The sequence below is a fragment of the Sphingomonas fucosidasi genome (assembly GCF_036663855.1).
GTDB classification, from domain to species: Bacteria; Pseudomonadota; Alphaproteobacteria; order Sphingomonadales; family Sphingomonadaceae; genus Sphingomonas; species Sphingomonas faeni_B.
Genome location: NZ_JAXOJR010000016.1, coordinates 1 through 56,056 on the forward strand (window position 1 = coordinate 1; position 56,056 = coordinate 56,056).

Annotated in this window: 57 protein-coding genes, 1 tRNA gene and 1 pseudogene (1 of these 59 cut by a window edge); 37 read left to right on the plus strand and 22 right to left on the minus strand. The window is 65.4% G+C overall.

All coding sequences use genetic code 11. From position 1 onward, the window contains the following. The first annotated feature begins 294 nt into the window (after positions 1–294). The 5 genes and pseudogenes from U1737_RS19790 to tatC all read left to right on the plus strand — a co-directional run bounded on the left by U1737_RS19790 (position 295) and on the right by tatC (position 3,366). Positions 295–1,017 (plus strand): segregation and condensation protein A, encoded by a 723-nt coding sequence (locus tag U1737_RS19790; RefSeq protein WP_248522907.1) that lies wholly within the window; start codon positions 295–297, stop codon positions 1,015–1,017. After that, on the plus strand, positions 1,014–1,622 hold the full coding sequence (gene scpB / locus U1737_RS19795) for an SMC-Scp complex subunit ScpB (RefSeq protein WP_332797992.1): 609 nt from the start codon (positions 1,014–1,016) through the stop codon (positions 1,620–1,622). Before U1737_RS19790 ends, scpB begins: the two co-directional genes overlap by 4 nt. 28 nt (positions 1,623–1,650) lie before the next feature. Next, positions 1,651–1,896, plus strand: coding sequence for a Sec-independent protein translocase subunit TatA (locus tag U1737_RS19800; protein WP_248522909.1), 246 nt, complete (start codon positions 1,651–1,653; stop codon positions 1,894–1,896). A 53-nt stretch (positions 1,897–1,949) separates the two neighbouring features. Continuing rightward, positions 1,950–2,384 (plus strand): annotated as a pseudogene (gene tatB / locus U1737_RS20790) (Sec-independent protein translocase protein TatB); the annotation flags it as partial. A gap of 199 nt (positions 2,385–2,583) precedes the next feature. Further along, on the plus strand, positions 2,584–3,366 hold the full coding sequence (gene tatC, locus U1737_RS19810; RefSeq protein WP_248522910.1) for a twin-arginine translocase subunit TatC: 783 nt from the start codon (positions 2,584–2,586) through the stop codon (positions 3,364–3,366). A gap of 78 nt (positions 3,367–3,444) precedes the next feature. On the opposite strand, the gene U1737_RS19815 is transcribed toward tatC, so the two are convergent. The 3 genes from U1737_RS19815 to U1737_RS19825 all read right to left on the minus strand — a co-directional run bounded on the left by U1737_RS19815 (position 3,445) and on the right by U1737_RS19825 (position 5,743). Further along, positions 3,445–3,579: an entericidin EcnA/B family protein gene (locus tag U1737_RS19815; RefSeq protein ID WP_332797993.1), complete on the minus strand. Its 135-nt coding sequence runs from the start codon at positions 3,577–3,579 to the stop codon at positions 3,445–3,447. A 323-nt stretch (positions 3,580–3,902) separates the two neighbouring features. Next, positions 3,903–5,528 (minus strand): sensor histidine kinase, encoded by a 1,626-nt coding sequence (locus U1737_RS19820; RefSeq protein WP_443027165.1) that lies wholly within the window; start codon positions 5,526–5,528, stop codon positions 3,903–3,905. 11 nt (positions 5,529–5,539) lie between these two features. Then, the gene (locus tag U1737_RS19825) at positions 5,540–5,743 is read right to left on the minus strand and encodes a NepR family anti-sigma factor (RefSeq protein WP_248522912.1); all 204 of its coding nucleotides are present in this window, start codon (positions 5,741–5,743) and stop codon (positions 5,540–5,542) included. A gap of 260 nt (positions 5,744–6,003) precedes the next feature. Between U1737_RS19825 and U1737_RS19830 the strand changes: the two genes are divergently transcribed. The 3 genes from U1737_RS19830 to U1737_RS19840 all read left to right on the plus strand — a co-directional run bounded on the left by U1737_RS19830 (position 6,004) and on the right by U1737_RS19840 (position 7,849). Beyond that, the gene (locus U1737_RS19830) at positions 6,004–6,807 is read left to right on the plus strand and encodes a response regulator (protein WP_248522913.1); all 804 of its coding nucleotides are present in this window, start codon (positions 6,004–6,006) and stop codon (positions 6,805–6,807) included. A 120-nt stretch (positions 6,808–6,927) separates the two neighbouring features. Then, entirely contained in the window at positions 6,928–7,065 is a 138-nt protein-coding gene (locus U1737_RS19835) for a hypothetical protein (protein ID WP_248522914.1), read from the plus strand. Positions 7,066–7,195: 130 nt separating this feature from the next. After that, a complete protein-coding gene (locus U1737_RS19840) occupies positions 7,196–7,849 on the plus strand; it encodes a sigma-70 family RNA polymerase sigma factor (RefSeq protein WP_132896205.1) in 654 nt (217 codons plus the stop codon). 32 nt (positions 7,850–7,881) lie between these two features. On the opposite strand, the gene U1737_RS19845 is transcribed toward U1737_RS19840, so the two are convergent. Further along, positions 7,882–8,151 carry a hypothetical protein gene (locus U1737_RS19845; protein WP_332797994.1) on the minus strand — a complete coding sequence of 90 codons (270 nt, stop codon included), beginning with the start codon at positions 8,149–8,151 and terminating at the stop codon, positions 7,882–7,884. Between U1737_RS19845 and U1737_RS19850 the strand changes: the two genes are divergently transcribed. The 7 genes from U1737_RS19850 to U1737_RS19880 all read left to right on the plus strand — a co-directional run bounded on the left by U1737_RS19850 (position 8,141) and on the right by U1737_RS19880 (position 14,942). Continuing rightward, positions 8,141–10,825, plus strand: coding sequence for a bifunctional [glutamine synthetase] adenylyltransferase/[glutamine synthetase]-adenylyl-L-tyrosine phosphorylase (locus U1737_RS19850; protein WP_332797995.1), 2,685 nt, complete (start codon positions 8,141–8,143; stop codon positions 10,823–10,825). The genes U1737_RS19845 and U1737_RS19850 overlap by 11 nt on opposite strands. Continuing rightward, positions 10,818–11,282, plus strand: a complete 465-nt coding sequence (locus U1737_RS19855) for a peroxiredoxin (protein WP_248522917.1) — start codon at positions 10,818–10,820, stop codon at positions 11,280–11,282. The genes U1737_RS19850 and U1737_RS19855 overlap by 8 nt, the downstream gene beginning before the upstream one ends. A 269-nt stretch (positions 11,283–11,551) precedes the next feature. Then, a complete protein-coding gene (locus U1737_RS19860; RefSeq protein WP_332797996.1) occupies positions 11,552–12,337 on the plus strand; it encodes a M23 family metallopeptidase in 786 nt (261 codons plus the stop codon). Positions 12,338–12,694: 357 nt separating this feature from the next. Then, positions 12,695–13,033: an iron-sulfur cluster insertion protein ErpA gene (erpA, locus tag U1737_RS19865; RefSeq protein ID WP_187504898.1), complete on the plus strand. Its 339-nt coding sequence runs from the start codon at positions 12,695–12,697 to the stop codon at positions 13,031–13,033. Positions 13,034–13,041: 8 nt separating this feature from the next. Then, entirely contained in the window at positions 13,042–13,812 is a 771-nt protein-coding gene (xth, locus tag U1737_RS19870; protein WP_332797997.1) for an exodeoxyribonuclease III, read from the plus strand. After that, on the plus strand, positions 13,809–14,615 hold the full coding sequence (locus tag U1737_RS19875; protein ID WP_332797998.1) for a transporter: 807 nt from the start codon (positions 13,809–13,811) through the stop codon (positions 14,613–14,615). Before xth ends, U1737_RS19875 begins: the two co-directional genes overlap by 4 nt. Next, positions 14,616–14,942 (plus strand): hypothetical protein, encoded by a 327-nt coding sequence (locus tag U1737_RS19880; protein WP_332797999.1) that lies wholly within the window; start codon positions 14,616–14,618, stop codon positions 14,940–14,942. A 180-nt stretch (positions 14,943–15,122) separates the two neighbouring features. Here the strand turns inward: U1737_RS19880 and U1737_RS19885 are convergent, their stop codons facing one another. Beyond that, positions 15,123–16,274, minus strand: a complete 1,152-nt coding sequence (locus tag U1737_RS19885) for a GNAT family N-acetyltransferase (RefSeq protein WP_248522922.1) — start codon at positions 16,272–16,274, stop codon at positions 15,123–15,125. Positions 16,275–16,449: 175 nt separating this feature from the next. On the opposite strand from U1737_RS19885, the gene U1737_RS19890 reads away from it, so the two are divergent. Next, a complete protein-coding gene (locus U1737_RS19890) occupies positions 16,450–17,547 on the plus strand; it encodes a fatty acid desaturase family protein (RefSeq protein ID WP_332798000.1) in 1,098 nt (365 codons plus the stop codon). An 86-nt stretch (positions 17,548–17,633) separates the two neighbouring features. Here U1737_RS19890 and lptG read toward each other — a convergent pair whose 3' ends face one another. The 9 genes from lptG to U1737_RS19935 all read right to left on the minus strand — a co-directional run bounded on the left by lptG (position 17,634) and on the right by U1737_RS19935 (position 27,762). Next, a complete protein-coding gene (gene lptG, locus U1737_RS19895; protein ID WP_248522924.1) occupies positions 17,634–18,734 on the minus strand; it encodes an LPS export ABC transporter permease LptG in 1,101 nt (366 codons plus the stop codon). Then, positions 18,731–19,936 carry an LPS export ABC transporter permease LptF gene (gene lptF, locus U1737_RS19900; RefSeq protein WP_248522925.1) on the minus strand — a complete coding sequence of 402 codons (1,206 nt, stop codon included), beginning with the start codon at positions 19,934–19,936 and terminating at the stop codon, positions 18,731–18,733. Before lptF ends, lptG begins: the two co-directional genes overlap by 4 nt. A gap of 87 nt (positions 19,937–20,023) precedes the next feature. Next, a complete protein-coding gene (locus U1737_RS19905; protein ID WP_332798001.1) occupies positions 20,024–21,988 on the minus strand; it encodes an ATP-binding protein in 1,965 nt (654 codons plus the stop codon). A 199-nt stretch (positions 21,989–22,187) separates the two neighbouring features. Then, entirely contained in the window at positions 22,188–23,450 is a 1,263-nt protein-coding gene (spt, locus tag U1737_RS19910) for a serine palmitoyltransferase (protein ID WP_332798002.1), read from the minus strand. Positions 23,451–23,575: 125 nt separating this feature from the next. Continuing rightward, the gene (locus U1737_RS19915) at positions 23,576–23,821 is read right to left on the minus strand and encodes an acyl carrier protein (protein WP_031394130.1); all 246 of its coding nucleotides are present in this window, start codon (positions 23,819–23,821) and stop codon (positions 23,576–23,578) included. Between the two features lie 58 nt (positions 23,822–23,879). Next, positions 23,880–24,791, minus strand: a complete 912-nt coding sequence (locus U1737_RS19920) for an NAD-dependent epimerase/dehydratase family protein (protein ID WP_248522928.1) — start codon at positions 24,789–24,791, stop codon at positions 23,880–23,882. Between the two features lie 34 nt (positions 24,792–24,825). Continuing rightward, entirely contained in the window at positions 24,826–25,923 is a 1,098-nt protein-coding gene (gene proB, locus U1737_RS19925; protein WP_332798003.1) for a glutamate 5-kinase, read from the minus strand. A 115-nt stretch (positions 25,924–26,038) separates the two neighbouring features. Further along, entirely contained in the window at positions 26,039–27,085 is a 1,047-nt protein-coding gene (obgE, locus tag U1737_RS19930; protein WP_056055836.1) for a GTPase ObgE, read from the minus strand. Positions 27,086–27,162: 77 nt separating this feature from the next. Continuing rightward, a complete protein-coding gene (locus U1737_RS19935) occupies positions 27,163–27,762 on the minus strand; it encodes a TetR/AcrR family transcriptional regulator (RefSeq protein WP_248522930.1) in 600 nt (199 codons plus the stop codon). Positions 27,763–27,825: 63 nt separating this feature from the next. Here U1737_RS19935 and U1737_RS19940 point away from each other — a divergent pair, with 63 nt between their 5' ends. Then, complete coding sequence (locus tag U1737_RS19940; protein ID WP_332798004.1) at positions 27,826–28,695, plus strand: metal-dependent hydrolase; 870 nt, start codon at positions 27,826–27,828, stop codon at positions 28,693–28,695. Between the two features lie 269 nt (positions 28,696–28,964). Here U1737_RS19940 and U1737_RS19945 read toward each other — a convergent pair whose 3' ends face one another. The 4 genes from U1737_RS19945 to hspQ all read right to left on the minus strand — a co-directional run bounded on the left by U1737_RS19945 (position 28,965) and on the right by hspQ (position 30,975). Further along, complete coding sequence (locus U1737_RS19945) at positions 28,965–29,510, minus strand: GNAT family N-acetyltransferase (protein ID WP_248522932.1); 546 nt, start codon at positions 29,508–29,510, stop codon at positions 28,965–28,967. 174 nt (positions 29,511–29,684) lie between these two features. Beyond that, positions 29,685–29,975 carry a 50S ribosomal protein L27 gene (gene rpmA / locus U1737_RS19950; RefSeq protein ID WP_132738101.1) on the minus strand — a complete coding sequence of 97 codons (291 nt, stop codon included), beginning with the start codon at positions 29,973–29,975 and terminating at the stop codon, positions 29,685–29,687. A gap of 13 nt (positions 29,976–29,988) precedes the next feature. Next, on the minus strand, positions 29,989–30,336 hold the full coding sequence (gene rplU / locus U1737_RS19955) for a 50S ribosomal protein L21 (RefSeq protein WP_107963253.1): 348 nt from the start codon (positions 30,334–30,336) through the stop codon (positions 29,989–29,991). Between the two features lie 243 nt (positions 30,337–30,579). After that, positions 30,580–30,975, minus strand: a complete 396-nt coding sequence (hspQ, locus tag U1737_RS19960; protein ID WP_332798024.1) for a heat shock protein HspQ — start codon at positions 30,973–30,975, stop codon at positions 30,580–30,582. Positions 30,976–31,130: 155 nt separating this feature from the next. Between hspQ and U1737_RS19965 the strand changes: the two genes are divergently transcribed. The 5 genes from U1737_RS19965 to U1737_RS19985 all read left to right on the plus strand — a co-directional run bounded on the left by U1737_RS19965 (position 31,131) and on the right by U1737_RS19985 (position 34,946). Beyond that, positions 31,131–31,220, plus strand: a tRNA-Ser gene (locus U1737_RS19965). A gap of 676 nt (positions 31,221–31,896) precedes the next feature. After that, the gene (locus U1737_RS19970; protein WP_332798005.1) at positions 31,897–33,147 is read left to right on the plus strand and encodes a lipoprotein-releasing ABC transporter permease subunit; all 1,251 of its coding nucleotides are present in this window, start codon (positions 31,897–31,899) and stop codon (positions 33,145–33,147) included. Next, positions 33,140–33,853 (plus strand): ABC transporter ATP-binding protein, encoded by a 714-nt coding sequence (locus U1737_RS19975; protein WP_332798006.1) that lies wholly within the window; start codon positions 33,140–33,142, stop codon positions 33,851–33,853. Before U1737_RS19970 ends, U1737_RS19975 begins: the two co-directional genes overlap by 8 nt. Continuing rightward, on the plus strand, positions 33,850–34,440 hold the full coding sequence (locus U1737_RS19980; RefSeq protein WP_332798007.1) for a GNAT family N-acetyltransferase: 591 nt from the start codon (positions 33,850–33,852) through the stop codon (positions 34,438–34,440). The genes U1737_RS19975 and U1737_RS19980 overlap by 4 nt, the downstream gene beginning before the upstream one ends. 26 nt (positions 34,441–34,466) lie before the next feature. Continuing rightward, positions 34,467–34,946, plus strand: coding sequence for a glutathione peroxidase (locus U1737_RS19985; protein WP_332798008.1), 480 nt, complete (start codon positions 34,467–34,469; stop codon positions 34,944–34,946). Between the two features lie 344 nt (positions 34,947–35,290). Here U1737_RS19985 and U1737_RS19990 read toward each other — a convergent pair whose 3' ends face one another. Further along, a complete protein-coding gene (locus U1737_RS19990) occupies positions 35,291–35,740 on the minus strand; it encodes an HdeD family acid-resistance protein (RefSeq protein ID WP_332798009.1) in 450 nt (149 codons plus the stop codon). A 151-nt stretch (positions 35,741–35,891) separates the two neighbouring features. On the opposite strand from U1737_RS19990, the gene dnaE reads away from it, so the two are divergent. From dnaE to rutA, 6 genes are all read left to right on the plus strand, one after another. Beyond that, the gene (gene dnaE / locus U1737_RS19995; RefSeq protein ID WP_443027166.1) at positions 35,892–39,335 is read left to right on the plus strand and encodes a DNA polymerase III subunit alpha; all 3,444 of its coding nucleotides are present in this window, start codon (positions 35,892–35,894) and stop codon (positions 39,333–39,335) included. A gap of 18 nt (positions 39,336–39,353) precedes the next feature. Beyond that, on the plus strand, positions 39,354–40,946 hold the full coding sequence (locus U1737_RS20000) for a long-chain fatty acid--CoA ligase (protein ID WP_332798011.1): 1,593 nt from the start codon (positions 39,354–39,356) through the stop codon (positions 40,944–40,946). 347 nt (positions 40,947–41,293) lie between these two features. After that, on the plus strand, positions 41,294–42,022 hold the full coding sequence (gene rutB / locus U1737_RS20005; RefSeq protein WP_332798012.1) for a pyrimidine utilization protein B: 729 nt from the start codon (positions 41,294–41,296) through the stop codon (positions 42,020–42,022). A gap of 100 nt (positions 42,023–42,122) precedes the next feature. Continuing rightward, entirely contained in the window at positions 42,123–42,506 is a 384-nt protein-coding gene (locus tag U1737_RS20010; RefSeq protein ID WP_332798013.1) for a Rid family hydrolase, read from the plus strand. Continuing rightward, the gene (gene rutD / locus U1737_RS20015; RefSeq protein WP_332798014.1) at positions 42,506–43,294 is read left to right on the plus strand and encodes a pyrimidine utilization protein D; all 789 of its coding nucleotides are present in this window, start codon (positions 42,506–42,508) and stop codon (positions 43,292–43,294) included. Before U1737_RS20010 ends, rutD begins: the two co-directional genes overlap by 1 nt. A gap of 9 nt (positions 43,295–43,303) precedes the next feature. Continuing rightward, the gene (gene rutA, locus U1737_RS20020) at positions 43,304–44,374 is read left to right on the plus strand and encodes a pyrimidine utilization protein A (protein ID WP_332798015.1); all 1,071 of its coding nucleotides are present in this window, start codon (positions 43,304–43,306) and stop codon (positions 44,372–44,374) included. Between the two features lie 105 nt (positions 44,375–44,479). On the opposite strand, the gene U1737_RS20025 is transcribed toward rutA, so the two are convergent. Beyond that, on the minus strand, positions 44,480–46,258 hold the full coding sequence (locus tag U1737_RS20025; protein ID WP_332798016.1) for a cation:proton antiporter domain-containing protein: 1,779 nt from the start codon (positions 46,256–46,258) through the stop codon (positions 44,480–44,482). Positions 46,259–46,496: 238 nt separating this feature from the next. Continuing rightward, on the minus strand, positions 46,497–47,717 hold the full coding sequence (locus U1737_RS20030; protein WP_332798017.1) for an NADP-dependent isocitrate dehydrogenase: 1,221 nt from the start codon (positions 47,715–47,717) through the stop codon (positions 46,497–46,499). Between the two features lie 164 nt (positions 47,718–47,881). On the opposite strand from U1737_RS20030, the gene U1737_RS20035 reads away from it, so the two are divergent. Together U1737_RS20035 and U1737_RS20040 are read left to right on the plus strand one after the other, a co-directional pair. Further along, positions 47,882–48,610, plus strand: a complete 729-nt coding sequence (locus U1737_RS20035; RefSeq protein WP_248525203.1) for a phosphatidylserine decarboxylase — start codon at positions 47,882–47,884, stop codon at positions 48,608–48,610. Continuing rightward, the gene (locus U1737_RS20040; RefSeq protein WP_332798018.1) at positions 48,607–49,458 is read left to right on the plus strand and encodes a CDP-alcohol phosphatidyltransferase family protein; all 852 of its coding nucleotides are present in this window, start codon (positions 48,607–48,609) and stop codon (positions 49,456–49,458) included. Before U1737_RS20035 ends, U1737_RS20040 begins: the two co-directional genes overlap by 4 nt. Here U1737_RS20040 and U1737_RS20045 read toward each other — a convergent pair. Continuing rightward, a complete protein-coding gene (locus U1737_RS20045; protein WP_332798019.1) occupies positions 49,397–49,630 on the minus strand; it encodes a hypothetical protein in 234 nt (77 codons plus the stop codon). The two genes, U1737_RS20040 and U1737_RS20045, sit on opposite strands and share 62 nt — an antisense overlap. A 325-nt stretch (positions 49,631–49,955) precedes the next feature. Between U1737_RS20045 and rpsB the strand changes: the two genes are divergently transcribed. From rpsB to U1737_RS20080, 7 genes are all read left to right on the plus strand, one after another. Then, the gene (gene rpsB, locus U1737_RS20050; RefSeq protein WP_248525206.1) at positions 49,956–50,810 is read left to right on the plus strand and encodes a 30S ribosomal protein S2; all 855 of its coding nucleotides are present in this window, start codon (positions 49,956–49,958) and stop codon (positions 50,808–50,810) included. Positions 50,811–50,899: 89 nt separating this feature from the next. Continuing rightward, positions 50,900–51,832, plus strand: a complete 933-nt coding sequence (tsf, locus tag U1737_RS20055; RefSeq protein ID WP_248525207.1) for a translation elongation factor Ts — start codon at positions 50,900–50,902, stop codon at positions 51,830–51,832. Positions 51,833–52,242: 410 nt separating this feature from the next. After that, positions 52,243–52,971, plus strand: coding sequence for a UMP kinase (gene pyrH / locus U1737_RS20060; protein WP_107954783.1), 729 nt, complete (start codon positions 52,243–52,245; stop codon positions 52,969–52,971). A gap of 1 nt (position 52,972) precedes the next feature. Continuing rightward, positions 52,973–53,530 carry a ribosome recycling factor gene (frr, locus tag U1737_RS20065; RefSeq protein ID WP_132738138.1) on the plus strand — a complete coding sequence of 186 codons (558 nt, stop codon included), beginning with the start codon at positions 52,973–52,975 and terminating at the stop codon, positions 53,528–53,530. Further along, positions 53,527–54,294, plus strand: coding sequence for an isoprenyl transferase (locus U1737_RS20070; RefSeq protein ID WP_349238518.1), 768 nt, complete (start codon positions 53,527–53,529; stop codon positions 54,292–54,294). The genes frr and U1737_RS20070 overlap by 4 nt, the downstream gene beginning before the upstream one ends. 65 nt (positions 54,295–54,359) lie before the next feature. Next, the gene (locus U1737_RS20075) at positions 54,360–55,115 is read left to right on the plus strand and encodes a phosphatidate cytidylyltransferase (protein ID WP_248525208.1); all 756 of its coding nucleotides are present in this window, start codon (positions 54,360–54,362) and stop codon (positions 55,113–55,115) included. After that, a protein-coding gene (locus U1737_RS20080; RefSeq protein WP_332798020.1) for a 1-deoxy-D-xylulose-5-phosphate reductoisomerase crosses the window boundary here: on the plus strand, positions 55,112–56,056 show its 5' portion. 213 nt of this gene lie beyond the right edge of the window; only the first 945 of its 1,158 coding nucleotides appear in the window; the start codon lies at positions 55,112–55,114; its stop codon lies off the right edge, out of view. The genes U1737_RS20075 and U1737_RS20080 overlap by 4 nt, the downstream gene beginning before the upstream one ends.

The following is a 56,056-nucleotide window of genomic DNA, read 5'->3' on the forward strand; positions in this document are numbered from 1 at the left end:
TCTGGAGGCCTCGAGGCGGTCAGAGGGCAGGATTACGCCTTGTTCGGCTCGGGCGGTCGCTCAGAGGAAAAACCGCCACCGTCCAGGCGCTGCTCACGGGTTTCCACACGCTCTGCACAATTTTCGCCTCGATCCGAAAACGGCGGAAAACCGGGCTGCACGGCTATGCAGAATTCCGATGCGGAATAGGTCGCGGTACCGGATGCTCACTGGACACAAGCGAGTGGCCTGAGTCCATCGCCAGCCCATCCTTTCACGGATGCCGAACCGCGTGCAATCCTGTATCTCGGCGTCATGAGCGACGCACAATTGACGCTGGATCTGGACGGGTGGGAGGGGCCCCTCGATCTGCTGTTGTCGCTTGCGCGCGGGCAGAAGGTCGATCTGCGCAAGATTTCGATCCTTGCGCTGGTCGAGCAGTATCTCGCCTACGTCGATTCCGCGCGCGCGCTGAAGCTGGAACTGGCGGCGGACTATCTCGTGATGGCGGCGTGGCTGGCGTATCTGAAGTCCGCCTTGCTGTTGCCGCGCGATCCGCTCGCCGAGCCGGATCCCGAGGAACTCGCGCTGCGGTTGCAGCTTCGGCTCGAACGGTTGAGCGCGATGCGCGAGGCCGGCGCGCGGCTGATGGCGCGCGATCGGACCGGGCGCGACGTGTTCGCGCGAGGCGCGCCCGAGGGGCTGCGGACGGTGCGGAAAGCGGCATGGCAGGCGGAGATCTTCGACCTGATCGCCGCCTATGGCCGGATTTCGGCACGCACGCGGCCGGTGATGCATGTCGTCGCCGACCGCGAGGTGATGACGCTGGAGGCGGCGCTGGAGCGCGTGTCGATTCTCGTCGGCGAACGGATCGACTGGAGCGCGATCGAGAGTTTCCTTCCCGAAGCTGGAGAGCGGTTGCGGCGATCGGCGCTGGCGTCGAGCTTCGTCGCGGCACTCGAACTCGCGCGGCAGGGTAAGATCGACCTGCGCCAGGCCTCGCCGTTCGCGCCACTCTATCTGAGAGCGCGCGCGTGATGCCGCCGGATGATTTCGTGCGGGTGGTCGAGGCGGTGCTGTTCGCGGCCGAGACCCCGCTGACGATCGACGCGATCCGCGCGCATGTCGGGGCGGGCGATGTCCGTGCGGCACTGGATCGGCTCGCCGCGGACTATGCCGGGCGGGGGATCGGCATCGTCCGGCGGGGCGATCGGTGGCAGTTCCAGACCGCGGCGGACATGGCGCACATGCTGCGCCGCGACCGCGAGGAGCCGCGCAAACTCAGTCGCGCTGGCATCGAGACGCTGGCGATCATCGCCTATCACGAGCCGGTCACGCGCGCGGAAATCGAGGCGATTCGCGGGGTGCAGATTTCGAAGGGGACGCTCGACGTTCTGATGGAGGCGGGCTGGGTCAAGCCTTCGGGGCGGCGCGAAGTGCCGGGGCGGCCGCTGATGTTCGCGACCAGCCCCGAATTCCTCTTTCATTTCGGGCTGGCGAGCCGCCGCCACCTGCCGGGGATCGACGATCTGCGCGCCGCCGGGCTGCTCGATCCGGTCGATCTTGCCTTCGATCGGCTCGAAGATAGCGAAGATGGCGTGGGGATGGCGCAATCTCTGGCATTGAGGCGGGATGAGCCTTAGATAGGGTTCAGTTTTCAGGAGAATGGCCATGGGCGGTTTTAGCCCGATTCACTTGCTCGTCCTCGCGGTCGTCGCGATCCTCCTTCTTGGCGGCGGTCGCTTTTCCAGCCTGATGGGTGACGTCGCCAAGGGTGTGAAGAACTTCAAGAAAGGCATGTCGGAGAACGACGACGAGACGCCGGCAAAGCCATCGGCACGGATCGAAGCGCAGAAGTCTGCCGATCCCGCGTTCGATCGCGACGGCAATCGCGTCCGCGACGACCGTCCTGCCTGAAGCGATCGTGCTTGAAGTTGGCAGAGTTGAAGACCCTAGATAGGCGCGGCTGAATGTTCGATATCGCGCCCTCCGAGTTCCTGCTCGTGGCATTCGTCGCGCTCGTCGTGATCGGTCCGAAGGATTTGCCCAAGGCAATGCGCGTGGTCGGCTATTGGGTCGGCAAGGCGCGCGGCGTCGCGCGGCAATTCCGTTCGGGTTTCGATTCGATGGTGCGCGAGGCCGAACTCGAGGAGATGGAAAAGCGCTGGGCGTCGGAAAACGAACGCATCATGCGCGAGCATCCCCAGACGGGTTCGGACGGCGCGACCGATACCGCGCAGGTCGTGCATTCGCCGGAGACCGACGAGTACCGCCGCGATTATAGGTCTGCGGATCATGCGGACGGAAATGATGCGGGCGGAAATGATGCGGGCGGGGATCATGCGGCGGGCGATCATACGGACGAACCGGTGATGGTCGAGAAGCCGGTGGTCGCCGCCGCTCCGCCGACGGTATCGTCGACGCCGGCGCCGGCCGATCCGGAGCAGCCGCCGATCGGCCATAGTGGTTCGGATCTGTCCCACACCCCCCTGGATACGCCAGCTTCGACGGCTCCCGCCCGCGAAGACAAGACCGGCAAGTCCGACGTGGCGCCGTCATGAGCGAACCCGCCGTGATCGCCCAACATAACGCCGAAGGCAGAGCATGAGCGAGATCGACGCAAGCCGGGCGCCGTTGCTCGACCATCTGATCGAGCTCCGGCGGCGGTTGCTATATTGCATTGCCGCACTGATCGTGACGTTCGGGATCGCGATGTATTTCGCCGAGGATATCTTCGGCTTTCTGGTCCATCCGCTGCTCGCGGCTGGGCAGAACAAGGTGATCTATACCGAAATCTTCGAGGCGTTCTTCGTTCAGATCAAGGTGGCGTTCTTCGCGGCGATGATGCTGTCGTTCCCGGTGATCGCGAACCAGCTGTGGCAGTTCGTGGCACCCGGCCTCTACAAGAAGGAGAAGCGCGCGCTCCTGCCGTTCATCCTCGCGACGCCGGTGCTGTTCCTGACCGGCGCATCAATGGCCTACTACATCGCAATTCCGATGGCGCTGCACTTCCTGCTCGGGTTCGACGGCATGGTCGGCGGTATCCACCGCGAGGCGCTGCCGGCGATCGGCAATTATCTGTCGTTCACCATGCAGTTCCTGTTCGGCTTCGGGATCTCGTTCCTGCTGCCGGTCCTGCTGATGCTGCTGGAGCGGGCAGGCATCGTCACGCGGAAACAGCTGATCGGCGCGCGGCGTTACGCGATCGTCGCCGCGTTCGCGATCGCCGCGGTGCTGACGCCGCCGGACATTGGCTCCCAGTTGCTGCTCGCGATCCCGCTGGTTATCCTGTACGAGCTCGCGTTGATCGGGATCTGGTTCACCGAGCGCAGTCGGGCGAAAGCCAAGGCGATCGAGGGCGACTCCACCGATATCGTCGAGAGTTAAGAGCGCAGAAGGCTTACATGGAAACGGGGCCCGGTGCATGTGCACCGGGCCCCGTTCCGTTATCAAAAGCGCAAGAGCTTACTTGGCGCCGTCTGCGGTCTGCGCGACGGTCCTGCCTGCCGATGCGACGTCCTTGCCCGCACCCTCGACCGTGTTGCATGCCGAAACCACGAGCGCGCCTGCGACGACGACCAATCCAACCAACTTACGCATAATAATCCTCCTAGAAGGGCACGAATGCCACCCCGGCTGGAATGTTCGGGATCGGAATTCGTTCCGACCGGCCGCTCCGTTTTTGCGATATTCCAAGAGCTTGGCCCCGGCGACCGGCGCCTAAGTTTAAAGGCCCGGCCACATCACCGGGGGGGGGAGGGTGATGCGTCCGGGCCTATGACTTGGACAGCGAGAGCGGGGGGGCATAAAGTCGCTGTCCGATTTACTGAACGGCGACCGCGCCGAAGTGTTCCGTGCTTGAGACGATTATCCGAAAAAAATCTAAGGCTAACAAGCGTTAACCGCGTGGTGTCGACTTTTAATCAATCGCGGCCTTTGATGGCAAATGCGATTTCATACGCCCCGATCAAGGGGTCGTGGTGAAGGGGAGAGCGCAACTGCCGCGACAGCCCCTCCATGACGCGACCATATCGCGCTGCGGCCTCACGCAGGGCGTCGCTTTCCACCAGCGCGCGCGAGACCACGCGAAGCAGTGCCCGCTCGGGGACATCGGCAGGTTTGACGACGATCCGAATTTGCGCCGCAGGATCGCAGGACATTGCGAGCTCGATCGTTTCGGTCGCCAGGAACGCGATCGCCACCGCGACGTCCTGGCTGACCAGATACGGATCGATATCGAGCGTGATGCCAAGCCCATGCGACCGATCGGATGCAGTCGCGCGAATATTCGCAGAGAGCTCGCCGATCATGGTGCGCAGGTTCAGCCCGCGATTTTCCTCCAGCTCGGCGAAGTGGTTGCGGTGCACGACCGCCAGCGCGTCGACGCGGCGCTGGATCGATGAATAGGCCGCGGTTGCGTCTTCGCTCGGGGCGCTGCGGGCATGAAAATTGATGAGACTGGAAATGACTTGCAGGTTGTTCTTTACCCGGTGATGGACTTCGCGGGTCAGCTTGGTTTGGCGCACGAGCCCTTCGGCCAATCCTGCTTCATGCAGCGCCACAGTCTGGCTGATGGCCTGAAATGTATCGCCAAGCTCGCGGATTTCCTGGGCGGGCAAGGTCCGCACCGCACCGAGATCGAGCGCTTCGCCCGGCGTGAACGCTGCGACCGCACCCCGCAGGCGGCGAAGAGGCCGGATCAACAGACGATCGACCACGAACCATGCAATGCTGGCCGCCGCAATCCACATCAGCAACGGCAGCAGCATCGCGACCACCAGCGACGACGTTACCGGAGCACTGCGAATGCTCGTGCGCAAGGCGATCCCCGCAACCCCGAGGTCGGTTCGCATCGTCTCCATGCGATCGAGGGGCTTCTCGTCCGGAATGGTCTCGAGCGCCAGCGCATCTTCGTCGAGCACGAGCGCACTGCTGAAAGTCAGTGCCGCGCTCGATGGCCGACCGATCTTCTGGAGAAAGGGCTGCGGGAAATAGGCGCGGGCGAATGTGTTGCCGCCTGGGCCCGAGATCGCCAGCACCAAACCGCGGTCAGGAATAATGTCGGCGGTGATCGGCATGTCGTCGCTGCGCAGCGCAGCCGGCATGGGGATCGGCGTGCCGCACAGCACGGTTCCGTCACGCTCGGTGATGACGAAACGCGTCCCGGCTGACGATTGCTGAGCGAACACGCCTTGGGCGCGGGCGCAACTCGGGGCGTCTGCCGGATCGTTGCCCAGCGCATTGACCGCGACCCGGAGCGCCGTCATGTCGCCGACCAGCTCGATGGCAAGAGCGCGGGCGCTCTCGTTGGCCGTTACCCGGAGGCGAGCCCGCGCTTCCGTGTCGGCAAGTCGAGTAGTTTGAAACGTCGCGAACACGGCGATCAGCGCCAAGGGCAGCAGGGCTGCACTCAGGATCAGAAACAACTTCGCGCCGGTCGGTAGGCGCCCCATTGCCGAGATCAGGCGCGTTTCACGGTGAAGACCAGATTGGTCACCGGCTTCTAGGGGAGACGGCTGAACGCGATCGGGGTCGGGGGGCGAGGCCATGCGGCCCGCCCTCAGTCGAGCTTGCCGAGAAGGTCCAGCAGGTCGTCCGGAATCGCTTCATCAACGGTTTTCTGATAAACCGAACGCAGAGCCGAGCCCATTTGCTGATCCTTGTCCGGCCCCTTTACGGGCTTTGTGACTGGCACTGTATTCTGCGTGTCGTGGCCCAAACTCAAAACTTCCCCCTGCACGACGCGAACCTGATCATCTGGCATACCATGTCACAAAAGGGCGATGTGCATACCCGCCACGACGGACGTCGGGCCAGCTGCGAAGTCGCCGAATATGTCGGTGAAACCAAACACGGTCTCGATAGTTCCACGTTTAAGCGAAAATCGCATCTCCGTAGTTTGTCAGCGCATATGTCTTGCCGACGCATAGGGCGAAGATGTGGTTTTTCGGCCACCGCCATTGCAATGACACGAGCCGCCCGACACATGAGGGGCCGCACAGGATCAGGGAGTATTCGTTACCCATGTCTTTAGGACAGCAACTCGCACCGCACCTTCCCTTTTTGCGGCGCTATGGCCGGGCCCTGACCGGCAGCCAGATGCATGGCGATAAATATGTGCGCGCGACCCTGGAAGCGATCGTCGCCGCACCGGAAGAATTCCCGCGCGACGTAGACCCGCGTCTCGGCCTGTATCGGATGTTCCAGGTCATCTGGAACTCGGCCAATTTCGATGAAGTCGCGGACGAAAGCGTCCAGGACTCCGGTGGTAACGAGGCCGTCGCCCGGGCGCGTTTAGCCCGCATGACGCCTTTGTCGCGCCAGGCCCTGTTGCTGACCGCGATGGAGGGCTTCACGCCCGAGGACGCCGCGTACCTGATCGAAGTCGATACGAGCGAGGTCGACGATCTGGTCGCCGACGCATTGTCGGAAATCGAGAACCAGACGCGTGCGAAGGTCTTGATCATCGAGGACGAGCCGATCATCGCGATGGACATCGAAACCATCGTTCGCGATCTTGGGCACGACGTGACCGGGGTCGCCGTTACCCGCGACGAAGCGGTTGCGCTGGCGATGGAAACGCGGCCGGGCCTCGTGCTCGCCGACATCCAGCTGGCCGACGACAGTTCGGGCATCGACGCGGTCAAGGACATCTTGGCCGAGTTCGAGGTTCCGGTGATTTTCATTACCGCGTTCCCCGAGCGGTTGTTGACCGGCGAGCGTCCCGAGCCGACGTTCCTGATCACCAAGCCTTTCCAGCGTTCGACCGTGAAGGCTGCGATCAGTCAGGCATTGTTCTTCGACCAGGCGACCGTGCCGACGGCCTAACGGACACGGTTCGTCGTCAACTTTTTCCAACCGCTTGATTGGGCGGCGATATCGCTGCATCTTGGGTCCGCTTCCGTAAATGGTTGCGGACCCAAAACGGTTTTCGGGGGTTTACTCGACATGGCTGACCCGAACGAACGTATCCACATCAAAACCGAAGATGCTCGCGCCGGCTCGACGCCGCACATGACGCGATACATCTTGGGCATTTCGCTGGTGCTGGTCATCGCGATATTCGGCTTTCTCGTTTTTCGCTGACATAAGTTAGGACTGCACGGCTGGCATTGCGGTCGTGAACGCCTATGTTCGCCGTCACCGGGTTCCGCTTGGTGAAAAGTGCTTACGGTGACGTGCCCGAAAACACGTGACCGAAACTGACAGGATTTCCATGGTACAGCCTGCTCCACATACCGATGACGAGGACGATATCGACGAAGTCGTCGCGCCGGTGGAGCACGTCTCTCTGTCGGATGCGGAGTTCAAGGTTCAACTCGCGCAGGTCATTCCCCATTTGCGTGCGTTCGGCCGATCGCTGTCAGGCAGCCGCGATCTCGCCGATGATCTGGTCCAGGAAACCCTGCTGAAGGCTTGGGCTGCGCGTTTGCGGTTCCAGGCTGGCACCAACATGCGGGCATGGACCTTCATCATCCTGCGCAACCTGTATCTGTCGCAGATGCGTCGCGCGCGGTTCAAGGGCGAATGGGACGATCTTGTCGCTGATCGCATCCTTGCCGCGCCAGCGAGCCAGGATCGACATGTCGAGCTGGGCGATATGCAGCGTGCGCTGATGCATCTGCCGCAACCACAGCGCGAGGCGCTGATTCTGGTCGGAGCGGGCGGTTTTGCCTACGAAGAGGCTGCTGAAATTTGCAACGTTGCGGTCGGGACAATCAAGAGCCGGGTCGCTCGAGGCCGTGTGGCACTCGAAACGATCCTGACCGATGGCTCGCTGCCGTCGCGTCGCGACCATGAGACTGACACGAGTAAGACAGCGCTGGATTCGATCATGGGCGATGTCGAGCATCTTAGCCGCGGGCGCTGATTCTCGGTCCGAAGGTTAAGATGCTTGGTGTCTCAGTGGTGTCGAATATTTGCACCGTCGAGCGACCGCAGCAATCGTTCCATATCTTCCGGTAGCCTCGGCTGGGGCCCGAACGCATCGCGCAGCGAAGTGCCGATGACGTCGGTCGGTCTCGGCCGGCGGACAACGTGCTGGCCTTCGGCTTCGCGGCTGATGGTAAGGAATGAATAGGTCATGCTGGCAATAACGGCTAAGTCGATGATTTGTTGCTTTGTCGTGTAAAGTATGAACTGAATTCTGTAGTGTTGCGCGATGAGCAGCACGAATACTGAACACGCGATAAACGACGCGCTCGACCGAGCGCGACTTTGGTCTCCTTTTCTCGCGATGATTCTCGACCGCGAGCCGGTACTCGCCCGTGCGCTTGCCGAAGGGCGGCTCGATCTTGGCGCATCCAGTGCGACGCCCGACATGGCGGTTGCCAAACGGCTCAGGCTCGAACGGCGCGCGATGGCATTGAATGTCGCGATCGGCGATCTTGCGGGCGTGCTCGACCTGACCGCGGTCACCGGTGCGCTGACCCGGTTTGCCGACCATGCGCTCGATACCGCGATCCGGGCCGCGATCGAGGAGCGGACGCCCGGCGCGGAGCCGCTCGGCTTCACCGCGATCGCGCTCGGCAAGCAGGGCAGCGGCGAGCTCAATTATTCGTCCGATATCGATCCGATCCTGCTGTTCGATCCCGTGACGCTGCCAGTGAAGCCGCGCGAGGAGCCCGAGCAGGCGGCCGTGCGGATCGGCAGGCGCGTCGTCGAGCTGCTCCAGGCGCGCGATGGCGACGGCTATGTGCTGCGCGTCGACCTGCGGTTGCGGCCATCGCCCGAGATCACGCCGATCGTGCTGCCGGTCGAGGCGGCGATCGGCTATTATGAGGCGCAGGCGCTGCCGTGGGAGCGCGCCGCGTTCATTCGCGCGCGCGCAGCGGCGGGGGATGTCGCGCTGGGCCGGCGGTTTCTCGATGCGATCCGGCCATTCGTCTGGCGGCGGGCGCTCGATTTCGGCGCGATCGGCGAGATACGCGGAATCTCCGCACGGATCCGCGATCATCATTCGCAGGGGCAGGCGTTCGGTCCCGGCTACGACCTGAAGCGCGGGCGGGGTGGGATACGCGAGGCGGAATTCTTCGCGCAGATCCACCAGTTGATCCACGGCGGGCGCGATCGCAGCGTCCGCGCGCCGGCGACCCGCGATGCGCTCGCGCGACTGGCGGACGCGGGCTGGATCGGCACCGACGAGTCGCGGGCGCTGATCGACGGCTACACGCTGCTGCGGACGATCGAGCACCGCGTGCAGATGATCGACGACCGCCAGACGCACGCGCTGCCGCCCGGGGAGGCGCTCGACCGCGTGGCCAAGCTGCACGGGCTGGAGAATGCCGGCGCGCTGCTGGCGTTGCTCGCCCCGCGGGTGGCGGCGACCGGCCGGATCTACGACGCGCTCGACGACACCGCGCGCCCCGCTTTCTCGCATGACGCGGTGACGCTCGAGACCGATCTCACCGCTGCCGGGTTCGACGAGCCCGAGCCAGCACGCCGCCGGATCGAGGCGTGGCGGGGCGGGGCGTATCCGGCGCTGCGCAGTCCGGCTGCACGCGAGGCGCTGGAGGCGGTGCTGCCGACGCTCGTCACGGCGTTCGCGACCGCGCCGGTGCCGCAGGCGGCGTTGCTCAGGCTAGATGCGCTACTCGAACGCCTGCCGAGCGCGATCAACATCTTCCGCCTGCTGGAGGCGCGACCGGGGCTGGCGACGTTGCTTGCCGCCATCCTCAGCCATGCGCCGACGCTTGCCGACGATCTCGGTCGGCGCCCGGATCTGCTCGACGGGCTGATCGACGCGACCGCGTTCGAACCGGTCGGCGATATCGCGGCGCTGAAGACGGCGATGCGCGCGGGCGAGGTCGGGGGCGACTACCAGGCGCGACTCGATCATGTCCGCCGGGTCGTCGGCGAACTGCGGTTCGCGCTCGGAGCGCAGATCGTCGCGGGCGCGTCCGATCCGCTGCACGTCGCTGCCGGCTATGCGCGGGTCGCGGAGGCGGCGATTGGCGTGCTCGCGCGCGCGACGATCGACGAGTTCGCCAAGGCGCATGGGATCGTGCCGGACAGCGAACTCGTCATCCTCGCGCTCGGCCGGATGGGCGGCGCGATGCTCACGCACGCGTCCGATCTCGACCTGATCTATCTGTTCACCGGCGACTTCACGGCAGAGTCGAATGGTCCGAAGCCGCTCGGCGCGACCCTGTACTACAACCGCCTCGCGCAGCGCGTGACGGCGGCGCTGTCGGTCGCGACGGCGGCGGGCCCGCTCTACCAGATCGACACGCGGTTGCGGCCGTCGGGCGGGCAGGGGCCGCTGGTCGTCACGCTCGACAGCTTCGCCCGCTACCAGCGCGAGGATGCGTGGACCTGGGAGCACATGGCGCTCACCCGGGCGCGGCCGGTGTTTGGCTCGCCGGACGCGCGCGCTGCGGTCGCGGACATCGTGCGGGGTGTGCTCGAAGGCGATCGCCCGACGCGCGACGTGGTCGTCGAGGCGAAGTCGATGCGCGCGGACATGGCGGCGCACAAGCCGCCCAAGGGACCGCTCGATGCCAAGCTCCTCCCCGGCGGCCTCGTCGACCTGGAGTTCGCAGTGCACGTCGTTCAGCTCGTCAACCGCGCCGGCTTCGACCCCAATCTCGGTACCGCGATCGATCGGCTGGCGACCGAAGGCCTCGTCCCGCCCACGTTGCGCGCCGCGCATGACGTGCTGACCCGGTTGCTGGTCACGCTCCGCCTCGTCGCGCCCGATGCCGCGCCGCCGGGGCATGCGACGGAAGAGCTGATCGCGCGCGCGATCGGGGTCGCGGATTGGCCGGCGGTGGTTGCCACGCTCGAATCGACGCGGCAGGAAGTCCGCCGGTTCTGGGCGCAAGTGACGGGAGAGCAGGATGGATGAAGGGTCGAAGATTCCGGACGTGACGGTCACGGTTGACGATGCGGGCAACGAGGCAGCCGTGTCGCTGGCGAGCCTCGGCGCGCCGCTCGTGGTGTATTTCTACCCGAAGGACGACACCTCGGGCTGCACCACCGAGGCAAAGGACTTTTCCGCGCTCGCCGATGCGTTCGACGCGGCGGGGGTGAAGGTCGTCGGCATCTCGAAGGACACGCCCGCCTCCCACGCGAAATTTGCCGCCAAGCATTCGCTTACCGTGCAACTCGCCAGCGATGTCGACGGCGTTGCCTGCGAGGCGTTCGGCGTCTGGGTCGAGAAGGCGATGTACGGCAAGAAATACATGGGGATCGAGCGCGCGACGTTTCTGTTCGGCGCCGATGGCACGCTGGTGAAAGCGTGGCGCAAGGTCCGCGTTCCGGGCCATGCCGACGCGGTGCTGGCGGCCGCAAAGGCGCTCTGAACTGCGGGCAGTAAAGGGCGGAGATTCGAAGATATTCCGTCGGCCGTCGGCCGCGTTCCGCGATCGTTCCCTGCGCGAGGCGGGCGATTCCATCAACTCGCCGTATCAGTCTGCCGCTCCGGCGCGCGAACGGCGCCTCGCTCTTGCCCGTCGCGGCGGTATCCGGCCTAACTCCACCTGTCTGGTGCGCGGAGGGGCTGCGAGTCAGGACAGAGTTTCGGAGCCGTCCGCCTTGGGCGAACGGCCCTGCATTTTTTTGTCGGGGACCAATGGTCGATTTTACCACTGCAGCCATCGTGACACGCCTCAAGGCTGTGTTCGCGGTGCGTAAATTCTCTTCGATCGGGCAATATGCGATCGCTGCGACGATGGGCGTCGCCGGGTTCGCTTCGACCGCAGCAGCGCAGGCCGGGGGGCCCGCCAAGACAGTCGCAAGCCAGGCGCACGGCGTCCAAGCCGCGACCGGTGGTCCGATGATCGCCGCCAACACCGAGGAAGCCACCGCCGATCTCCGCGCCGACGCGCAGTTCCGCACGCTGTTCCAGACCTGGAAGAAGCTCGATGCCACCCAGCAAGGCGTTATCGCGATCCCGTCGGTCCAGCCGGTCCACTCGCTTTCGTTCACCAGCAATTTCGGGATCCGCTCGGATCCGTTCCGCGGTACCGCGGCGATGCATGCCGGCGTCGATATCCCCGGCCCGGTCGGCACGCCGATCTATGCCACCGCCGACGGCGTCGTCGCGCACGCCGGTCGTCAGGGCGGCTACGGCAATCTGGTCGAGCTGAGCCACGGCAAGGGTATCGCCACCCGCTACGGCCACCTTTCCAAGATCCTGGTCGCCGACAACACGCGCGTGACCCGCGGCCAGCTTATCGCGCTGATGGGCTCGACCGGGCGTTCGACCGGCCCGCATCTTCACTATGAAGTCCGTATCGACGGCCACGCCGTCAACCCGATCCCGTTCCTGACGACCGCGGATTATCTGCTCGCCGCACAGGACCGCTCGGTCAAAGCGATCCCCGTCTCCACCGGCGGCCCCGCCGCGCAGGACTGATGTGGACGCAAGCGTAAGCGCTAATGTAGGCCGCACCCCCTTCATCCCGGCAAAAGCCGGGACCTCGACCCACGGGGACGGATTATCAATATCCGGCCACCCATTACCGCCCGTACCGTCATCCCAGCGGAAGCTGGGATATCCCACCACGGGGACGGACCATCAGAATGAGAGCCCAGCTTTCGCTGGGATGACGGGCGAGGCGGCGGCGCCGGTCCTACGGTAAGGCACCGGTGCCGATCCTACGCCCAGGCAGCAGCGCCGGTCCTACGGGCGAGCCACGGATGCCGATCTCGGAACCTTCCGGACGCTAATCCCAAGGTTGCCGCCGCTCCCCCAACCCCCTATCTCCAAGCGATGGCAACGCTGGCTCCCGACATCATCCTCACCCCCTCCGCTGCGGCGCGCGTCGCGGCGATCGCCGTCAAACAGGGGAAGCCGGCCATCCTCCGGCTCTCGGTCGATGGCGGTGGCTGTTCCGGGTTCCAGTATAAATTCGGGTTCGCCGACTCAGTCGAATCCGATGACGTCATCGCCGAGCATGACGGCGTGAAGCTCGTCGTCGACAGCGTCAGCATCGATCTCGTCCGCGGGTGTGCGGTCGATTACGTCGAGTCGCTCGCCGGCGCCGCGTTCAAGGTCGAGAATCCCAACGCCGCATCGGGTTGCGGCTGCGGCTCCAGCTTCTCGGTCTGATCCGCCCCATGAAAATCGTCACGTACAACGTCAACGGCATCAAAGCGCGGTTGCCGCGGCTGATCGAGTATCTCGTCGAAGAACAACCCGACATCGTCTGTCTTCAGGAACTCAAGTCGAGCGACGACACCTTCCCGATCGCGGACATAGAAGCGGTCGGCTACGGCGCAGTCTGGCACGGCCAGAAGACGTGGAACGGCGTCGCGATCCTCGCAAAGAGCGGCACGCCCGTCGTCCGCCAGCGCGGCTTGGAAGGCGAACCCGAGGACGAGCACAGCCGCTACATCGAGGCGGAAATCGACGGCCTGATCGTGGCCGCGCTGTATCTCCCCAACGGCAATCCGCAGCCGGGCCCGAAGTTCGACTATAAACTGCGTTGGATGGACCGCCTCGCCGACCGTGCGCGCGTGCTGCTGGCCGAGGAAAAGCCGGCGATCCTCGCGGGCGACTACAACGTCATCGCCAACGACGACGACACCTACTCGATCCGCGCGATGCAGGATGATGCGCTGATGCAGCCCGAAAGCCGTGAGCATTACCGTGCGCTCGTCGCACAAGGCTGGACCGATGCGCTCCGCACGCAATTCCCCAAGGGTGGCGTCTGGACGTTCTGGGATTACCAGGCCGGCGCATGGCAGCGCGACGCAGGGTTCCGGATCGATCACCTGCTGCTCAGCCCGCAGGCCGCCGACCGGATGATCGATGCCGGCGTCGACAAGGCCTATCGCGGCCGCGAAAAAGCCAGCGACCACGCGCCGACCTGGGTCCGGTTGCGTTGACGCGCCTAATCCGCGTCGCGCTGGCGGGTGTTTTGGTTGCGAGTGTTGGCTTCTCGGGTACGGCATCGGCGCAGGAGCGCGAATACTGCCCGGACCGGCCGGGGCTCGATACGCCTGCCTGCACGATCGCCCCGGGTCGCGTCTCGGTCGAGACGTCGCTGGCAGACTGGACGCGCGACGACCAACCGGGCTCGCGCGAGGACGCCATCCTGTTCGGCGATACGCTCGTCCGCGTCGGCGTCAGCGACACGATCGAGGCGCGGATCGGCTGGACGCCGTTCGGCCATGATCGCATGCGCGACTCGACTGGGACCGACTCGGTGGACGGGGTCGGCGACGTTTCGCTAGGGATGAAGGCGAACCTCCACCACCCGGACGGCGCGGATCTGTCGGTATCGGTGTTGCCGTTCGTGACGCTGCCGGTCGGGCGGTCGTCGATCGGTGCGGGCGATTGGGGCGCGGGGTTTCTCGTGCCGTTGACCTACGAACTGTCGGACTCGGTATCGCTCGACCTGACGCCGGAGATCGATGCGGCGGTCGACCAGGACGGCAATGGTCGGCATCTCGCGTATAGCTCGACAGCCGGCCTGTCGGTCGAGGTCGCCAAGACCGTCACGCTGACCGGCGAATTACAGGCGTTGCGCGACAACGATCCGGAGAAGCATGCGACGCAGGCGCTCGCCGCGCTCTCGCTGGCGTGGATGGCGAACGATGATCTCCAGTTCGACATGTTCGGCGCGGCGGGGCTGAACGGCGATACGCCCGACGCGCGGGTGTATGCAGGGATATCGCGGAGGTTCTAGATGCTGGTCGGCCTGCTCCTGCTGCAAGCGATAGCCGGGCTGCCGCTCCCGCCGGAGCTGCGCAAGCGCGCGCCGCGGGCGACGATGCCGTGTCCGGTGCAGGCTGATCCCGATGGCGAGATCGTCGTCTGCGCGCGGCCGACCGATCAGCGCGTCGCCAAACTGGCCGAGCCCGTCCAGCCTGCGCGCGGCGATCCGCTGTCGTTTCGGCTGCCGGGGGGAGGAACGGGCAATGTCCACGCCATTCGTACCGAACTGCCCGGTGCGAGCGGGCAGGGGGGCGCGGTGACGCTGAAGATGCCGTTCGGCAGGGGGAAGCGGGAGTAGGGCCGCGCGCCCTGCGTCATACTGACGCCTCCTGTGATCCTTACGCCTGCCGTTATCCTGACGAAAGTCAGGACCCAGGGTTCAGAATGCTGCTCTGTTGGGCTCTGGGTCCTGACTTTCGTCAGGATGACAACCTTTAGCGGCCTTTCCCTCGCTGCGACGTTCAGCGGCCTTGGCCCCCTAGAGCGGCCGCTCGTACACCTGGTACACCTTGTTAACCCGGCTCTCGATCGTCTCCGCGATCGACCGCATCCCCTGGTTGTCGTCCAGAATCCAGCCGATTTCCGCGCGCTTCGCATCATAATGCTCGACCGACGCACGGCGGATATATTCGATCATCATGAAGGCCAGCTGGCTCGCCATCCGCGACGCCTGCAACTCCTTCACCACGCCCATCAGCGGCACGCGCACCGTCCGCACCTTGGGCTTGCGCAGCCACCACAACAGTTTCGCCCAGCCGAACGGGAGCAGGCTGCCGTTCAGCGGCTTGATCGCCTCGTTCAGGTCGGGAAGCGTGATCATGAACGCGACCGGCTTGCCGTCCAGCTCGGCGATCCGGATCAGGTCGTTGAAGACGATCGGCTTCAGCTTGACGCCAACGTCCTTGATCTCCGGAGGGGTCAAGGGCACGAACCCCCAATTGTCGCGCCACGCGTCGTTGAGGATAGACAGGATGATCGCCGCCTCTTCCTCGAACTTGGTCTTGTCGACGTTGCGGACGGTGATCCGCGGGTTCTTCTCGCCCGACTTGATGATCCGCTGGACGATCGGTGGGAATTGCTTCGTGACGTCGACCTCGTAGGTCATCAGCCGCTTGACCGGGCGATACTGCGCCCATTCGATCCAGCCGCGATATTCGCGCTTGGCGTGGCCCATCATGATCGTCGGCGGATGATCGTAACCGTCGATCAGCAGCCCCGGCTCCTCCCAGATCGACATGCTGATCGGCCCGAGCACGCGCGTCATGCCTTGCTCACGCAGCCAGTCCTCGGCGCGGGCGAGCAGCGCCTGGAAGATGTCCTGCCGTTCGGCTTCCATCAGCCCCCATTGGCCGACGCCGGGACCGAAGCCCTGCTCGGGCGGCATCGTCAGCGCGAGCGTATCGATGTGCGCGGAGATGCGGCCGACGACCCGGCCGTCCTCCTCGGCGAGGAACAATTGCGCCTTGGCATGGCTGAACCAGCCGTTCTTGTCGGGCGTGATCAGCCCGAGCGCCTCGGACTTCAGCGGCGGCACCCAGTTGGGATCGTCGGCGTAAAGTCGGAACGGGAGATCGATGAAGATTTTCCGGTCCTTCTTCGTCTCGACCGGACGGATCGTAAGCTTAGCCATGTGTCGTTCCCGAAAACGCAGTCGCGCGTGTCTAGCCAGCGTCCGGCGTAAAGGCGAGTGACACGTGCGTCATCGCGGCAGCCGGTCAGAGTGATCGGGTTTCCTCGCGCCGAGACAAGCGCGCAACCTGTAAATGCCACGCTGCGGCCACTATCTTCGGGCAATGGACATGCCCATGGATACCTCGCTCAGCCTCGCTCGCGGCACGGCCGCTCCAGCCCCAGCAACACCCGGTGCGGGTGTCGTGCGTATCGCCGACGACAAGGCGATGCTGCGCGCTGCGGCGGACCTGACGCGCGATCTCGTGAAGCCACGGCCGGCGGTGTATTGGGGCGACCTTATCGCGTCGATGGTGCTGGGCTATGGCGCGCTGTTCGTGGCGGCGACGAGCGACTCGACGGCGGTGGCGGTGATCGCCGCGATCGCGTCGGTGCTCGGGCTGTACCGCGGGCTGAGCTTCATCCACGAAGTCAGCCACATGAAGCATGCCTCGGTACCGAACTTCCGGCTCGGCTGGAACATTCTCGTCGGCGTGCCGTTGCTGACGCCGTCATTCATGTATGAGGGGGTGCACAACCTCCATCACGCCAAGACGCGCTATGGCACGGTTGAGGATCCCGAATATCTGCCGCTGGCGCTGATGAAGCCGTGGACGTTGCCGCTGTTCATCGTCGTGTCGGCTCTGGCGCCGATCGCGCTGATCATCCGGTTCGCGATCCTGTCACCGCTTTCGCTGCTCTCGCCGAAGCTGCGGACGATGGTCGTCGAGCGCTATTCGGCGCTGGCGATCAACCCGCAATTCCGCCGTCGTGCGCCCGAGGGTGAGGCGAAGGCCTATTGGAACCGCCTCGAGGTTGCGGCGAGCCTGTGGGCGATCACGCTGATCGCGATCACGGTGACGGGCGTGCTGCCGCTGCGTGCGTTCCTGACGATCCTGGGCGTCGCCTCTGCGTTCGCGGTGCTCAATCAGGTCCGCACCCTCGTCGCGCATCTTTGGGAGAATGACGGCGAGCCGATGACGGTGACGGCGCAGTATCTCGACACGGTCAACGTGCCGCCGCCGGCGTTGCTGCCCGCGCTGTGGGCGCCGGTCGGACTGCGCTACCACGCGCTGCATCACCTGCTGCCGGGGCTGCCCTATCATGCGCTGGGCGAGGCGCATCGCCGGATTTCGGCCGAGCTGGACGCGATGTCGCCGTATCACAAGGCGAGCTATCCGGGGTTGCCGGGGCTGGTGAGCAAGATCGCCCGCAGCACGATGGTGCGCCGCTGATCTAAGCGTGTTTCCCCGCGAAGGCGGGGACCCAGACTGGGCTCCCGCCTTCACGGGAGAACAAGGACTAGCAGGATGCCGTCCGGTTATTCCTCGGACCGGATCAGCACAGCTTCGCCGATCAGGAAGAACAGCAGGAACGGCGCCCAAGCGGCGAGAAACGGCGGATAAGCCCCAAGATTGCCCATCGCCAACGCGAAATTATCCGCGACGAAGAACGCGAACCCCAGCCCCATACCGATCACCGCGCGCACGAACAGCTTGCCCGATCGGGCGATGCCGAACGCCGCGACCGCGCCGAGCAACGGCATCAGCACCGACGACAGCGGCCCCGACAGCTTGTGCCACAACGACCCCTCGAGCGCCTTGGTCGGCCGCCCCGCGTCGGACAGGTCGCCGATGGCCGCCTTCAGCGCACCGAATGACAGCCCGTCCGCATCGACGCTCGCCAGCGTGAACTGATCCGGTCGCACGTCCTTCGCGATCACCACCGAGCCGAGATTGGTGACCGAACCGCGCGCTACGTCGAACCGCGTCGCCGGCCCGATCAGCCAGCCGCCACCGGGCGCGAGCTTGCCGTGATCGGCGCGCAGGATGGCAACGAGGTTGCCGCCGGTCCGATCGTACAGCGTGATCCCGCCAAGCCGGGTCGCATCGCCGCGCCCGCGGATCTGCGCGACCTCGATCAAATCGTCGCCGTCGCGCACCCACACGTTCGCGCGGTCGCCGCGATCGATCGGCAGCTTGCCGTAATTCACCTTCTGCCACTGGTTCAGTGTCGCGGTCGAGCGCGCCACGACCCGGTCGTTGAACACGAAACTGATCACCGCCACGCCGAGGCTCGCCACCAGCAGCGGCGCGAGCACCTGATGCGCGGAGAGCCCCGAGCCCTTCAGCGCGACGATCTCGCTATTCTGGTTCATCGTGATCAGCGTCAGGATCGTTCCCAGCAGCACCGAGAAGGGCAGGAACCGCGACACGATCTGCGGCACGCGCAGAGCGACATATTGCCAGATCTGCGCGTCGCCATTGCCGGGAAAAGCGAGAATGTCGCCCGACTCGCTCAGCAGGTCGAGCGCCTGGAGCACCAGGACGAGCGCGGCCAGTACGGCGAATGTCCGCACCAGGAACATCCGCCCCATGTAGATCGCGACCGTGCGCGACGGGAAGAAGCTGACGGTTTTCATGCGGTCTTGCTCGTCTGCGACTTAGGCCGGAAGCCCGGAATGCGCTTGGTGATGGCCTTGAACGTCTTCGAGAAGACGCGTTCGAGCGCGCCGATCGGTTGCCCGCCGGGGACGTAGGCGATGGTGTAGTACATCCACAGGATCAGCCCGGCGAAGATCGTGAACGGCACCCACAGCGCGATGATCGGGTCGATCCGGCCGAGTTCGCCGACGTCCGCGGCATATTGGTTCACCTTGTGATAGGTGACGATCATCACGATCGACAGGAACACCCCGAGCGCGGACGAGGATCGCTTGGGCGGCACCCCGAGCGCGAGCGCGAGCAGCGGCAACAGGAACATCGTCGCGACCTCGGCAAGGCGGAAGTGGAACTCCGATCGGCTGCCGTCGCGTTGCTCCAGCGTCGCGCCGCGCTGACCCTGCTTGGCCAGCTCAGGCAGCGTATATTCGAGATTACGCCCGCCACGGACACGAAAACTCTCGAACTTGGGCAGGTTGATCGGCAGATCGTGGCTGGTGAAGGTCAAAACGCGGGGTGTCTTGAACTCGGGCTTGTTGTGGACGAGCGTGCCGTTCGCGAGCCGGAAGGTGATGACGTTGGGATCGTCGGTCGCCAGAAACTTGCCCTTCTCCGCGGTGACGCCCAGCCAATCGCCAGTCTGGGTCGACGCATGGACGAAGATGCCCGACAGTTCGCGGCCCTTGTCCTTGCTCTCCTCGATCCGCAGCGTCATCCGCTGGCCGAGATTGGTGAACTCGCCGACCTTGATCGACGCGCCGAGCGCACCGGTGCGCAACTCGAACCGCAACCCCTCGTAATAATAGCGGGCGATCGGCTGGACGTAGCCGACGATCGCCAGGTTCAGCAGCGCCAGCGCGATCGTGTACATGTATGGCACGCGCAGCAGCCGGTTGTAGCTCATGCCGACACCGCGCAGCACGTCCAGCTCGGACGAAGTCGAAAGCCGGCGGAACGCGAGCAGGATGCCGAGCATCAGCCCGATCGGAATGCCGAGCCCGAGATATTCGGGCAGCAGATTGGCGAGCATTCGCCACACGACGCTGATCGGACCGCCCTGCGTCGCGACGAAATTGAACAGCCCGAGCATGCGATCGAGCACAAACAGCATGACGGCGATCAGCAGCGTCGAGAACAGCGGCACCGCGATCAGCCGGGCCATGTAGCGGTCGATGGATTTCATGCGCGGGTTGGGCTCGGTCTGCTGGGTCGCGCGGGTATAGAGGGGCAGGGGCGAAGCGTCATCCCCTATCGCCGCATCAGTGAACGATCATTCCGCGGCGACCGGATCGCGCTGAGCGGTGGCCGTGGAGTTGGTGCGATCCGCTGCGATTGCCGTCGCCACGGCGCGCTCCAGACCGTTCAACGTGAAGGGTTTGCGCAGCACGTCGTGGCCACCGAACTGCGCGACGTTCACCTCGCCCGCAAAGCCGGTGACGAACAGCACGGCGATGTGCGGATAGAGCGGGGAGAGCGCGGCGATCATTTCGGGGCCGGTCTGGCGCGGCATCAGCACGTCGGAGATGATCAGCCCGATCGCCGGGTTCGCCGCCAGAAGGGCGGGTGCGGCGAGCGGGTCGTCGCAGGGAATTGCGCGGTGGCCGATCTCCTCCAGCGCGCCGATCGTCGCGGTCAGGACGCGCGGATCATCCTCGACGACGAGGATATCGAGCATCGCGGGGGGCGCCGGTACGGCGGGTACGACCTCGGTCGGCAGCGCGGGCGTGGGGGCGGCCATGACGTCGACGACGCGCGGCAAATAGAGCGTGACCGCAGTCCCTTCATTTGGGGCCGAGACGATCCCGACCTCGCCCTGCAACTGCTGGACGAGCGCAAAGATCTGGCTGAGGCCGAGCCCGGTGCCCTTGCCGACTTCCTTGGTTGTGAAGAACGGCTCGAATACGCGCTCGGCGACGTCGGGTGTCATGCCGCAGCCATCGTCCGCAACCATGATCGTCACGTAATCGCCCGCCGCGCACCGCCCGACCTGTTCCGCCGCCAGCGTGGTTGCGCCGGTAACGATCGTCAGCGTGCCTCGGCCGTTCATCGCATCGCGCGCGTTGACCGCGAGGTTGAGGACCGCGTTCTCCAGTTGGACACGATCGGCGCGCACGCAACAGCCTGCAGCTTCGTCTCGCGCCACCAATGTGATCGCATCGCCCAGCGTCCGGTCGAGCAGGTCGGACATGCCCGCGACCAGCGCGGCGGCGTCGATCGGCTCGGGCTTCAGCGAATCCTCGCGGCTGAAGGCGAGGAGGCGGCGGGTGAGCGCAGCAGCGCGGTTTGCGCCTTCGGTGGCGCTGTCGATGTGCCGACGCGCCGTCATCGGATCGGCGGCGACGCTGCGCCGGGCAAGCTCCAGCCCGCCCAGCACTACCGCCAGCATGTTGTTGAAGTCGTGCGCGATCCCACCGGTGAGCTGGCCGACCGCTTCCATTTTCTGGATTTGACGCAGCTTGGCCTCCTGCACGCGCAGTTCCGCGGTGGCGGCTGCGACGGCGGCGGTCAGCTCGTCGGCCCGCTTGCGTTCCAGTTCGGCGTCGGCGAGCGCGGAGGCACGCTCGCCGACCGCGCGGATCGTGAACCAGCCCAGCAGGATCGCGCCCAGCACGATCAGTACGCCGAATATCGCGAGCACGCCCGCGACCCAGCTGGACCGCTCGACCGACCTCATCGCTGCCGCCGTCCGCTGATCGAGCAGCGCGCGCTCGCCGGCGATCAGCGTGTCGAGCGTCGTGTTGATCTCGATGAGCGTCGGTGCTTTCCGCGCCTGGTAATAGCGCGCGAGCGCTTGCCCGTTCTTGCCGTAGCTCGTGTTGAGCGCGGTCATCGACAGCTCTCGCCCGCGCGCATCATAAGCGGCGCGCAGGCGATCGATCCGCGGTTGCTGTTCGGGATTGTCGTTGGTGATGCGGTCGAGCCGGTCGATTTGCGTGCCCGCCAGCAGCCATTCGTCGAAATACAACTGGCCGAGCTGCTTGTCGCCGCTGATCACGTACCGCCCGAGCGACGCCTCCGACCGCGCGATCGTTCCCGACAGCGTGCGCGCCAGGATCATCACGTCGTAGCTGTGCGCCTGCAGTTCGAGTGCGCGGTCGCGCTGGCGGTTGGCGTTGCCGAGCGTCACGATGAGGGCGACAAGCACCACCGCGCCGAGCAGCCCCATCACGACCAGCGTGACGATCCGCCAGGTCGCTCCGCCCCCCAGGGCCGCGGTCTGGGCTTCGCTTCGCATCACCCGGCCATCCTAGCGCGTCGTTCCCCCCGCGCAATGCGTTCGATCTTTGGCGAGGCGGTCCTTCCGATCCTCCCCCGCAAGGGGGAGGTGGCACCGAAGGTGACGGAGGGGGAGGACGCGGAACAGAGGTTACCCTTTCCGCCCCCTCCGTCTGGCAAGCGCCAGCCACCTCCCCCTGGCGGGGGAGGATCAAGGATCAGCCGATCACCCCAACCGCACGTCCAGCCGCTTCGAACATCCCCAAAATCGTCGTGACCTGCTCGTCGGTATGCTCCGCGCACAGTGAGCACCGCAGCAGGAACGTCCCCGCAGGCGTCGCGGGCGGGCGCGCCATGTTCACGTACAGCCCGCCCTCCAGCAGCGACTGCCAGATCGCGATCGCCTGTTGCTGGTCGGTCAGGATCACCGCGATGATCGCCGAATCCGACGTTTCCGTGCCGAGCTTGAACCCCATCGCCTTCAGCCCGCCGTGCAGCCGGCGCGCATTCTTCCAGAGCTGTGCGCGCTTGTCGTGTGCGGTCATCAGTTTGCGGATCGACGTCGCGGCGGTGGCGACCACCGACGGCGGCAGCGAGGCGGTGAAGATGTACGGACGGCAGGCGAACCGCACCATTTCGAACTTCGGGTGGTTCGACACGACGAACCCGCCGACCGTGCCGACCGACTTCGAGAACGTCCCCACGACGAAATCGACCTCGTCGGTAAGCCCCATCTCCTCGTACACGCCGCGCCCGTTGGGGCCGAAGAACCCCATCGAATGCGCCTCGTCGACCAGCACCATGCAGCCATGCTTCTTGGCGACCGCGACCATCTCCTTCAGCGGGGCGATGTCGCCGAGCATCGAATAAACGCCTTCGAGCACCACCAGCTTGCCGGCCTCCTTCGGCAGGCGACCGAGGCGCTTGTCGAGATCGGTCACGTCGTTGTGGCGGAAGCGGACGATCTCGGCGTTGCCCTGCTTGCAGCCGTCGTAGATCGAGGCGTGGCTGTCGGCGTCGAGGATGACGTATTCGCCCTTGCCGGCGAGCGTCGAGATGATTCCGAGATTGGCCATGTACCCGGTCGAGAACACGATCGCGCCGGTCATGTCGTAGAAGTCGCGCAACGCCTGTTCGACGTCGACATGATCGTGGAACGTGCCGTTGAGCATGCGGCTGCCGTTGGTGCCCGACCCGAACGCGTCGAGCGCGTCCTTGCCCGCCTGGATCACGTCGGGGTCGAAGGTCATGCCCATGTAGTTGTAGGTGCCGAGCAGGATCGTGTCCTTGCCGCGGATCACCGCCTGGGTGGGCGACTTCACCTCGTCCATCACGATCGCGAACGGATTGCGCACGCCACTGGCGATCAGCGCCTCGCGTTCGGCGATGAGCGCGTCGAATTTCGACATGAGATCGCGTTCGGGCGCGACCTCGGGAGCGTCGACGGGGAGGGCGTGGGCGGTGGTGGCGGCTTCGGTCATGTTAGATTCCACGAGGTTGGAATGTGTCGTCTTTTCCCCCCACCCCGTTCGGGCTGAGCGAAGTCGAAGCCTCGCCTCACGGGGCACCCTTCGACTTCGCTCAGGGCGAACGGGGGAGGGTAGTGTTAGGCGGCCTTCAACTTCGCGACCGCATCGACCAGCTGGCCGACCGTCTCGATCTCGGCCTGCATGTTCATCGTGATGATGATGTCGAATTCGTCCTCGATCGCGGCGACGAAATCCATGACGGTCAGGCTGTCCCACTCCAAGTCACCCTGGAACGTGGTCGCATCGCTGAGCGCGACGCCCTTCTTGTTGAACGGCTCGATCTGCGCGGTGACGGTGTCGTAGATCTGCTGACGGTCGCTCATGCTATTCCCTTCGGTGTCGCACACATCCCTGACAGGAAATTGCGGCGGCTTTTCGGCGCTATAGCAGCCCGGCGGCGCGATACCACGCCGCGGTTTGCGCAAGCGCCTGTGGGGTCGGGACCGAAGGCGTCCAGAGCGCAGCCAGCGGCGGCTTGTGCGAGACCCAGTCGGGATGACAAAAATAGCTGACCCGGTCGCGTGTCAGCTTGGCCTTGCGGCGGCGGATAAGCCTGTCGGCGGCGGATGCCAGTTTAAGAAGCGCGCGCGGTGTCGAGAAAACCTTGACCGACTTGCCCACCGCCCCGTTCACCGCAGCGCCGATCGCTCGTGCGAAGTCGCGATTGTCCCAACCGTTCGGTACGCCGTCGTCGGGCTCCATGATCGACGGCGCATCGGCACTATCGGCGAGCGCGAGCAGCAGCGCGGTCAGGTCCTCGACATAGAGCAACGAGACGCGCGTGCCGGCCGGGGGCATCGGCACATAGCCGGACCGTGCCGCCTTGAAGACGTCGAGCAGCTCGTGATCGCGCGGGCCGAAGATCGCGGGCGGGCGGACGATCGTCCAGTCCAGCCCCGATGTCTGGACGCGCGTTTCCGCCTCCGCCTTCGACCAGCCATAATTCGACAGCGTCGGCTCGCGCGCGGCGAGCGAGGAGACGTGGACGAAACGGCGGATGCCCGCCGCCCGCGTCGCCTGGAGGATGCCTTCGGTGCCGGCGATATTGCCCTTGCCGAAGCCGGCCCGGTCGGGGGCGTTGACGACACCGGCGACGTGAATCACCACGTCCGCGCCTTCGACCAAGGTCGCGAGGCTCTTGGGGCGATCGAGCGCGCCTTCGATCCAGGTCACGCCGATACGCTTGGCCTGGGGCTTCCGGGCGAGCGCACGGACAATGTGCCCGGTCTCCAGCGCATGGTCGATCAGGTGGCTGCCGACGAACCCGGTGCCGCCGGTGATGGCCAGGATCATGACAGCGCTCCAGAGGTAAACACCGCGACGCTAGTCATAGGAGCGCCAAGTGATTCCGGTGCACCAGCGCAGACCGGGGCGCGTAGCCAAGGATCGCCGCATGCTCTTTGCTATGCCGTCCGAGCAGCCGCGCAGTTTCCGCCGCGTCATACTCCGCGAGCCCCCGCGCGACCGTCCCGGCAGGCCCCTCGATCGTCACGAGATCCCCGCGCGTGAAGCCGCCCTCAATCCGAGTCGCCCCGGTAGCAAGCAAACTCCGCCCCTGGCCGAGCGCCGCCGCAGCCCCCGCATCGACATGGATCGCACCCTTCGCGGTCAGTCCGCCCGCCAGCCAAGCCTTCCGCGCAGATGCAGTCCGTTCGGCAGTGAAGATCGTGTGGCGGGCAGGGGTGGAGAGTGGATGCTCGATCCGCCCCGACGCGATTGATAGTGGGATGCCGGCACCGGTCGCGATCCGCGCGGCGGCGATCTTCGAGGCCATCCCGCCCGAGCCCATCCCCGAGCCGGACCCGTCGTCCGCCATCCCCGCGACCGCGTCGATGCGCGGGACGCTGGCGATATGAGTTGCGGACGGATCGGCATGCGGGTTCGCGGTGTAGAGCCCGTCGACATCGGACAGCAGGATCACACCCTGCGCGCCGGCCGCCTGCGCGACGCGTGCGGCGAGACGATCATTGTCGCCGAACCGGATCTCCTCGGTAGCGACGCTGTCGTTTTCGTTGATGACGGGGATGACCTTGAGCGACAACAGCCGGTTGAGAGTCGCGGCGGCGTTGAGATAGCGGCGGCGGTCTTCGAGGTCGTCGAGCGTGACCAGCATCTGCGCCGCGTTCAGCCCCTGCGCGGCGAGCAGTTCGGCCCAGACCTGGCTGAGTGCGATCTGCCCCGTGGCGGCTGCGGCTTGCGCGTCTTCGAGACTCGCCCGGCCCCCCTTGGGGAGACCTAGACGCCGAGCACCGAGCGCAATCGCGCCGGACGAGACGATGGCGACTTGCTGGCCTTCACCAGTCCGAGCAGCAATGTCGGCCACAAGGCCCGTAAGCCAGTCCCGCCGAACGCTTCCGTCAGGATCGACCAGCAACGCCGACCCGATCTTAACGATCAGCCGCGTACAAGACGAAGGCGGAAACATCACTGCTCCCTCTCCCCTTCGGGGAGAGGGCCGGGGTGAGGGGCAGCCAAGCAGCACATCGCCCGGAACAGCCCCTCACCCAACCCTCTCCCCGCAGGGGAGAGGGTTTTAAGGGTCAGAGCGGCGACCATGCGACCGGCACTTCGCCTTCTTCCAGTTCCTTCGCCGCGCCCGGGGCTGGCCCGATCGCCTCGATCAGCTGGTCCAGCACCGCCTCGATCCCAGCGCCACTCGCCCCCGAAATCGCCATCACCTCGGCGCCACTGGCTTCCGCCAGCTCAGCCGACAGCGCCGCGATCAGTTCGGGATCGAGCATGTCGATCTTGTTCAGCGCGACGATCACCTTCTTGTCGGTGAGCCCCTCGCCGTAATTCTCCAGCTCGTCGCGGACGATCCGGTACGATTCGGCCACGTCACGGTCGTTCGCATCGACCAGATGCAGCAGCACCCGGCACCGCTCGATATGCCCCAGGAACCGATCGCCGATCCCCGCACCCTCGGCGGCGCCCTGGATCAGCCCCGGAATATCCGCGACCACGAACTCGCGCTGCTTGTGGCGCACCACGCCCAGCTGCGGGCGCGTGGTCGTGAAGGCGTATTCGCCGACCTTCGCCTGCGCGTTCGTCACCTGGTTGATGAAGGTCGACTTGCCCGCATTCGGAAGGCCCACGAGGCCCGCATCGGCGAGCAGCTTTAGCCGCAACCAGACCCATGCCTCGCCGAACGGCCAGCCGGTGCCGTGCTGGCGCGGGGTGCGGTTGGTCGACGTCTTGTAGCTCGCGTTACCGCGCCCGCCGTCGCCGCCGCGGAACAGGACTTCGCGCTGGCCCACTTCGGTGAAGTCGATCAGCACCTCTTCCTTGTCCTCCGACAGCACCTGCGTGCCGAGCGGAACGCGGATGACGAGGTCCTTGCCGCCCGCGCCGGTGCGGTTCGAGCCCGACCCGCCCGAGCCTCGGGGCGCCCGGAAATGCTGCGTATAGCGGAAGTCGATCAGCGTGTTCAGGCCGGCGATGCATTCGAACACGATGTCGCCGCCCTTGCCGCCATTGCCGCCGTCGGGGCCGCCATATTCAATATATTTCTCGCGGCGGAAGCTGACGGCACCGGGGCCGCCCTCACCCGAACGTACGTAGATCTTGGCTTGGTCTAGAAAATGCATCGCCGCCCCATAGCGAAATGGGCAAAAATTTCTACCCTCTGCGATTCGGCTCGCGATTCGTCCCCGATCCGAGCGTGTCAGCAGCGGGGAGGGGTGGCAGCGTCCTTGCTGGCGAGCAGCGCGTCGAGCGCCAGTTCGCGTGCCTTGCCGACCGGCAATCCCAGCGCGCGCGCCATCGGCGCCCCCATCAGTGCATCGCCGAGCGCCATCAGCACCAGCGTTAACGTCTGTTCCTGGATCGGCTGGTCGCCGGGCATGTCGCCCTCCGCGAGTTCGTCGACCAGATCGTGGATCGCGGTGAGAATCGGGTCGAGCGCATCGGTATTCCCCGACAGGATCATCCAGCTGGCGAGTGCCCCCGCGCCGCCCTTGCCGAACGCATCGAAGGTCATCTCGACGACCTCGCGCGGATCCAGCTCTCCGGCTCGTACTCGCAGTACCGCGGCGCCAATCGTGCCGACGATGTCCGCCGCCATCCGCGTGATCAGCGCGGTATGCAGTGCCTCCGCCGAACCGAAATGGTGAAGCAGATTGGCGTGCGTGCGCCCGATCCGGCCCGCGACCGCCTTCAACGTGACCGCGCTGGGGCCGCTCTCGACGAGCAGCGCGCGCGCCGCCTCGACGGCGGCTTCACGCGATTCGGTGGGGGAGAGGCGCTTGCGCGGTGTTGACGTCACGGACCGGGAAACCTATTTACATCAATGTAAGTAACGAGTGTTCATTCCTGTTTGGAGGTTTCCGTGGCGAAAGCAACCACGCCTGCCGATCTGACGATCACCCCGCGCGACCGCCGCTTCGGTCGTGGCGCCGATATCCGTCGCTGGTGGCTGAACGACGATCCCGTCGCGACCGCGTTCTACAACGCGCTGTCGGTGACGTTTCCCAAGGGCGAGGGCTATTTCGTCGACAGCGTCCGGAAGTTTCGCGAGGGCACGCCGCCGAAGCTCCACGCCGAGATCAACGCCTTCATCAAGCAGGAGGTGATCCACACCCGCGAGCATGTCGCATTCAACCGCCACGTGACCGACCAGGGTTATGACGTCGCGCCGCTGATGGCCGATGTCGATGCGCAGTTGGCGATCACCAAGGACAAACCCGAGATTGCGAGCCTCGCCGCGACGACTGCGCTCGAGCATTTCACCGCGATGCTGGCGCACGAACTGATCGCCAACCCGAAGCATCTGGCCGGTGGCGACGAGCAGGCGGCGGCGTTGTGGCTGTGGCACGCAGCCGAGGAGATCGAGCACAAGGGCGTCGCCTACGACACCTGGCTGCACGCGACTCGCGACTGGCCGCGGTTGCTGCGGTGGCGGATCAAGTCGAAGGTGATGCTGATCACGACGTGGCGCTTCTTCACCGGGCGTGCGCGCGGAATGGCGGAACTACTGCGGCAGGACGGACTGACCGGGCCGCGCGTGTGGGCGCGGATGGCGTGGTACGCGTTCGGCAATCCGGGGATGGCGCGAAAAGTCGCGGGTGTGTGGGCGGCCTATTTCCTGCCGGGGTTCCATCCGTGGAAGCATGACGACCGCGCGCTGATCGGGCTGGCGGAGAGCGAGTATGAGGCGGCGGTGCTGCCGGTGGCTAAGCGGGTGGCGGCGGTGGCCTGAGCCTTTTCCCGTCATCCTGACGAAAGTCAGGATCCAGAGCCATTAGCGACTGCACCCGTTACCCTCGATCCTGACTTTCGTCAGGATGACGGAGCTTTGTGGAACATGACTCGCAGGCTGCCAACTGACATCAATCCACCCCGGCGGAGGCTGGAGCCCAATTCGGAGACGGTGCTAACGAGGGACATCGCTCCGTTACTGCAACCTTTCCAATTGGGCCCCGGCCTTCGCCGGGGTGGTGGTAAGTGCTCAGGAAACGGCGGTCTAAATCACGCCGCCAAAGGCATCGGCGCACATCGGTCGTCATCCAGATCCAGCTCGAACATCACCGCCGGCGCCTCGCCACCCCGCCCACGCGATGTCCGCGGCTCGACCCGCCCGGTCGGTCGAAACCCGAGCTTCGCCAGCACGCGCCCCGACGCCGGGTTGTCGACGAAATGAAACGCATCCAGCCGCCGCAGGCCCAGCGCATGCCGGGCGATCGCCACCACCGCCTCGCCAGCCTCGGTCGCATAGCCGCGACCCCAGGCGTCCGGCGCCAGCCAATAGCCGAGCTCATGCCCCGCATCCGCCGCGCGGATACCGATCCCGCCGACGAGTCGCGGCGCGCCCGCTTCCATTGTCTCGATCATGAAATGTGGGTCGTGCGGCCCACGCGGCTGCGCCAGAAACGCCTCGGCGTCGCCCAGCGCATACGGCCAGGGCGCTCGCGCCAGCTTGGCGACCACCGATTGGTGGCCGATCGCCCGCGCCAAAGCAGGCGCATCCTCCGGCCAACCCGGCCGTAACGTCAGTCTCTTGGTGCGCGCGAACACGGCTCTCTCCTATCGCGTCATTGGCTGCGCGCATGCCACGTCGGGATGACGGGACCGCGACAGCCGCGTGGAGGGAGCAATAAAAAAGGGAGCCGGGGTGACCCGTCTCCCTTGTTCAGGTTCGCTTTCGCGACCCGGGTCACCCTGGTGGGCAACCCGGATGGTTACCCGATGTTATTCGGCTGCTACCGGCATCTCTGCCGTGTCGTTCGCTGCCAGCTCGACCGAGCAGAATTTGCGCCCGAGTTTGCCCTGGCTGAACACGACGCGGCCATCGACCAACGCGAACAGCGTGTGGTCGGTACCAATACCGACGTTCGTGCCCGGGTAGAACTTCGTCCCGCGCTGACGCACGAGGATGTTGCCGGCGACGCACGCCTGGCCACCGAACTTCTTTACGCCGAGACGACGACCGGCCGAATCGCGACCGTTGCGCGAAGAGCCGCCTGCTTTCTTATGTGCCATCTGAAGCTACTCCTTATGCCTGAGCGGCCGGGGCGGTGTCGCCCTCGTTGCTCTTGGCGGTCTGGCCACCAACGCTGACGATCTTCAGGATCGTGTGCTGCTGGCGATGGCCGTTCTTGCGACGATAGTTATGACGACGACGCTTCTTGAAGACGATGACCTTGTCCGCCTTCGCCTGCGCGATGATCTCTGCAGCGACGACGAAGCCCTCGACGGACCGCAACTCGGAGCCTTCGCCCGCCAGCAGAACGTCACCCAGCGTCACCGACGCACCTGCATCGCCCTCGATCTTCTCGATGACGATCTTATCTCCGGCGGCGACGCGATACTGCTTGCCGCCCGTGCGCACGACTGCGAACATGGCCCTTGTCTCTTTCCAAATACCTGTACCCCACGAACACAGGGTTCGCCGGGAGAAGCCGGGCAGCTAAGGGAGGGGGGGGGAGTTGTCAACCGCGAAGGGTGCGGACGAGGGCGGTTTTAGGTCGCCCGCAGCATTATGGAGTTAGGTCGTAATCAGAATTGTCTGCCCGCGAAGGCGGGGATCCAGTCTGGGCTCCCGCCTTCGAGGGAGAACACTCTATCTAGGGTCTGGCGATTCGGCTTAGTGCCGATGAACCTGACGCAGCGCATACCGCCCGTTCGCAAAATCGCTGAACAACCCCGAGATCGCCGGATGATCGACCGGCTCGTCGCTTTCGTCGGGTACCAGGTTCTGCTGGCTGACATAGGCGACGTAGCTCGACTCCATGTTCTCGGCGAGCAGATGGTAGAAGGGCTGGTCCTTGCGCGGACGGATGTCCTCGGGAATCGCGGCATACCATTCGTCGCTGTTCGCGAAGACGGGATCCACATCGAAGATCACCCCGCGGAAATCGAACAGCCGGTGCCGCACGACGTCGCCGATCGAGAAATTCGCATGCGAGATCGGCGGCGCGACCACCTCGGCGGGGATAAGCGGGCTCGTGATGTAGTGAGCGATACTGTCGTGTCGGGGCATATCGGCCAATTTAGGGGCTGTTTTGCGCCGCACAAGGAAAACGCGCCGGACTGGGCCCGGACGCTCGAAATCCGCTTGCGTCCCCAGGGTCACTTCATTAGAGGCGCCCCTTCGACCGATCGGAGGCGCTGTTCGCAGTGTTTTGGATGACCTGCGGAGAGGTGGCAGAGTGGTCGAATGTACCGCACTCGAAATGCGGCGTACCCGCGAGGGTACCGTGGGTTCGAATCCCACCCTCTCCGCCATTTATTTCTGACATCGCTATATAAACTGCCCCTTGGGCGCGGCCGTCCCCGGCCGCGATTGCGCGTGTATCGAACTATGCCTTGGACAGTCGATCCTGCACGCGTCTCCCGATCGCGTCGCCGGTACGACTGTCAGATTTCAAAGCTCCAAGGCGCGATTCTATTCGGGTTCGGCCACTGGCGGTAGGCAACGGAGTGACTTGGTAGTTGCAACCTGTCGCGCCGGATAGTGTAGCCCAAGCATAGAATGTCGGAAGAACCGGGCTGGACAAGCAAACGCCCGGGCCGTTGCCGACCCGGGCGCCTGCGTGACGATCGCTCGTCAGCCCCCATTTTTGCGCTTTCGCTCAGCACCTTTGGTGCGGCGTAAAAGCAGTCCCCGAACCACGGCCGTTGCCTGTGTCTCAGCAAGGTTTTTGCTAGTTATATGAGCGGGCTTTGTCACGGTATTTGCGCGTCTGGCGGCACGATTGGATAAGCCCTGTGGCGATTACGCAACATACCAATCTAACCATCGGGCAAGATCATGCCCAGCACGCCGCGATCCCAACTCGCGTTCCGGCTCGCCTCCCCACGCTCGCGCTGCTTTGCGCGGCTGTCTCGCATGTGTTGCCTCGCACGGGGACGCGTCCTAGAGCCTGAGCATAGTTTCCCTAACGATCGAACCCGGCTGCCCATGATCCTGTCCCGCTACGAACGGATGATAGCCCGTCGCTATCTGTTGCCGGGCAAAGGGGAGGCGTTCATCTTTCTCGTCGCCTCGATCAGCCTGGTCGCGGTAATGCTCGGCGTCGCCGCGCTCGTCATCGTGATGAGCGTCATGAACGGCTTCCGCGCCGAACTGTTCGACAAGATCGTCGGGCTTAATGGCCATGCGGTGGTGCAGGGCGTCGGCGGCCGTCTGCCCGATTGGCGCGAGATCGTCGCCCAGGCGCGGGCGACCCCCGGCGTGACCAGCGCGGTGCCGTTGATCGAGCAGCCGCTCGCCGCCACCTATAACGGCCGCGCCGAGGCGGTGATGGTGCGCGGGATGCGCGTCGACGACATCCGCCGCAACTCGACGATTCGCGAAAAGGTGCTGATGGGGTCGCTCCAGTCGATCACGGCGGGCAGTGGACGGATCGCGATCGGATCACGGTTGGCAGAGTCGCTCGGCGCGCAGGTCGGCTCCGATATTTCGCTGTTCAGTCCGCAGGGGCAAACGACCCCGTTCGGCACGGTCCCGCGGATTGTCAGCTATACCGTCGGCGCGATCTTCGAGATCGGCGTCTACGACTATGACAAAGCCTATATCATCATGCCGATCGAGGATGCGCAGACGCTCCTTCTGATGGGCGACGCGGCCGGGATCGTTGAGGTCAATACGGTCGATCCGGACCGGGTCGGTGAAATTCTCAAGCCGCTGGCGGACAAGGTCGGCGGGCGCGCCGTCATCCAGGACTGGCGGATGATGAACGCGCAGCTGTTCGAGGCGCTTGCGGTCGAACGCGTCGCGATGTTCACCGTGCTGTCGATCATCATCCTGGTCGCGGTGTTCAACATCCTGTCGTCGCTGATCATGCTGGTCCGCGCCAAGACGCGCGACATCGCGATCCTGCGCACGATGGGCGCGACGCGCGGCTCGATGATGCGGATCTTCATCGTCGTCGGCACTACGATCGGTGCGCTGGGAACGCTGGCGGGGCTGGGGCTCGGCTTCATCTTCCTGTTCTACCGCCAGGGGGTCGTGAACTTCGTCCAGCTCGTCACCGGCCAGAATTTATGGGATCCGTCGATCCGCTATCTGACCGAACTCCCGTCGAAGACCGACCCCGTCGAGATCATCGTGATCGCTTTGATGGCGCTGATCTTCAGCTTCCTCGCGACGCTCTATCCGGCCTGGAAAGCGGCGAGTACCGACCCCGTGCAGGTGCTGCGTTATGAATGAAGGTCTCAGAATCGATCGCCAGATCGAGAAGTTCGACGATTACGTCCTCCAGACCAGCGGACTGACCAAGAGCTTCACGCAGGGCGGCGCGACCATCGACGTGCTGCGCGGCGTCGACCTCGCGATCGCACCGGGCGAGATCGTCGCGCTGCTCGGACCGTCAGGGTCGGGCAAGTCCACGCTGTTGCAAGCCGTGGGCCTGCTCGAAGGCGGCTTCCAGGGATCGATCAGGATCGCCGGTACCGAGGCGGCCAAGCTCAACGCGCATGAGCGCACCGTGGTGCGGCGCGACAGCCTCGGCTTCGTCTACCAATTCCATCACCTGCTGCCGGACTTCAACGCGACCGAGAACGTCGTCCTCCCGCAGCTCGTCCACGGCGCGACGCGGGCCGAGGCGGACCGGCGGGCGGCGGAATTGCTTACCCAGCTCGGCCTCGGCCATCGCCTGACGCACCGCCCGAGCCAGCTGTCGGGTGGCGAGCAGCAGCGCGTCGCAGTCGCCCGCGCGCTCGCCAACAAGCCCGCGCTGGTGCTGGCAGACGAGCCGACCGGCAATCTCGACGAGCATACCGCCGACATCGTCTTCGCCGAGTTCATCCGCCTGGTCCGCGAACAGGGCACTGCCGCGGTGGTCGCGACGCATAACGAGCGGCTCGCGGCGCGGATGGACCGCGTGCTGCGGCTTCACGAGGGACGGCTGGCGTGACCTGGGGCGAGACGCCGACGCTCGTCGGGCGTCACGTCACGCTCCGCCCGCTGGTCGCCGACGACATGGACGCGCTGGTCGCCGCGGCGTCGGCGGACAACCTCTGGGACACGTTCTACGCCAACGTCGCGATGATGAAGACGCCGGATCGCTGGCTCGCCGCCGCGATGCGCGAACAGGATTTCGGGCGCGCGCGGCTGTTCGCGGTGGTCGCCGACGGGACTGTCGTCGGCACCACGCGGTTCATGCGGATGAACGAGAGTAACAAGCGGCTCGAAATCGGCGGCACTTTCTATGCCAAGGCCGTTCAGCGCACCGGCGTCAACACCGAGGCCAAGCTGATGTTGCTGACTCACGCCTTCGATTCGCTAGGCTGCGAATGCATCCAGATCCGCACCGACTCGCTCAACAAGAATTCTCAGCGCGCGATCGAACGACTCGGCGCAAAGCGCGATGGCATGTTGCGCGGACACCAGGTCATGGCCGACGGCCGCTTGCGCGACACGGTGGTCTACAGCATCCTCTGCCACGAATGGCCGGGCGTGCGTCAGAACCTTGCGTATCTGCTGGCCCGACACCCCGTCTGACTGCCGCCTGACTTGAGGACCCGCCCATGACCGCGATCACCGACTTCACCGTGAAGACCGCCGACGGCAGCGCGGCGTCGCTGGAGCCGTATCGCGGCAAGGTGCTGCTGATCGTCAACACCGCGTCGAAATGCGGCTTCACGCCGCAATATGAAGGCCTCGAAGCGCTCCACCGCATCTATGCCGAGCGCGGGTTCGAGGTGCTGGCGTTCCCGTGCAACCAGTTCGGCGGGCAGGAGCCGGGCGATGCGGCGGAGATCGCGAATTTCTGCACGCTGACGTACGACGTGACGTTCCCGGTGTTTGCGAAGATCGACGTCAACGGGGCAGGGGCGGACCCGCTGTTCGAGCGCCTGAAATCCGACGCGCCGGGCGTGCTGGGGTCGAAGGCGATCAAGTGGAACTTCACCAAATTCCTCGTCGGGCGGGATGGGGCTGTTGTGGATCGCTACGTCCCAACGACCAAACCCGAGGATATCCGCAAGGATATCGAGAAGCTGCTGTAACGATCTGCCCCCACCCCGGCGAAGGCCGGGGCCCAATTGGGAGACAGCAGTGAAGTCCGCTGCGCTCCGTTACTACAACCTCTCCAGTTGGGCCCGGCCTCCGCCGGGGTGGTGTAGTATGGGGCCGGCTGCGGATACCAAGAGCAAGCTGGTTCCCCCGCGAAGGCGGGGGCCCAGACTGGACTCCCGCCTTCGCGGGAGAACATTCTAGACCGAAAACGCCGGCGCCCCCCTCTTGTGCGCCAGCGCCGAAGCAACCGAAGCCACCCCACCAAACAAGAAGCTGATCCCCAACACATACCCCGGCAACGTCAACGCCGACCAAGGCAGCGTCGCCAGCACGATCACCGCCAGCACGATGTCACCACCCCCAGCGCGATCATCAGCCCCTTGCCCCGCCGAAACCGCGCCCCGAGCCCGATCTCCAACGCGCCCCGCACGCCAAGCCAAACCGCAATCAGCAACGTCAGCGAAATCGCGCCGGTAGCGGGCTCGAACGCCATGATCAGCCCGATCACCAGCGACACCAGCCCAAACCCGATCGCATAGCCGCGCCCTTCATGCCCCTTGCCGGCAAACCCCGACACGATCGACACGATCCCGGCCGCAATGAGAAACGCCCCGATCACCAGCGTCGCGGCATAAGTCGCGGAAAACGGCGACACGAACGCCATGATCCCGAGCACCACCGACAGCACGCCGTAAGCCAGGATCCACCCCCAGCCGGAGCCCGCCCGAGGCGTCCCCGCCGCCGTGGCTTCAGTCTCGGCAAAGCGCCCGCGTGGATCGGTCATAGATAATGCTCCCAGAAGTCCCCGCCGCAACGGCTCGTCGTGTCCACGGTTCCGATCGGACTCATCCCGGCTGGTCGAATCACGCCGCAGCGCCTACCTCTGGTCGATGCATTCCGGTTACGTCCCCCTCCGCGTTTTCTCCTGCTACACCATGCTCGACGGCGCCATCGATCCCAAGGCGATCGCCAAGCAGGCGCGCGCGCTGGGCTTTCCCGCCGCGGCCCTTACCGATCGCAACGGGCTCTACGCGGCGATGGCCTATTCGGACGCCGCCAAGAAGGACGGCGTGCAGCCGATCATCGGTGTGATGCTCGGCGTCGGTCGCCCCGACATGCCCGACAGCGTCGCGACGCAGTTCGACTGGATCGCGCTCTACGCGCAGAACATGACGGGTTACGACAACCTCTGCGCGCTCGTCTCGATGGCGCATCTCGACCGCCCGATCGAGATGCCCGCGCATGTCGACTTCGCCGCGCTGGAACGCCACACCGACGGCCTGATTGCACTGACGGCAGGCGGCGAGGGCGGTCTCGCCCGGCTGTTCGCGGAAGGCCAGCCCGACCGCGCCCGCGCGTATCTCGATCGCCTCCAAGGCCTGTTCGGCGACCGCCTCTACATCGAACTCTCGCGTCGCAACGACGCCACCGAGATGGCCGCCGAGAACGACCTCATCGACATCGCCTACGAACGCAATTTACCGCTCGTCGCGACCAACCCATGCTGCTTCACCGAGAGCGCGTTCGGCGACGCGCACGACGCCATGCTCTGCATCGCACACTCGACCTATGTCGAAACCGAGGACCGCATCCGCAGCTGCCCCGAAGCGTGGATGAAGCCCGCGCCGATGATGCACGAGATGTTCGCCGACCTGCCCGAGGCGATCGCCAACACGCTCGTCGTCGCCCAGCGCTGCGCCGTGATGGCGCCGTACCGCAAGCCAATCCTCCCCAGCCTCGCCGGCGATATCGAAGGCGAGGCCAAGCTGCTCCGCGACGACGCCGAAGCCGGTCTCGAAGCGCGTCTCGCCCGCATCACCGAACTCCACGGCGAAGGCGAGGACGGCTGGCGCGAGGTGTATCGCAAGCGGCTCGCGTTCGAGGTCGACGTGATCGTCCAGATGGGCTTTCCCGGCTATTTCCTGATCGTTGCGGACTTCATCAAATGGGCGAAGGATCACGACATTCCGGTCGGCCCGGGCCGCGGCTCGGGCGCAGGCTCGGTCGTCGCCTGGTCGTTGACGATCACGGACCTGGACCCGATCAAGCTCGGCCTGCTGTTCGAGCGCTTCCTCAACCCGGAACGCGTGTCGATGCCCGATTTCGACATCGATTTCTGCGAAACTAGGCGCGTCGAGGTGATCCGCTACGTCCAGGAGAAATACGGCCGCGATCAGGTCGCGCAGATCATCACCTTCGGGAAACTGAAAGCGCGAGCGGTGCTCAAGGACACCGGTCGCGTGCTGCAGATGAGCTACGGCCAGATCGATCGTCTCGCCAAGCTGGTTCCGAACCACCCGACCGACCCCTGGACGCTGGAACGCGCGCTCAACGGCGTCGGCGAACTCGCGAAGGAATACGCCAACGACAACGGCGTCCGGAAGCTCCTTGATCTGGCGATGAAGCTGGAAGGCCTGCCGCGCCACTCGTCGACGCACGCCGCCGGCGTCGTGATCGGCGACCGGCCCTTGGCGCAGCTCGTCCCGCTGTACCGCGATCCGCGCTCCGACATGCCCGTTACGCAGTTCGACATGAAATATGTCGAGGGCGCGGGCCTCGTGAAGTTCGATTTTCTCGGGCTCAAGACGCTGTCGGTGCTCCAGAAGGCGGTGCAACTGCTCGCCAAGCGCGGGATCGTCGTCGATCTCGACGCGCTCGAATGGGATGATGCCGGCGTCTACGCGCTCCTGCAAAAGGGGGACACGGTCGGCGTGTTCCAGCTCGAATCGGAGGGCATGCGCCGCACGCTGTCCGCGGTGCGCCCGTCCAATTTCGGCGACATCATCGCGCTCGTGTCGCTCTATCGACCGGGCCCGATGGACAACATCCCGGCGTTCGGCCGCCGCAAAAACGGCACCGAGGCGATCGACTATCCGCACCCGCTGCTCGAACCGATCCTGTCGGAGACCTACGGGATATTCGTTTATCAGGAGCAGGTCATGCAGGCCGCGCAGGTGCTGGCGGGCTTCTCGCTAGGCGGCGCCGATCTGCTGCGCCGCGCGATGGGCAAGAAGGTTAAGGCCGAGATGGACGCGCAGCGCGCGGGCTTCGTCGAGGGCTGTCTCACGGTCAACGGCATCAAGAAAGCCGAGGCGAACGCGCTGTTCGACTTGATCGACAAGTTCGCCGGCTATGGTTTCAACAAGAGCCACGCCGCCGCCTACGCGCTGCTCGCCTACCAGACCGCGTGGCTGAAGGCGCACCACCCGCACAAATTCTTCGCCGCCTCGATGTGCTACGACCTCCACCAGACCGACAAGCTCGCGATCTTCACCGACGACATGCGCCGCCTGGGTATCACGGCGCTGCCGCCCTGCATCAACGCGAGCCAGGCCGAGTTCGACGTCGAGGAGAAGGATGGCGAATTGGCCGTCCGCTACGCGCTCGGGGCGCTCAAATCGGTAGGCGAAGGCGCAATGGAGAAGCTCATCGTCGAGCGCGTCCAGAACGGCCCGTTCGCCGGCCTCGACGATCTCGCCAAGCGAGTCGACCCGCGCCTGCTCAACAAGCGCCAGCTCGAGACGCTCGCCGCCGCCGGCGCGTTCGACTCGTTCGAGCCCAACCGCGCCGGCATCCACGCCACCGCCGAAACGATCCTAGCGATCGCCGCGCGCACGCACGAACAGAAGACCAGCGGGCAGGGCGGTCTCTTCGGTGACGCCGAGCCCGCCGGCGACGCGATCAAGCTCCCCCCCTCGGTCCGCTGGACGCTCAGCCAGCGCATGGACCAGGAAAAGGAGGCGTTCGGCTTCTATTTCTCCGCGCACCCGGTCGATCGCCACCGCCACATCGCCAACAGCCACGGCGCTCGCGCCTACACCGCGCTGTCCGAGCTCAACATCCCCGACGACGGCAGCCGCGCCGGCGCGACGATGGCGGTGCTGGTCGAGGACGCGCGCTACCGCACCTCCGCGCGCGGCAAGCGCTTCATGATGGCGCAATGCTCGGACGCCAGCGGCCAGTTCATGGCGACCTGCTTCGACGAACAGGTCTCGCGCGACCTCGAAGAGGCGGCGAAGGCCGGCGGCTGCGGCCTGATCACCGTCGAGCTCGATCGCAAACCCGGCGAGGACACGCCCCGCGTCAGCATCAAGCGCATCCAGCCGTTCGAAGGCCTCGCCAACCTCGCCCGCTTCCAGGTGGTCGTGACCATCTCCGACATGACCGCGTTCGCCGGCCTAGCATCGCTGCTCGCCGAGCATCGCGGCGCCCGCGGCGAGGTGCGAGTCCGCGCGCAACTCCCCGATGGCGAGGTCTGCATCCTGCTCGGTCGCGACTTCCTGCTCGACGGAGAGCTTGTCGAGCACATCGAGTCGTTGCACGGTGTCGCCAAGGTGGAGATGAAGACCTCGGAAACGAGGCTCGCTCTGGTCGGATAACAGCTTGGGAGAGCGAGAATGCTGGGTGGAATGCAGGATTTCGAGCTTCGTGTTCCCCGCCTGATTGATCATGCGGCGCGCGAACACGGCGCGAGGGAACTCGTCAGCTACTGGGCCGACGGCCGCGAGACGCGGACGAACTGGGCCGGCATCTCCCGCGACGCCCGCAAACTCGCCCAGGCGCTCGAAAAACTGGGTGTAGCGCCCGGCGACCGGGTCGCGACGCTGGCGATGAACCACGCGCACCACCTCGTCGCCTGGTACGGCACGATCGGCATGGGCGGCGTGATCCACACGATCAACCCGCGCCTGTTCGACGAACAACTCGTCTACATCGCCAACCACGCCGAAGACCGCGTGATGCTCTACGACAAGGCCTTCCAGCCGCTCGTCGATCGCCTCCGCGGCCAGTGGACCAGCGTCCGCCACTTCATCTGCTTCGACGATCTCGGTCCCGATGGCTTCCAGGCGATGCTCGACGCGGAAGATGGCGAGTATGAGTGGGTCGAAGGCCCGGAGCGCGAGCCCTGCATGCTCTGCTACACCAGCGGCACCACCGGAAATCCGAAGGGCGTCCTCTACACGCACCGCTCGACGATGATCCACGCAATGGCCGAGGTCGCGCCCTGGGTGTTCGATCTGTCCCCCAACGCAGTCGTGCTGCCGGTCGTGCCGATGTTCCACGCCGCCGCCTGGGGCCTGCCGTTCGCCTGCGCGCTGTCGGGGGCGAAGGTCGTCTATTCCGCGGTCAACGATCCCGCCGTGCTGTGCCGCCTGATGAACGACGAGAAGGTGACGCATTCCGCCGGCGTGCCGACCGTCTGGCTGGCGATGTTCGGCCACATGGACTCGACCGGCGACGCGCCCGCGCACCTGAAGCTCGTTACGATCGGCGGCTCGGCGGCGCCGCGCGCGATGATCGACCGAATCATGGCGATGGGGGCCAGCGTCAAGCATCTCTGGGGCATGACCGAGACCTCGCCGATCGGCACCGCCGGCTTCGCGCCGCCGCACTGGGACGACATGACGCACGACGAGAGGCTCGATCTCGTCACTAAACAGGGCAGCGTCCCCTTCGGCATCGAACTTCGCATCATCGACGACGAAGGCGTGGTCCTCCCCCGCGACGGCTCGATCGCCGGCCGGTTGCAGGTCCGCGGGCCGTGGGTCGTCCAACGCTATTTCGGCGCCGACGAGGACGCGGTCGACGCGGAAGGCTGGTTCGACACCGGCGACGTCGCGATGCTCCACGCCGACGGCACGATGCAGATCACCGACCGCTCGAAGGACGTCATCAAGTCCGGCGGCGAATGGATCAGCTCGGTCGACCTGGAGAACGCCGCAGTCGGTTGCCCGGGCGTCGCGGAGGCGGCGGCGATCGGCGTGCATCATCCCAAGTGGGACGAGCGCCCGCTGTTGCTCGTCGTCCGCAAGCCTGGCAGCGACGTGAGTCAGGCCGCGATCCGCGAGCACCTGTCGCAACACGTCGCCAAATGGTGGCTCCCCGACGCGATCGTCTTCGTCGAAGACCTCCCCCACACCGCGACGGGCAAACTGCTGAAGACGGCCCTCCGCGAACGCTTCAAGGACTTCGCGCTGGCCGCCGCCTGACGTCCCCTTCGTCTTACTTCCCCCCTCCCTGGAAGGGAGGGGCCGGGGGTGGGTCGGCCCGCCTGAGCCCGAACGTCCGAGCATGCGGAACCCGACCCACCCCCAACCCCTCCCTTCCAGGGAGGGGAGAAAGCGCGCGACGCAACGACGGAGCGCATTTCCCATCGGCTCGTGAAACGCCCGACGGGCCACTCACCCTTGTTCTCCCGCGAAGGCGGGAGCCCAGTCTGGATCCCCGCCTTCGCCGGGAAACAAGGTTTCTGCCGCGAAAGAGATCTGGACCCTTACCCCAACACACCAATTCATTTCGCACTTGCACAATTCTTACGATCCGGCAGCTTGTCACAATGACAGTGGCCCCTCCGATCATCCGAACCGGCGCGAACGAGGCCAACGCCGTCACGCTGCCCGCCCGGCCGGAAGCGCTCCGCCTCGACCCCGCCGAAACCGCGGTCGTCGTGATCGACATGCAGAACGCCTACGCCTCCCCCGACGGCTACGTCGACACGGCCGGCTTCGACATCGCCGGTTCGGCCGCTACCATCGCCCGGATCGCCAAGGTCCTCGACACCGCCCGCGCAGCGAAAATGCCCGTCGTGTTCCTCCAGAACGGCTGGGACCCGGACTATATCGAGGCCGGCGGCCCTGGCTCGCCCAACTGGCACAAGTCCAACGCGCTCAAGACCATGCGCGCGCGCCCCGAACTCCATGGCCAGTTCCTGGCCCGCGGCGGCTGGGACTACGAGATCGTCGATGCGTTGAAGCCGCAACCCGGCGACATCCGCGTCCATAAAACCCGCTACAGCGCGTTCTTCAACTCACAGCTCGACAGCGTCCTGCGGTCGCGCGGCATCCGCAACATTGTCTTCGTCGGCATCGCCACCAACGTCTGCGTCGAGAGCACGCTGCGCGACGGCTTCCACCTCGAATATTTCGGCGTGATGCTGGAGGACGCGACGCACCATCTCGGTCCGCCCGAGATGCAGGCGGCGACCGTCTACAACGTCGAGAAGTTCTTCGGCTGGGTCAGCACGGTAAGCGATTTCTGCGGTTCGTTCGGGCAACTCCCAGCGTGAGAGACCACCCACATCCGTTCGTGCTGAGCGAAGTCGAAGCACCGCCACTACCCATGCCCTTCGACTTCGCTCAGGGCGAACGGAGGTAAAAGGAACTCAGATGCCGTTCGAAGCCATCAACCCACCCCAGTTCCCGACCCCGATCGCGCCCTATTCCGCCGCTGCGAAAGCCGGCAACACGGTCTACGTCTCGGGCGTGCTGGCGCTCGGCGAGGGTGGCATCGTCCTCCACCCCGGCGACGCCGCCGCCCAAACGCGGGCCGTTCTCGACACCATCAAGACCACGCTCGAAGCTGCCGGCGCGACGCTGGCCGATGTCGCCTTCAACCACATCTTCCTGAAAGACCTCGCCGACTACGCGGCCTTCAACGCGGTCTACGCCGAGTATTTCCCCGGCCCCAAACCCGCGCGCTACTGCATCAAGACCGACCTCGTGAAGCCCGAGTGCCTCGTCGAGATCGCCAGCATCGCCCACCTCGCCTGATGGCAATCGCGGGCGGCATCCACTGGGAGGAACACGGCCAGCCCGACGGCCCCGCGATCCTCTTGTCGAGTGGCCTCGGCGGATCGGGCACCTACTGGCAGCCCAACCTAGCCGCCCTCGGCACGCACCACCGCGTCATAACCTACGACCACCGCGGCACCGGCCGCTCCGACCGCCATATCCCCGGCGACCTCACCGTCGAGGCGATGGCCGCCGACGTCGTAGCGCTCATGGACGCAATCGGCCTCGATCGGTGCACCTTCATAGGCCACGCGCTCGGCGGCCATATCGGCCTCGCGCTCGCGCTGTCCGCGCCCGAACGGCTCGACCGCCTCGTCGTCATCAACGGCTGGGCCAAGCTCGACCCGCACACCGCGCGCTGCTTCGACACGCGCCTCGCGTTGCTGAGCGACAGCGGCCCCCGCGCGTATCTCCACGCCCAACCGCTGTTCCTCTACCCGCCGCAATGGATCTCCGACCACCACGACCGGCTCCAGGACGAGGAGGAGGACATGCTCGCGCATTTCCCCGGCGCGGAGATGATCCAACGGCGCGTGGCCGCGGTCCGCCGGTTCAACATCGCCGGCCGGCTCGACGAGATCCGCGTGCCGACGCTGCTGGTAGCCTCCGACGACGACATGCTCGTGCCGCCGTCCGCGTCCGAAAAGCTTGCCGCGGGCATCCCCGGCGCGCAGTTTGCCCGGATGGCGGCGGGCGCACACGCCTGCAACGTGACGCGTGCGGAGCATTTCAACTTGTGGCTGCTCGACTGGCTCGACGGCGAATAGGAGCGGCATATGCAGGTCGGCGTCTTCGTTCCCATCAACAATAATGGCTGGCTGATCAGCGAAAACGCGCCGCAGTACAAACCGAGCTTCGACCTCAACAAGGCGATCGCGCAGGCGGCGGAGAAGCACGGCCTCGACTTCCTGCTGTCGATGATCAAGCTGCGCGGGTTCGGCGGCAAGACCGAGTTCTGGGATTACGGGCTGGAAAGCTTCACGCTGATGGCCGGGCTCGCCGCCGTCACCGAGAAGATCAAGATCTACGCGACCTGCGCCACGCTGCTCGTCCCGCCCGCCTACGCCGCGCGGATGTGCAACACGATCGATTCGATCAGCCACGGGCGGTTCGGCCTCAACCTCATCACCGGTTGGCAGCCGCCCGAATACACGCAGATGGGTATGTGGCCCGGCGACGAGCATTTCCGCAACCGGTACACGATGCTCGACGAATACGCCCATATCCTCCGCGAGCTGTGGGAGGAGGGGACATCCGATTTCAAGGGCGACTATTACCAGATGACCGACTGCCGCGTCTGGCCCAAGCCGACCGGCGACATGAAGATCATCTGCGCTGGATCGTCCGACGACGGCTTGGCGTTCTCGGCCAAATGGGCGGACTATGCCTTCTGCCTTGGCAAGGGCGTCAATACCCCGACCGCCTTTGCGTTCAACAACGAACGCCTAGCCGTTGCGACCGCGAAGACGGGCCGCGACGTGCAGATCTTCGTCCTGATCATGATCATCGCCGCCGAAACCGACGAAGAGGCGATGGCGAAATGGCAGCACTACAACGCCGGCGTCGACGTCGACGCGATCACCTGGCTGATGGACCAGGGCGCGAAGGACACGCACAACAAGGACACCAACGTCCGCCAACTCGCCGCCCCCGAAGGTGCGGTGAACATCAATATGGGGACATTGGTAGGCTCGTACGAAAGCGTCGCGCGCATGCTCGACGAGATGGCCGCGGTCCCCAACACCGGCGGCGTGTTGCTGACCTTCGACGATTTTCTCGAGGGCGTGGAGGCATTCGGCACCCGCATCCAGCCACTGATGAAAAGCCGCGAGAACTTGGAGGTCTAGGCAGCGTCGAGGACCAGCAAAAAAGCCTGTTTCCCCGCAAAGGCGGGGACCCAGACTGGACTCCCGCCTTCGCGGGAGAACAGTCTTGTTACGAGACGGGGAGGATCACGCTACCCGAGGCGTCCGCTTCGCCCTACGGATCCGCGGCTCCGCGATCATGTCCGCCGCCGCCTTGATCTCCTGCCGAAGCTCATCCCGCTTCTCGTGGATCGACGCGATCACCGGGCCCATCGCCACCCCGAGATCGACCAGCACCGCCTCCGCCAGCTGTAGCGAACTCTCCAGCGTCTCCGGTACCGCGTCGGTCACGCCAGCCCGGTACAGTTCCGCCGCATGCGCCGTATCCCGAGCGCGCGCCACGATCGGCAGGTCGGGTGCCAAGGCCCGCACCCGCCGCGCCAGCCGCACGGTCAGCACGGGATCGTCCATCGTCAGGATCAACGCCTTGGCGGTGTGCAGCTTCAGCCGATCGACCAGTTCCGGGCGCGCCACGTCGCCGAACAGCACCGGATGGCCCTGCGCACGAGCGGCTTCGACCGAGTCGATATCAGCTTCCACCGCGACGTACTTCTGCCCGTGGACGGCGAGCATGTCGGCTACCATCCGGCCGACCCGACCAAAGCCGATGACGACCGTCCCGGGTCCGTCGTCGTCGATCTCGACGTCGCCAGCGTCCGCGACCGAGCGGCTCTCCAATTGCCGCGACACGGTGCGGCCGAGCTTCGCCAGCAACGGCGTAATCGTCAGGCCGATCGCGGTGACCGTCTGCCAGAACGACGCGGTCGACGGCAGGATCAGCTGCGCCTGTGCGGCCGTCGCAAGCACGATCAGCGTCGTCTCGGACGGGCTCCCCATCAGGAGTCCGGTCTCCGCCGCAACACCTCGGCGGGAATTGGCGACGCGGAGGAACAGGAACGTGACGACGGCCTTGGTCACGACCACGCCGGTCACCGCAAGCAGCAGCGATGGCCAGTTCTGCGCGATCAGCCGGAGGTCGAGGCTCATGCCGACGGTGATCAGGAACACGCCGAGGGCGAGGCCCTTGAATGGCGCGGTGATGACCTCGACCTCGCTGTGATATTCGGTTTCCGCGATCAGCAGCCCCGCCAGCAACGCGCCGACGATCGGCGACAGCCCGGCGGCGGTGGTCGCGACGCTGGCGACGATGACGACCAGCAGCGATGCGGCGAGGAACAGCTCCGGGCTCTTGGTCCGCGCCGCCTGTCCGAACAGCCGGGGTAATACGACCCGCCCGCCAATATACATCGCGACTACGGTCAGCCCGCCGCGCAGTGCGACGCCGGCGATGTTCGACCAGCCGTCCGCGCTCGCGGTGGGTGCCAGCGCACCGAGCACGAAGATGATTGGCACCAGCGCCAGATCCTCGAACAACAGCATTGCAAAGGCACCTCGGCCGACCGCGCCGGTGGTGCCCACCAGTGGGAGGACGAGTGCAGTGGACGACAAAGCCAGCGCAAACCCGAGCCCTATCGCGCCGGCCCATTCTTGGCCGATGAAGTGGAGCGCGACGCCGATGATCAGCGCCGACCCGATCAACTCGGCCGCGCCGGTGCCGAACACCAGCCGTTTCATCGACCACAGGCGCTTGAAGGAGAGTTCGAGGCCGATCGAGAACAGCAGCAGGATGATCCCGAACTCGGCGAACGGCTCGATCGATTCCGGGTTCGAGATGGTGAGATAATACAGCCACGGCACGGAACCGGTGAGCGAGCCCAATCCGGCGGGGCCGACCAGCAGGCCGACCAGGATAAAGCCGATGACCGGGCTTACCCGGAACCGCGCGAACGCGGGAATGACAAGCCCGGCCGCGCCGAGAATGACGAGCGCGTCGCTGAAACCTTGATTGTCGAGCCGTAATGCCATGCGATCGACCTTAGGGGACGCATGACGGATTTGTCACCCGTGGTGTCGTTTCGGCGGCCGGTAAGACGTCTACGACGGATGGGTGTGGTTCGCCACGTCGCCGCGGCCGCGCGTCATCCTGACGAAAGTCAGGACCCAGAGCCAAAAACGTCAGCGTCTGTAATCCTGGGTCCTGACTTTCGTCAGGATGACGGGAAGCAGAAAGCCCCGCTCCCGTTTCCGGAAGCGGGGCGTCAGATCAGGCCCAGTTGGCCATCTCGGTCTCAAGGTTCGACCGGACCTGCTCGAAGAACTGCTCGGTCGTCATCCAGGGCTGGTCCGGACCGATCAGGATCGCGAGATCCTTGGTCATGTGGCCGTCTTCGACCGTCTTCACGCAGACGCGCTCGAGGGTCTCGGCGAACTTCGTCACGTCGGGCGTGTCGTCGAACTTGCCGCGATACTTCAGGCCACCGGTCCACGCGAAGATCGACGCGATCGGGTTGGTCGAGGTCGCCTTGCCCTGCTCGTGCATGCGGAAGTGACGCGTGACGGTGCCGTGCGCCGCCTCGGCCTCCACCGTCTTGCCGTCCGGGGTCAGCAGGATCGAGGTCATCAGGCCGAGCGACCCGAAGCCCTGTGCGACCTGGTCCGACTGGACGTCGCCGTCATAGTTCTTGCAGGCCCAGACGAACTCGCCGTTCCACTTCAACGCCGATGCGACCATGTCGTCGATCAGGCGATGCTCGTAGACGATGCCCGCTTCCTTGAACTTGTCCTTGAACTCGGCCTCGAACACCTCGGCGAACAGATCCTTGAAGCGGCCATCATAGGCCTTGAGGATCGTGTTCTTGGTCGACAGGTACACCGGCCACTTCAGGTTGAGGCCGTAGTGCATCGACGCGCGTGCGAAATCGCGGATCGAGTCGTCGAGGTTGTACATCGCCATCGCGACGCCGGCCGACGGGAACTGGAACACCTCGCGGTCGATGACCGTGCCGTCGTCGCCTTCGAAGACGAGGCGCAGCTTGCCGGGGCCGGGGACCAGATAGTCGGTCGCGCGGTACTGATCGCCGAATGCATGACGGCCGACGACGATCGGATGCGTCCAGCCCGGGATCAGGCGGGGGACGTTCTTGATCACGATCGGCTCGCGGAAGATCGTGCCGCCGAGAATGTTGCGGATCGTGCCGTTCGGCGACTTCCACATCTTCTTCAGACCGAACTCGGTCACGCGCTGTTCGTCGGGCGTGATCGTCGCGCACTTCACCGCGACGCCGTGCTTCTGCGTGGCGAGCGCGCTGTCGATCGTGACCTGGTCGTCGGTCGCATCGCGGTGCTCGACGCCGAGATCGTAGTAATCAAGCTGGATATCGAGATAGGGCTTGATCAGGCGTTCGCGGATCCATTCCCAGATGATCCGGGTCATCTCGTCGCCGTCGATCTCCACGATCGGATTCTTTACCTTGATCTTCGCCATATCCGGGTCCTTCGGGGGAGGGGTTTGGGGAGCGTCTAGGGGAGCACGCCGCGGCGATCAACCACCCGGCAGCGGCCCGGTGAGCATTGCGCAACCGTTGGCGCTGTAAGGAAAAGCCGGTTCATCGTTGTATCGCGCGTCAGGCACGGATAGACCCGCGGGTTATGGCATCGCTCGACAAGCCGCCCGTCACGACCTCCACGGTCAAATGGCGATTTCCCGCAGTCCATCCGGAAGGCCACAAATACGTCGCGATCGCGACCGGCATCACGCTGCTGCTGACGATCGTTAGCCACGTGCTGTTCTGGCCGATGGTCGGCGTTGTGATATGGGTCGCGACGTTCTTCCGCGATCCGATCCGCACGACACCGCAGGGAGAAGGGCTGATCGTCGCCCCCGCCGATGGCCTGATCACGATGATCCAGCGCGTTCCCATCCCGCGTGAGCTGGCCGGTGAGAACGGTCTCGGCGACGCGCCGCTGGTCCGCATCTCGATCTTCATGTCGGTGTTCGACGTGCATATCAATCGCACGCCGATCGCCGGGACTATCCGCCAAGTCGTTTATATCTCGGGCAAGTTCCTTAACGCCGACCTGGACAAGGCGAGCGACGAGAACGAGCGCCAGCATTTCGTGGTCGAGGACCGTCATGGCATGCGGGTCGGCTTTACGCAGATAGCCGGCCTGGTGGCACGGCGTATCCTGGGCTTCGTGAAGGCCGGCGACATGGTCGCGGCCGGCCAGCGCATCGGGCTGATCCGGTTTGGCAGCCGCGTCGACGTGTACCTGCCCGATCATGTCGTACCGCAGGTCTGCCTCGGCCAGCGCAGCATTGCAGGCGAGACCGTCCTTGGTCGCGTCGGTGGTGTTCCGGTCGGTGGTGTCGCGCAATGATCGGTCGCGACGAGATCGATCACGGTTCGACCGACTCACGCGGTCGCGGAAAGTTCGGTCGCACCCGCCGGGCGCCGCGCGGCCTTCCGCTGCGCGCGGTCGCACCCAATGCCGTAACCGCACTGGCATTGTGCTCAGGCCTGAGCGGCGTGCGATTTGCGATCGGCGGCGAGTGGCAAAGCGCCGTCGCGATGATCATGGTCGCGGGCGTGCTCGACGGCCTCGACGGCCGGATCGCCCGCATGTTGCACGGCGAGAGCCGTTTCGGCGCCGAGCTCGACTCGCTGTCCGACGCGATCTCGTTCGGTGTCGCGCCCGCACTGATCGTTTATCTCTGGTCGCTGGCCGCGCTACCGCGCGTTGGCTGGATCTGCTCGCTGATCTTCGCGGTGTTCTGCGCACTGCGTCTCGCGCGCTTCAACGCCAAGATCGACGAGAGTCACCAGCCGCACAAATCGGCCGGTTTCCTCACCGGTGTTCCAGCTCCTGCCGGCGCCGGCTTGGCACTCATGCCAATGTTCTTCTGGTTCTGGACCGACGAGCCGAAGTTCGCGTCGCCCTATTTCGTTGCGCCGTGGGTCGCGTTCGTCGCGCTCCTGATGGTGTCGAGTATCGCCACTTATTCGTGGAGTTCGGTCAAGCTCCGCAGCAACATCCGGTTCGAGGCCATCGCGCTCGTCGTGTTGCTCGGCGCCGCGATCGTGAGCGCACCTTGGCATACGCTCAGCATCATCTGCGTGCTGTACCTGCTTTCGATGCCGTTCAGCATCGTGAGCTACGCCAAGATCAGGCGGCAGCGTTCCAGCGGCGGGCGGGTACCGGAGCCGTCGTCGACGCCCAGCGCCTGACAGCGATCCGGCGCTCCGCCACGGCCAGCGTCCGGAGCGGCTGGAACGCCGGCTCGACGTTACCCATGACAAGCCGTACGATGCGGTCCCATTGCGGCGCGATCGACGAGACGATCATCATGCTCGCGACCGCGAATGCACCAGCAAAAATCATGAAGCTCAGAACCAACATTACGTCCGCCTTCCTATGAGTTGCGAACAAATTCTTAATGTCCGCAAACACTTGGTCAGAAACTTCGTTCCGTTCGTCGCATTTTGAATCCGGCTATACCGGTTCGAATCAGCGCCGAGTCGAACATCTGTTCCCCGTTGAGCCCTTTATGTTCTCATTGCGTTCCTCGAGTCAAGCGCGCCGCGTGCGATTGCCTTTCCCACAAAGCCACGCTAAGGGCCGCGCCTCTAACCCCGCATGGGAGGCATCATAGCCCGGTGCGTCACGGTCATTCGGCCACGACGTCATCCGCTTCCCAGAGGCACAACCGGAAGGATATATCCCTATGGCGGCTCCAGTCGTCTCCATGCAGCAGCTCATCGAAACGGGCGCGCATTTCGGCCACCAGACTCATCGGTGGAACCCCAAGATGAAGCCTTACATCTTCGGTGATCGTAACGGCGTGCACATCCTCGACCTTTCGCAGACCGTGCCGCTGTTTGCGCGCGCGCTCGAATTCGTCTCGTCGGCTGTTGCCGGTGGTGGCAAGGTCCTGTTCGTCGGTACCAAGCGCCAGGCGCAGGAGCCCGTCGCGGACGCTGCGCGTCGTTCGGGCCAGCACTTCGTCAACCATCGCTGGTTGGGCGGCATGCTCACCAACTGGAAGACCATCTCGGGTTCGATCAAGCGTCTCAAGACGCTCGAGGAAATGCTGTCGGGCGACACCGTCGGCCTGACCAAGAAGGAAGTCCTTCAGCTCACCCGCGAGAAGGACAAGCTTGAGCTTTCGCTCGGCGGCATCCGCGACATGGGCGGCATTCCCGACGTGATGTTCGTGATCGACGCGAACAAGGAAGAGCTGGCGATCAAGGAAGCGAACACGCTGGGTATTCCCGTCGTCGCGATCCTCGATTCGAACGTGTCGCCGGACGGCATCGCCTTCCCGGTTCCCGCGAACGACGACGCAGCCCGCGCCATCCGCCTGTACTGCGAGGCGATCGCGATCGCAGCGACGCGCGGCGGCCAGGAGCAGCAGCGCCGCACCGGTGCCGATGTCGGCGCGATGGTCGAGCCGCCGAAGGAAGAGGCACTGAGCGCAGAGCCGACCGTCGAAGCTACGGCTGACACGGCGCAGGCAACCGCGAATGCCGATACCGCTGCAGAATTCGCAGCCGAGGGTGAGCGCCAGATCGACGCATAAGCGTCGTCGCCGAACCGTCATGCGGGCGGGGTAGGGCGAAAGCTCTGCCTCGCCCGCAACCATATTCAGACCTAAAAAGGAATAAAATCATGGCCGATATCACGGCAGCAATGGTCAAGGATCTGCGCGAGAAGAGCGGCGCGGGCATGATGGATTGCAAGAAGGCGCTGAGCGAGAACGCCGGCGACATGGAGCAGGCAATGGATTGGCTGCGCACAAAGGGGCTCGCAGCCGCCGCCAAGAAGTCCAGCCGCACCGCGGCCGAGGGCCTGGTCGGCGTCGCCGTGTCGGGTACCAGGGGCGCAGCGGTCGAAGTCAATTCGGAGACCGATTTCGTCGCCAAGAACGACCAGTTCCAGTCGTTCGTCCGTGACGTCACGCAGATCGCGCTCGCAACGGGCGGCGACATCGAGTCGCTGAAGTCGCAGGCGATGCCATCGGGCAAGACCGTCGAGGAAGTCCTGACGAACAACGTCGCGACGATCGGCGAGAACCAGTCGCTGCGCCGCTCGCGCACGCTGGAAGTCAGCAAGGGTGCGGTCGTTCCGTACATCCACAACCAGGCGGCACCCGGCCTCGGCAAGATCGGCGTTCTCGTCGCGCTCGAGTCGGAGGCTTCGGACGAGGTTCTCCAGGCGCTCGGCAAGCAGCTCGCGATGCATATCGCAGCGGCGTTCCCGAAGGCGCTGAACGAAGCCGACCTCGACGAGTCCGAGATCGAGCGCGAGCGCGCGATCGCGACCGAGAAGGCCGCCGAGTCGGGCAAGCCCGCCGACATCATCGCCAAGATGGTCGAGGGCGGCATCGCCAAGTACCGGAAGGAGCATGCTCTGGTCAGCCAGCTGTTCGTGATGGACGGCAAGACCAAGATCTCCGACGTCGTCGCCAAGGCCGGCAAGGATGCGGGCGCCGAGATCAAGCTGGTGGACTATGTCCGCTTCCAGCTCGGCGAAGGCATCGAGAAGGAGCAGTCCGACTTTGCAGCCGAGGTTGCTGCTGCTTCGGGTGTGCCACAGGCGTAAGCCATCCTTTTCCTTCTCCCTCCGGGGAGAGGGAAGGGGCCCGCGGCCACTTGGCCGTGGGAAGGGTGAGGGGAGTGGTCGGGTCTCGAACCTCACGCCCCCTCATCCGGCCCTGCCGGGCCACCTTCTCCCCGAGGGGAGCGGGATCGCGGGGCAGCCTTGGTGCTGCTCCGTCATCCCCGCGCAGGCGGGGATCCATATACTCCGGGGCCGGTAATCTATTAGGACGCTAGCCAGTATGGGTTCCCGCCTCCGCGGGAATGACGGTAATTCTCCGTTGCGCGCCTTCGCGAACAAGAATTTTCCGTCCCGTCTCCACCCAGTTTCGATGCACGCGCCGCGCAGCGCTTCACATCTCGGGCCTCGCCGCCTAAGGTCCGCGCCGCCCCGCCAATCACAATTCGAGATTTATGACGCCTCCGCGCTACAAACGTATCCTGCTGAAACTGTCGGGCGAAGTCCTGATGGGACCGTCGGGCCTGTCGATCGATCCGACCGTCACCGCCCGCGTCGCGCAGGAAATCGCCGACATCAAGGCCAAGGGCTATGAGATCTGTATCGTCGTCGGTGGTGGCAACATCTTCCGCGGCATGGCCGGTGCGGCACGCGGTATGGACCGGGCGACCGGCGATTATATGGGCATGCTCGCGACCGTCATGAACGCGCTGGCCGTGCAGAATGCGCTGGAGCAGATCGGCGTCGACACGCGCGTCCAGTCGGCGATCCCGATGGCGTCGGTCTGCGAGCCGTTCATCCGCCGCCGCGCCGAGCGTCACCTCGAAAAGGGCCGCGTCGTGATCTTCGCGGCAGGCGTTGGTAGCCCTTATTTCACCACCGATTCGGGCGCCGCGCTGCGTGCTGCCGAGATGAAGTGCGATGCGCTGTTCAAGGGCACTTCGGTCGACGGCGTGTACAACGCCGACCCGAAGACGCACCCCGACGCAGTGCGCTACGAAACGGTCACGTACAGCCGCGTGCTGTCGGACGACCTCAAGGTCATGGACGCGAGCGCGATCGCGCTGTGCCGCGACAACAACATCCCGATCGTCGTCTTCAACATCCGCGAGCCCGGCAATCTCGCCGCGGTGCTGGCGGGTGATGGCGTGTCGACGATCGTCCAGAACGAGCAGGAGCTTTAAGATGGCTGCATACGACAAGACCGACCTCGAACGCCGCATGGCGGGTGCCGTCGAAGCGCTGAAGAGCGATCTCGCCGGCCTGCGTACGGGCCGCGCCTCGACCGCGTTGCTCGATCCGGTGATGGTGACGGTGTACGGCTCGTCGATGCCGCTGAACCAGGTTGCGACCGTGTCGGCGCCCGAGCCGCGCATGCTGTCGGTGCAGGTCTGGGACAAGTCGAACGTCGGTCCGACCGACAAGGCGATCCGCTCGGCCGGTCTCGGCCTCAACCCGATCGTCGACGGCCAGACGCTGCGCCTGCCGATCCCGGATCTGACCGAAGAGCGCCGCAAGGAGCTCGCCAAGCTTTCCGGCCAGTACGCCGAAAAGGCGCGCATCGCGGTGCGGAACGTCCGCCGCGACGGGATGGATTCGCTGAAGGTCGACGAGAAGAAGGGCGTATTCGGCGAGGACGAGCGCAAGCGTCACGAGACCGAAGTCCAGAAGCTGACCGACAGCATCATCGCCGAGCTCGATGCGACCGCGACCGCCAAGGAAAAGGAAATCCTGGGCAAGTGAGGGCGTTCGGCGCCGCTTCGGCGGGGGCTACTTCCGCCGCGCCGCTCGTCGCCGTCCCCTCGGGCGGGGCGGTGCCGCGTCATGTTGCGATCATCATGGACGGCAATGGCCGCTGGGCGAAGAAGCGGTTCCTGCCGCGCTTCGCCGGGCACAAGGCCGGCGTCGAGGCGGTGCGCAAGGTAACGCGCGCGGCGCGGGCGATGGGGATCGAGGCGCTGACGCTGTATGCGTTTTCGTCCGAGAACTGGCGGCGTCCGGCCGAAGAGGTCAGCGACCTGATGGGGCTGCTGCGGCATTTCATCCGCAGCGACCTCGACGAACTCGCGCGCGAGAACGTCCGGCTGCGCGTGATCGGCGACTATCACAGCTTTTCGCCCGATCTGGTGGCGATGGTCGACGACGCGATCGCGCGGACCGCGAGCAATACCGGTCCGATTCTCGCGATCGCGCTCAACTACGGCGCGCATGCCGAGTTGGTGGGCGCGGCACGCCGCCTTGCCGAACGCGCCCGTGACGGTACGCTTGATCCTGCCAGCATCGAGGTCGGCACGATCGAGGCCGAACTCGACACGCACGATCTGCCGCCGCTCGACCTGATGATCCGCACCTCGGGCGAGCAACGCCTGTCAAACTTCCTGTTGTGGCAGGCGGCCTATGCCGAGCTCCTGTTCGTCGACACGCTATGGCCCGACTTTGATGCGGCAGCGCTTGCTGAGGCGGTCGCGGCATTCGGCCAACGCCAGCGCCGCTACGGTGGCCTGTGAATCTTACCGACCCTGAAAAAGCACCCGATCAGGCGCTTCGAACTCCGTCCAATCTCAAGCTCCGGATGATCGCCAGCGTCGGCATGATCGTCGTCGCCAGCATCGCGCTGACGCTCGGCGGGATCGCGTTCTGGCTGCTGGGCGTGGTCGCGGCGCTGTTCATGATGGCCGAATGGTCGATGCTCCAGGGCGCCGACGCCAAGACCAAGCGGATGACGCAGTTCGCGCTGTCGGTCCCGCTCGCGCTGATGGCGCCGGCGTCTTTGATCCTGGTGATCCACGATTTCTTCACGCTCGGGCTGCTCGCGGGCGCGGCGTTCTTCGTCGTCATCACGACGCGCAAACCCAAGCTGGCGCTCGGTATCGTCTATTGCGGTCTCCCCGTACTCGCGCTGATGATTATCCGGCGGCAGGACGAGGGCATCCTTTACACGCTGTGGGCGCTATCGCTGGTGTGGGCCTGCGATATCGGCGCGTTCTTCACCGGGCGGACGCTGGGCGGGCCCAAGCTCGCACCGGTGATCAGTCCGAACAAGACATGGTCGGGGCTGATCGGCGGCGTCGTGCTGGCGAGCGCGGTCGCGGCGGTGCTGCACACGCAATACGGCCTGCCGATGCGGATGACACTGGCGACCCCGGTGCTCGCCGTGCTCGCGCAGATGGGCGATCTTTACGAGAGTTGGTTGAAGAGGGTGGCAGGCGTGAAGGACAGCGGCAACATCCTGCCCGGGCATGGTGGCGTCATGGATCGCCTCGACGGCCTGGTCCCGGTCGCGCCGGTCGCGGCGTTCCTCGTCCTGCTGCCGCATTTCTACGCATGAAGAGCGTCACGATTTTGGGGGCGACCGGCTCGGTCGGTACCTCGACGCTCGACCTGATCGAGCGTGAGCCCGACCGCTTCCGCGTCGTCGCGCTGACCGCCAATTGCGACGTGACAAAGCTCGCCGCGGCTGCGATCCGGACCAAGGCGGAGTTTGCCGTCGTCGCGGACGAGGGCTGCCTGCCCGAACTTCGTGAAGCGCTGGCCGGCACGGGGATTCGTGCCGGTGGTGGTGCCGAGGCTATCGCCGAGGCGGCGTCATCGGGTGCGGACTGGACGATGGGCGCGATCGTCGGGTGTGCGGGGCTCAAGCCGGTGATGGCGGCGATCGAGCAGGGCGGCACCGTCGTGATCGCCAACAAGGAGCCGCTGGTTTCTGCCGGCGACGTCATCCTTGCCGCGGCCAAGCGGACCGGCGCGACGCTGTTGCCCGCCGATTCCGAGCATAACGCGATCTTCCAGTGCTTCGACGCGAGCCGCCCCGAGGGCGTCCGCCGCATCATCCTGACGTGCAGCGGCGGGCCGTTCCGCGACTGGACGACCGAGCAGATGCGCGGCGTCACGCTCGAACAGGCGGTCAAGCATCCCAACTGGTCGATGGGCGCGAAGATCTCGGTCGATTCGGCAACATGCATGAACAAGGGCCTCGAACTGATCGAGGCCGCGCGGCTGTTTCCGATCCCGCATGACCGGATCGAGATCGTCATCCATCCGCAATCGGTGGTTCACAGCCTGGTCGATTATGTCGATGGGTCGGTATTGGCGCAACTTGGTCCGCCCGACATGCGGACGCCGATCGCGCATACGCTCGCCTGGCCGGACCGGATGGCGACGCCGATGGCCCCGCTCGATCTGGTCGGAATCGGCCGACTCGAGTTCGAGGCGCCCGATCCGGTGCGCTTTCCGGCGCTGCGACTCGCACGCGAGGCATTGGACGCAGGC

Bases quoted from the DNA above. Each gene is read 5' to 3' on its own strand.
- hspQ (WP_332798024.1), bottom strand. From the start codon at position 30,975: ATGCCCCGACACGACAGTATCGCTCACTACATCACGAGCCCGCTTATC.
- obgE (WP_056055836.1), bottom strand. From the start codon at position 27,085: ATGCATTTTCTAGACCAAGCCAAGATCTACGTACGTTCGGGTGAGGGC.
- U1737_RS20030 (WP_332798017.1), bottom strand. From the start codon at position 47,717: ATGGCGAAGATCAAGGTAAAGAATCCGATCGTGGAGATCGACGGCGAC.
- dnaE (WP_443027166.1), top strand. From the start codon at position 35,892: ATGCTCGACGGCGCCATCGATCCCAAGGCGATCGCCAAGCAGGCGCGC.
- U1737_RS20075 (WP_248525208.1), top strand. From the start codon at position 54,360: ATGATCGCCAGCGTCGGCATGATCGTCGTCGCCAGCATCGCGCTGACG.
- U1737_RS20040 (WP_332798018.1), top strand. From the start codon at position 48,607: ATGATCGGTCGCGACGAGATCGATCACGGTTCGACCGACTCACGCGGT.
- U1737_RS20035 (WP_248525203.1), top strand. From the start codon at position 47,882: ATGGCATCGCTCGACAAGCCGCCCGTCACGACCTCCACGGTCAAATGG.
- tatC (WP_248522910.1), top strand. From the start codon at position 2,584: ATGAGCGAGATCGACGCAAGCCGGGCGCCGTTGCTCGACCATCTGATC.
- U1737_RS19915 (WP_031394130.1), bottom strand. From the start codon at position 23,821: ATGAGCGACCGTCAGCAGATCTACGACACCGTCACCGCGCAGATCGAG.
- U1737_RS19800 (WP_248522909.1), top strand. From the start codon at position 1,651: ATGGGCGGTTTTAGCCCGATTCACTTGCTCGTCCTCGCGGTCGTCGCG.
- U1737_RS19880 (WP_332797999.1), top strand. From the start codon at position 14,616: ATGCTGGTCGGCCTGCTCCTGCTGCAAGCGATAGCCGGGCTGCCGCTC.
- proB (WP_332798003.1), bottom strand. From the start codon at position 25,923: ATGTTTCCGCCTTCGTCTTGTACGCGGCTGATCGTTAAGATCGGGTCG.
- frr (WP_132738138.1), top strand. From the start codon at position 52,973: ATGGCTGCATACGACAAGACCGACCTCGAACGCCGCATGGCGGGTGCC.
- U1737_RS19985 (WP_332798008.1), top strand. From the start codon at position 34,467: ATGACCGCGATCACCGACTTCACCGTGAAGACCGCCGACGGCAGCGCG.
- U1737_RS20000 (WP_332798011.1), top strand. From the start codon at position 39,354: ATGCTGGGTGGAATGCAGGATTTCGAGCTTCGTGTTCCCCGCCTGATT.
- rplU (WP_107963253.1), bottom strand. From the start codon at position 30,336: ATGTTCGCAGTCGTGCGCACGGGCGGCAAGCAGTATCGCGTCGCCGCC.
- U1737_RS20010 (WP_332798013.1), top strand. From the start codon at position 42,123: ATGCCGTTCGAAGCCATCAACCCACCCCAGTTCCCGACCCCGATCGCG.
- rpmA (WP_132738101.1), bottom strand. From the start codon at position 29,975: ATGGCACATAAGAAAGCAGGCGGCTCTTCGCGCAACGGTCGCGATTCG.
- U1737_RS19850 (WP_332797995.1), top strand. From the start codon at position 8,141: ATGAGCAGCACGAATACTGAACACGCGATAAACGACGCGCTCGACCGA.
- U1737_RS19820 (WP_443027165.1), bottom strand. From the start codon at position 5,528: ATGGCCTCGCCCCCCGACCCCGATCGCGTTCAGCCGTCTCCCCTAGAA.
- pyrH (WP_107954783.1), top strand. From the start codon at position 52,243: ATGACGCCTCCGCGCTACAAACGTATCCTGCTGAAACTGTCGGGCGAA.
- U1737_RS19815 (WP_332797993.1), bottom strand. From the start codon at position 3,579: ATGCGTAAGTTGGTTGGATTGGTCGTCGTCGCAGGCGCGCTCGTGGTT.
- U1737_RS19825 (WP_248522912.1), bottom strand. From the start codon at position 5,743: ATGCCAGATGATCAGGTTCGCGTCGTGCAGGGGGAAGTTTTGAGTTTG.
- U1737_RS20025 (WP_332798016.1), bottom strand. From the start codon at position 46,258: ATGGCATTACGGCTCGACAATCAAGGTTTCAGCGACGCGCTCGTCATT.
- rutB (WP_332798012.1), top strand. From the start codon at position 41,294: ATGACAGTGGCCCCTCCGATCATCCGAACCGGCGCGAACGAGGCCAAC.
- U1737_RS19970 (WP_332798005.1), top strand. From the start codon at position 31,897: ATGATCCTGTCCCGCTACGAACGGATGATAGCCCGTCGCTATCTGTTG.
- U1737_RS19840 (WP_132896205.1), top strand. From the start codon at position 7,196: ATGGTACAGCCTGCTCCACATACCGATGACGAGGACGATATCGACGAA.
- rpsB (WP_248525206.1), top strand. From the start codon at position 49,956: ATGGCGGCTCCAGTCGTCTCCATGCAGCAGCTCATCGAAACGGGCGCG.
- rutD (WP_332798014.1), top strand. From the start codon at position 42,506: ATGGCAATCGCGGGCGGCATCCACTGGGAGGAACACGGCCAGCCCGAC.
- U1737_RS19790 (WP_248522907.1), top strand. From the start codon at position 295: ATGAGCGACGCACAATTGACGCTGGATCTGGACGGGTGGGAGGGGCCC.
- lptG (WP_248522924.1), bottom strand. From the start codon at position 18,734: ATGAAAACCGTCAGCTTCTTCCCGTCGCGCACGGTCGCGATCTACATG.
- U1737_RS19920 (WP_248522928.1), bottom strand. From the start codon at position 24,791: ATGATCCTGGCCATCACCGGCGGCACCGGGTTCGTCGGCAGCCACCTG.
- U1737_RS19855 (WP_248522917.1), top strand. From the start codon at position 10,818: ATGGATGAAGGGTCGAAGATTCCGGACGTGACGGTCACGGTTGACGAT.
- U1737_RS19890 (WP_332798000.1), top strand. From the start codon at position 16,450: ATGGATACCTCGCTCAGCCTCGCTCGCGGCACGGCCGCTCCAGCCCCA.
- U1737_RS19860 (WP_332797996.1), top strand. From the start codon at position 11,552: ATGGTCGATTTTACCACTGCAGCCATCGTGACACGCCTCAAGGCTGTG.
- erpA (WP_187504898.1), top strand. From the start codon at position 12,695: ATGGCAACGCTGGCTCCCGACATCATCCTCACCCCCTCCGCTGCGGCG.
- xth (WP_332797997.1), top strand. From the start codon at position 13,042: ATGAAAATCGTCACGTACAACGTCAACGGCATCAAAGCGCGGTTGCCG.
- U1737_RS19905 (WP_332798001.1), bottom strand. From the start codon at position 21,988: ATGCGAAGCGAAGCCCAGACCGCGGCCCTGGGGGGCGGAGCGACCTGG.
- lptF (WP_248522925.1), bottom strand. From the start codon at position 19,936: ATGAAATCCATCGACCGCTACATGGCCCGGCTGATCGCGGTGCCGCTG.
- U1737_RS19885 (WP_248522922.1), bottom strand. From the start codon at position 16,274: ATGGCTAAGCTTACGATCCGTCCGGTCGAGACGAAGAAGGACCGGAAA.
- U1737_RS20045 (WP_332798019.1), bottom strand. From the start codon at position 49,630: ATGTTGGTTCTGAGCTTCATGATTTTTGCTGGTGCATTCGCGGTCGCG.
- U1737_RS19835 (WP_248522914.1), top strand. From the start codon at position 6,928: ATGGCTGACCCGAACGAACGTATCCACATCAAAACCGAAGATGCTCGC.
- U1737_RS19830 (WP_248522913.1), top strand. From the start codon at position 6,004: ATGTCTTTAGGACAGCAACTCGCACCGCACCTTCCCTTTTTGCGGCGC.
- spt (WP_332798002.1), bottom strand. From the start codon at position 23,450: ATGACCGAAGCCGCCACCACCGCCCACGCCCTCCCCGTCGACGCTCCC.
- tsf (WP_248525207.1), top strand. From the start codon at position 50,900: ATGGCCGATATCACGGCAGCAATGGTCAAGGATCTGCGCGAGAAGAGC.
- rutA (WP_332798015.1), top strand. From the start codon at position 43,304: ATGCAGGTCGGCGTCTTCGTTCCCATCAACAATAATGGCTGGCTGATC.
- U1737_RS19975 (WP_332798006.1), top strand. From the start codon at position 33,140: ATGAATGAAGGTCTCAGAATCGATCGCCAGATCGAGAAGTTCGACGAT.
- U1737_RS19990 (WP_332798009.1), bottom strand. From the start codon at position 35,740: ATGACCGATCCACGCGGGCGCTTTGCCGAGACTGAAGCCACGGCGGCG.